Source organism: Rothia endophytica (assembly GCF_928381505.1).
Classification (GTDB): Bacteria; Actinomycetota; Actinomycetes; order Actinomycetales; family Micrococcaceae; genus Rothia; species Rothia endophytica_A.
Genome location: NZ_CAKMSJ010000002.1, coordinates 288,357 through 346,027, shown reverse-complemented (window position 1 = coordinate 346,027; position 57,671 = coordinate 288,357). Strand labels below are relative to the sequence as shown.

The 57,671-nt window shown below is 54.5% G+C and carries 41 protein-coding genes and 1 tRNA gene (2 of these 42 cut by a window edge); 16 read left to right on the top strand and 26 right to left on the bottom strand.

Annotated elements, in window-relative coordinates; translation table 11 throughout:
- From whiA to L6990_RS11895, 8 genes are all read right to left on the bottom strand, one after another.
- A protein-coding gene (gene whiA / locus L6990_RS03495) for a DNA-binding protein WhiA (RefSeq protein ID WP_237202675.1) crosses the window boundary here: on the bottom strand, positions 1-819 show its 5' portion. Its footprint begins 150 nt before the window's first position; only the first 819 of its 969 coding nucleotides appear in the window; it begins with the start codon at positions 817-819; the stop codon falls past the left edge of the window.
- A gap of 59 nt (positions 820-878) precedes the next feature.
- Positions 879-1,898: a gluconeogenesis factor YvcK family protein gene (locus tag L6990_RS03490; protein WP_237202674.1), complete on the bottom strand. Its 1,020-nt coding sequence runs from the start codon at positions 1,896-1,898 to the stop codon at positions 879-881.
- Positions 1,898-2,788 (bottom strand): RNase adapter RapZ, encoded by an 891-nt coding sequence (gene rapZ / locus L6990_RS03485; protein WP_237202673.1) that lies wholly within the window; start codon positions 2,786-2,788, stop codon positions 1,898-1,900. The genes L6990_RS03490 and rapZ overlap by 1 nt, the downstream gene beginning before the upstream one ends.
- Positions 2,789-2,892: 104 nt before the next feature.
- Positions 2,893-4,926 (bottom strand): excinuclease ABC subunit UvrC, encoded by a 2,034-nt coding sequence (gene uvrC, locus L6990_RS03480; RefSeq protein WP_237202672.1) that lies wholly within the window; start codon positions 4,924-4,926, stop codon positions 2,893-2,895.
- Positions 4,927-4,944: 18 nt separating this feature from the next.
- On the bottom strand, positions 4,945-5,631 hold the full coding sequence (locus tag L6990_RS03475; protein ID WP_237202671.1) for a lysophospholipid acyltransferase family protein: 687 nt from the start codon (positions 5,629-5,631) through the stop codon (positions 4,945-4,947).
- Positions 5,632-5,761: 130 nt separating this feature from the next.
- The gene (uvrA, locus tag L6990_RS03470) at positions 5,762-8,641 is read right to left on the bottom strand and encodes an excinuclease ABC subunit UvrA (RefSeq protein ID WP_237202670.1); all 2,880 of its coding nucleotides are present in this window, start codon (positions 8,639-8,641) and stop codon (positions 5,762-5,764) included.
- 84 nt (positions 8,642-8,725) lie between these two features.
- A complete protein-coding gene (locus L6990_RS03465) occupies positions 8,726-9,337 on the bottom strand; it encodes a polysaccharide deacetylase family protein (protein ID WP_237202669.1) in 612 nt (203 codons plus the stop codon).
- A 31-nt stretch (positions 9,338-9,368) separates the two neighbouring features.
- Positions 9,369-9,500, bottom strand: a complete 132-nt coding sequence (locus L6990_RS11895; protein ID WP_272879260.1) for a hypothetical protein — start codon at positions 9,498-9,500, stop codon at positions 9,369-9,371.
- Positions 9,501-9,678: 178 nt separating this feature from the next.
- Here L6990_RS11895 and L6990_RS03460 point away from each other — a divergent pair, with 178 nt between their 5' ends.
- Positions 9,679-10,377 (top strand): MBL fold metallo-hydrolase, encoded by a 699-nt coding sequence (locus L6990_RS03460; protein ID WP_237202668.1) that lies wholly within the window; start codon positions 9,679-9,681, stop codon positions 10,375-10,377.
- Between the two features lie 71 nt (positions 10,378-10,448).
- Here L6990_RS03460 and L6990_RS03455 read toward each other — a convergent pair whose 3' ends face one another.
- From L6990_RS03455 to L6990_RS03435, 5 genes are all read right to left on the bottom strand, one after another.
- Positions 10,449-12,158 carry a formate--tetrahydrofolate ligase gene (locus L6990_RS03455; RefSeq protein ID WP_237202667.1) on the bottom strand — a complete coding sequence of 570 codons (1,710 nt, stop codon included), beginning with the start codon at positions 12,156-12,158 and terminating at the stop codon, positions 10,449-10,451.
- Between the two features lie 209 nt (positions 12,159-12,367).
- On the bottom strand, positions 12,368-12,598 hold the full coding sequence (locus L6990_RS03450) for a hypothetical protein (RefSeq protein WP_237202666.1): 231 nt from the start codon (positions 12,596-12,598) through the stop codon (positions 12,368-12,370).
- Between the two features lie 134 nt (positions 12,599-12,732).
- Complete coding sequence (locus L6990_RS03445; RefSeq protein WP_237202665.1) at positions 12,733-13,473, bottom strand: glycine-rich protein; 741 nt, start codon at positions 13,471-13,473, stop codon at positions 12,733-12,735.
- 270 nt (positions 13,474-13,743) lie between these two features.
- The gene (locus L6990_RS03440; protein ID WP_237202664.1) at positions 13,744-15,513 is read right to left on the bottom strand and encodes an ABC transporter ATP-binding protein; all 1,770 of its coding nucleotides are present in this window, start codon (positions 15,511-15,513) and stop codon (positions 13,744-13,746) included.
- Positions 15,506-17,236, bottom strand: coding sequence for an ABC transporter transmembrane domain-containing protein (locus tag L6990_RS03435; protein WP_237202663.1), 1,731 nt, complete (start codon positions 17,234-17,236; stop codon positions 15,506-15,508). Before L6990_RS03435 ends, L6990_RS03440 begins: the two co-directional genes overlap by 8 nt.
- 515 nt (positions 17,237-17,751) lie before the next feature.
- Between L6990_RS03435 and L6990_RS03430 the strand changes: the two genes are divergently transcribed.
- From L6990_RS03430 to L6990_RS03410, 5 genes are all read left to right on the top strand, one after another.
- Positions 17,752-20,355, top strand: coding sequence for a DEAD/DEAH box helicase (locus L6990_RS03430; RefSeq protein WP_237202662.1), 2,604 nt, complete (start codon positions 17,752-17,754; stop codon positions 20,353-20,355).
- Positions 20,356-20,444: 89 nt separating this feature from the next.
- The gene (locus tag L6990_RS03425; protein ID WP_237202661.1) at positions 20,445-22,088 is read left to right on the top strand and encodes a site-specific DNA-methyltransferase; all 1,644 of its coding nucleotides are present in this window, start codon (positions 20,445-20,447) and stop codon (positions 22,086-22,088) included.
- A gap of 15 nt (positions 22,089-22,103) precedes the next feature.
- Positions 22,104-24,755: a DEAD/DEAH box helicase gene (locus L6990_RS03420; RefSeq protein WP_237202660.1), complete on the top strand. Its 2,652-nt coding sequence runs from the start codon at positions 22,104-22,106 to the stop codon at positions 24,753-24,755.
- Between the two features lie 82 nt (positions 24,756-24,837).
- Positions 24,838-25,296, top strand: coding sequence for a TIR domain-containing protein (locus L6990_RS03415; protein WP_237202659.1), 459 nt, complete (start codon positions 24,838-24,840; stop codon positions 25,294-25,296).
- Positions 25,293-26,210: an HIT family protein gene (locus L6990_RS03410; RefSeq protein WP_237202658.1), complete on the top strand. Its 918-nt coding sequence runs from the start codon at positions 25,293-25,295 to the stop codon at positions 26,208-26,210. The genes L6990_RS03415 and L6990_RS03410 overlap by 4 nt, the downstream gene beginning before the upstream one ends.
- Positions 26,211-26,529: 319 nt before the next feature.
- On the opposite strand, the gene L6990_RS03405 is transcribed toward L6990_RS03410, so the two are convergent.
- Positions 26,530-28,563, bottom strand: coding sequence for a M3 family metallopeptidase (locus L6990_RS03405; protein ID WP_237202657.1), 2,034 nt, complete (start codon positions 28,561-28,563; stop codon positions 26,530-26,532).
- Positions 28,564-28,877: 314 nt separating this feature from the next.
- Between L6990_RS03405 and L6990_RS03400 the strand changes: the two genes are divergently transcribed.
- Complete coding sequence (locus tag L6990_RS03400) at positions 28,878-30,278, top strand: alpha/beta fold hydrolase (RefSeq protein ID WP_237202656.1); 1,401 nt, start codon at positions 28,878-28,880, stop codon at positions 30,276-30,278.
- A gap of 187 nt (positions 30,279-30,465) precedes the next feature.
- Positions 30,466-31,623, top strand: coding sequence for a hypothetical protein (locus tag L6990_RS03395; protein ID WP_237202655.1), 1,158 nt, complete (start codon positions 30,466-30,468; stop codon positions 31,621-31,623).
- Between the two features lie 86 nt (positions 31,624-31,709).
- On the opposite strand, the gene L6990_RS03390 is transcribed toward L6990_RS03395, so the two are convergent.
- The 5 genes from L6990_RS03390 to coaE all read right to left on the bottom strand — a co-directional run bounded on the left by L6990_RS03390 (position 31,710) and on the right by coaE (position 39,541).
- Positions 31,710-32,903, bottom strand: a complete 1,194-nt coding sequence (locus L6990_RS03390; RefSeq protein WP_237202654.1) for a TerC family protein — start codon at positions 32,901-32,903, stop codon at positions 31,710-31,712.
- Positions 32,904-33,302: 399 nt separating this feature from the next.
- Positions 33,303-34,499 carry an MFS transporter gene (locus L6990_RS03385; protein WP_237202653.1) on the bottom strand — a complete coding sequence of 399 codons (1,197 nt, stop codon included), beginning with the start codon at positions 34,497-34,499 and terminating at the stop codon, positions 33,303-33,305.
- Positions 34,500-34,590: 91 nt separating this feature from the next.
- Positions 34,591-36,735, bottom strand: a complete 2,145-nt coding sequence (uvrB, locus tag L6990_RS03380) for an excinuclease ABC subunit UvrB (protein ID WP_237202652.1) — start codon at positions 36,733-36,735, stop codon at positions 34,591-34,593.
- A gap of 134 nt (positions 36,736-36,869) precedes the next feature.
- The gene (locus L6990_RS03375; protein WP_237202651.1) at positions 36,870-38,711 is read right to left on the bottom strand and encodes a BCCT family transporter; all 1,842 of its coding nucleotides are present in this window, start codon (positions 38,709-38,711) and stop codon (positions 36,870-36,872) included.
- A gap of 227 nt (positions 38,712-38,938) precedes the next feature.
- Complete coding sequence (gene coaE, locus L6990_RS03370; protein ID WP_237202650.1) at positions 38,939-39,541, bottom strand: dephospho-CoA kinase; 603 nt, start codon at positions 39,539-39,541, stop codon at positions 38,939-38,941.
- 76 nt (positions 39,542-39,617) lie between these two features.
- On the opposite strand from coaE, the gene L6990_RS03365 reads away from it, so the two are divergent.
- On the top strand, positions 39,618-40,310 hold the full coding sequence (locus tag L6990_RS03365; RefSeq protein WP_237202649.1) for an IMPACT family protein: 693 nt from the start codon (positions 39,618-39,620) through the stop codon (positions 40,308-40,310).
- A 94-nt stretch (positions 40,311-40,404) separates the two neighbouring features.
- On the opposite strand, the gene L6990_RS03360 is transcribed toward L6990_RS03365, so the two are convergent.
- The 3 genes from L6990_RS03360 to polA all read right to left on the bottom strand — a co-directional run bounded on the left by L6990_RS03360 (position 40,405) and on the right by polA (position 46,888).
- Positions 40,405-42,009, bottom strand: coding sequence for an inorganic phosphate transporter (locus L6990_RS03360; RefSeq protein WP_237202762.1), 1,605 nt, complete (start codon positions 42,007-42,009; stop codon positions 40,405-40,407).
- 261 nt (positions 42,010-42,270) lie between these two features.
- Positions 42,271-43,743 carry a 30S ribosomal protein S1 gene (gene rpsA / locus L6990_RS03355; RefSeq protein WP_237202648.1) on the bottom strand — a complete coding sequence of 491 codons (1,473 nt, stop codon included), beginning with the start codon at positions 43,741-43,743 and terminating at the stop codon, positions 42,271-42,273.
- Positions 43,744-44,110: 367 nt separating this feature from the next.
- Positions 44,111-46,888, bottom strand: coding sequence for a DNA polymerase I (gene polA / locus L6990_RS03350; RefSeq protein WP_237202761.1), 2,778 nt, complete (start codon positions 46,886-46,888; stop codon positions 44,111-44,113).
- A 148-nt stretch (positions 46,889-47,036) separates the two neighbouring features.
- Between polA and L6990_RS03345 the strand changes: the two genes are divergently transcribed.
- The 3 genes from L6990_RS03345 to L6990_RS03335 all read left to right on the top strand — a co-directional run bounded on the left by L6990_RS03345 (position 47,037) and on the right by L6990_RS03335 (position 49,297).
- Positions 47,037-47,513, top strand: coding sequence for a PaaI family thioesterase (locus tag L6990_RS03345; protein ID WP_237202647.1), 477 nt, complete (start codon positions 47,037-47,039; stop codon positions 47,511-47,513).
- A gap of 219 nt (positions 47,514-47,732) precedes the next feature.
- On the top strand, positions 47,733-48,998 hold the full coding sequence (locus L6990_RS03340; RefSeq protein WP_237202646.1) for a dicarboxylate/amino acid:cation symporter: 1,266 nt from the start codon (positions 47,733-47,735) through the stop codon (positions 48,996-48,998).
- A 128-nt stretch (positions 48,999-49,126) separates the two neighbouring features.
- A complete protein-coding gene (locus tag L6990_RS03335; protein ID WP_237202645.1) occupies positions 49,127-49,297 on the top strand; it encodes a hypothetical protein in 171 nt (56 codons plus the stop codon).
- Between the two features lie 73 nt (positions 49,298-49,370).
- Here the strand turns inward: L6990_RS03335 and L6990_RS03330 are convergent, their stop codons facing one another.
- Positions 49,371-49,985, bottom strand: a complete 615-nt coding sequence (locus L6990_RS03330) for an ANTAR domain-containing response regulator (RefSeq protein WP_237202644.1) — start codon at positions 49,983-49,985, stop codon at positions 49,371-49,373.
- 234 nt (positions 49,986-50,219) lie between these two features.
- Between L6990_RS03330 and L6990_RS03325 the strand changes: the two genes are divergently transcribed.
- Together L6990_RS03325 and L6990_RS03320 are read left to right on the top strand one after the other, a co-directional pair.
- Positions 50,220-50,303 (top strand) — tRNA-Leu (locus L6990_RS03325).
- 173 nt (positions 50,304-50,476) lie between these two features.
- Entirely contained in the window at positions 50,477-51,295 is an 819-nt protein-coding gene (locus L6990_RS03320; RefSeq protein ID WP_237202643.1) for an alpha/beta fold hydrolase, read from the top strand.
- Between the two features lie 229 nt (positions 51,296-51,524).
- On the opposite strand, the gene pyk is transcribed toward L6990_RS03320, so the two are convergent.
- The gene (gene pyk, locus L6990_RS03315) at positions 51,525-52,994 is read right to left on the bottom strand and encodes a pyruvate kinase (protein WP_237202642.1); all 1,470 of its coding nucleotides are present in this window, start codon (positions 52,992-52,994) and stop codon (positions 51,525-51,527) included.
- 331 nt (positions 52,995-53,325) lie between these two features.
- On the opposite strand from pyk, the gene L6990_RS03310 reads away from it, so the two are divergent.
- Together L6990_RS03310 and L6990_RS03305 are read left to right on the top strand one after the other, a co-directional pair.
- Positions 53,326-53,910 (top strand): flavodoxin domain-containing protein, encoded by a 585-nt coding sequence (locus L6990_RS03310; RefSeq protein WP_237202641.1) that lies wholly within the window; start codon positions 53,326-53,328, stop codon positions 53,908-53,910.
- Positions 53,911-53,940: 30 nt separating this feature from the next.
- Positions 53,941-54,504, top strand: a complete 564-nt coding sequence (locus tag L6990_RS03305) for a flavodoxin domain-containing protein (protein ID WP_237202640.1) — start codon at positions 53,941-53,943, stop codon at positions 54,502-54,504.
- A 188-nt stretch (positions 54,505-54,692) separates the two neighbouring features.
- On the opposite strand, the gene L6990_RS03300 is transcribed toward L6990_RS03305, so the two are convergent.
- Both L6990_RS03300 and gltB read right to left on the bottom strand, forming a co-directional pair.
- On the bottom strand, positions 54,693-56,156 hold the full coding sequence (locus L6990_RS03300) for a glutamate synthase subunit beta (protein WP_237202639.1): 1,464 nt from the start codon (positions 56,154-56,156) through the stop codon (positions 54,693-54,695).
- Positions 56,149-57,671: the 3' portion of a glutamate synthase large subunit gene (gltB, locus tag L6990_RS03295; protein WP_237202638.1), read on the bottom strand. The gene runs 3,175 nt beyond the window's last position; 1,523 of the gene's 4,698 nt are visible here — the last part of the coding sequence; its start codon lies off the right edge, out of view; the stop codon is at positions 56,149-56,151. The genes L6990_RS03300 and gltB overlap by 8 nt, the downstream gene beginning before the upstream one ends.

The following is a 57,671-nucleotide window of genomic DNA, read 5'->3' as shown; positions in this document are numbered from 1 at the left end:
CTGCTTGTGGGCTACCCGCAGTTCGCCAGCGTAGCGCAGGTGTTCAGGTACCTTATCCCCCAGAATTTCGAGAGCACGTTCAACACGAGCGCCGGCGGCAACAGCGGCCTGGGCACTGCGGCGCAGGTTTGCGTCATCAAAGTTAGCTAGGCGATTAGCAGTGGCTCGCACTTCTTTCCGGGCTCGACGTTCGCGCCAGTTATCGAGCGCATCAACAGCACCCATGCGTTCAAGTAGAAGGCTAATGGTTTCGCCGTCACGGACGACTACACGGTCCACTCCGCGGACTTCCCTAGCCTTAGCAATCACGTCAAGGCGACGAGCGGCGCCGACCAGTGCAAGAGCAGCTTCAGCACCCGGGCAAGTAAACTCCAGGGCCGAAGAACGTCCGGGTTCGGTGAGGGAGCCATGAGCCAAGAAAGCGCCGCGCATGACCGCTTCAGCGTCAGCCAAAGAGCCGTTGACGACAGCCGGCGGCAAGCCTCTGACCGGACGACCCCGCCCGTCCAAGAGGCCTGTTTGGCGTGCCAGGGCCTCGCCGCCCTGGTCTACGCGCACTACAAAACGCCCACCGCGGCGCAGACCGCCGCCAGACACTGCAGTGATAGAAGCCTCATGCCCATACATCTCGGAGATGTTGTAACGCAGCCTCTCAGCCGTGGCCTCTAAGTCAACCTCGGACTCCACCACGATTTTTCCCGCGACCAGGTGTAAACCGTTGGTAAATCGCAAGATCGTGGCTACCTCTGCTTTACGCACCGATGAACGGCTAGCCTCACACTGTGCGAGTTCTTCTTTCACCGAAGCCGTCAGGGCCATACGGTTCTCCTCCAAATATCAATGGCCCCCAGTTCAGGGGCGCAACGTGTGATCTGCGATCAGTGTTTAAAAACTTGTTTGTAGGCTGCTGCGAGTTTCAGCGGATCATGCACACCCGGCTGATCGCTTTCACTCACTGAAGCCCACAAGACCTTAGCACCCACCGCGCTTGCAGCGTCCTCAAAGACTTTTTTGTCTTGAACAGTCGATGGGTCAGAAATCACAGTGTTAACCCTAATTTCTGGAGCGTATTCACGCAAAACGAGCAAGTGCTCAGCAGCCGTCATCCCCCGGGTCTCGTTACCGTTGAGATCCAGGTTCATCACCAGACAAATTCGGGCATTGGTCTGCATAATAGCGTCACGTAAACCCGGCAGAAGAAGGTGGGGCAACAAGGAGGTGTAGAAAGAGCCGGGGCCCAGAACCACCCAGTCGGCCTCTTCGACCGCTCTTACCGCCTCAGCGCAGGGTTCGGTATTTTCAGGTAACAGACGAACGTTCTTAATAGTTCCAGCCTTAGCTAGTTTTGCCTGTCCCCGTACGGTTTCACGAATCGGCTGGCCGTTACCGTCTACAGAAAGAACTTCTCCCTCAATCACCATGGGTATTTCAGCCATGGGCAGCACCCTGCCGCGAGCATTGAGAAGGGCACCGGCCCAGTCTAAACCCGCCACGCAGTCATCAAGTAACTGCCAGAGAGTAACAATTAGGAGGTTACCCAGGGCATGATTTTCAAGGCTGGAAGGGAATCCCTCCTTAAAAGAGCTGAACCTGTGTTGCATCACATCACGCCAGGTGCGGCCCCAGTCAGTATCATCACAGAGCGCTGAGAGCGCCATGCGCAAATCACCTGGCGGTACCACATCCATCTCCTGACGGAGCAGGCCTGATGAACCGCCGTCATCGGCCACCGTCACCACTGCGGTGAGCGATCCCGTCACCAGTTTGAGCGCAGAGAGGGAGCCCGATAGGCCGTGCCCACCCCCCAGCGCAGTCACTTTAACCGACCGCCTTTGGCCACTACCAATGACAGGGATAAGCCCGGTTTCAGGCAGTCGAGCCGTGGTAGATTCAGCCATTATTCTCTCCCCATATCACGGTGGTGAATATTAATAATGACATCATCAAGCTGCTCTAAGCGGCTGGCTATCTCTTCTGAAACCGCCACTGAACGGTGCTTACCACCGGTACAACCTATAGCGAAGGTTGCGTAGAGTTTGCCCTCTCTACGGTAGCCCTCGATGACGGGGCGTAAGGCGCGGATATAGTTTTCGATGAATTCCTCAGTGCCAGCCTGCCCAAAGACATAGTCTCGCACCGGGGCGTCCTTACCGGTATACGGGCGCAAATCTGGCACCCAGTGAGGGTTAGGGATGAAGCGCATATCGGCCATATAGTGAGCATCGGTGGGTGTGCCATATTTGAAGCCAAAGCTCATGACCGTGATACGCATGAGCCGCTCGTTATCGGGAGCGTAGGTCTCGCGGATTTTCTTGGCCAGCTGATGAACGTTATTACCGGATGTATCGATGACATAGTCAGCTGTATCCCGCAGTTCCGAGAAGATTTCACGTTCCCGAGCAATAGCATCAGCGACCAGACCACCCTGCTGCAGGGGATGAGGGCGGCGCTGAGCCTCGTACCGGGCAATAATGTCTTTATCTGATGCATCCAAGAAAAGCATGGAAAAATTGACATCGGATGCACGCAGTTTGTTAATCGCAGCCGGAAGATCGCTCAAGAGCCGGCGAGCTCGCACATCGATACCCACAGCTAACTTGGGCATGGTCTCTGGTGACTTTTTGACAAGCTCAGCCAAGGATTCAAGCATTTGGGGTGGGATATTATCGACGACGTACCAGCCCTCATCTTCGAGGGTATTGGCGGCGGTGCTACGCCCAGCACCCGAAATGCCGGTAATCACCAAAATTTGCGGTTTCGAAGCCTCATCAGCGTTCAGGAGGGACATGCTCTGCCTTTTCATTTGTGAACGACTCACTCGGTTTTAAGCCTACCGCACCGGTCAAGAACCGAGAGCAGCACTCAGTGACCTGCCTGCCAGCATCGGGCTGCCTAGTCTGTTAGCACCTCACCGGTGGTCACGTTGATCCCGCCCTGCGGTACCTCAGCTTTTCCCGGCTGCTGCGCTGCTCCCTGCTCTTCAAAATGAGCACGAATTTTAGCCGCCATAGCTGGTCCGACCCCATTGACCTCCTGAAGTGCCTCTTCAGAAGCCTGTGATAGCTGTTTCAGTGAACCAAAATGCTTAATAAGTGCCTCCCGTTTAGCTGGCCCCAGGCCATCCACGCCGTCTAAGGCTGAAGCGACCATTGCTTTACCGCGTTTGGTGCGGTGGAAGGTGATTGCAAAACGGTGGGCCTCATCGCGCACTCTCTGAATCAGATAGAGAGCATCTGAGGTTCGGGGCAAAATAACGGGGAAATCATCCTGTGGCAACCACAGTTCTTCAAGACGCTTGGCAATACCCACCACATAGATATCGGAAATACCCAGGTCTGCCAGTGCAGCCGCCGCGGCATTGACCTGAGGCTGCCCGCCGTCCACCACCACCAGATTCGGTGGGTAGGCAAATTTGGCGGGTTCTTTGGCGGTGAGAAGGTCAGTGTCAATCTCACCAGACTTCTGCTCACCGGGCAGCTTCTTTTCATCCGTGAGATAGCGCCTAAAACGGCGGTAGATCACATCATACATGCTGGCTGTATCATCACGTGCTGCATCCCCAGTGATTGTAAACTTGCGGTAATCCCCCTTCTTGGGCAGGCCATCCTCAAAGACCACCATGGAGGCCACCACATTGGTCCCCTGAGTGTGGGAGATGTCGTAGCATTCAATTCTCATGAGAGGATCAGGCAGCTCAAGGGCCTCTTGCAACTCGACGAGGGATGCTGAGCGCGTGGTGATGTCCCCGGCCCTACGCGTTTTGTGGAGTGCAAGCGCCTGCTTGGCGTTTTCTTGCACGGTGTTCATGAGCTCAACCCGTTCACCGCGTTGCGGCACGCTGATGGTCACCTTGGCACCGCGTATACCGGTCAACCACTGTTCCAGGTGGTGCTGGTTATCGGGAAGCACAGGGACATTAATAGTTTTAGGGATTTCATGCTCATTGAAACTCTGCTCGGACGCCGTGGTTCCGGCAGCCAGCGAGGCGGCAACTTCGCCGTAAACCTGAGCAAGTAGCTGTTCGGTCAGTGCCTCAGGGGTTGAATCTTCAACCTTTTCAACAATCCACCCCCGCTGACCACGGATTCGCCCACCGCGCACAAAGAACACCTGGACCGCGGCCTCTAGATCGTCTTCAATAAAGTTAAAGAGGTCAGCATCCACCGAATCTGAGAGCACCACTGCGTTGCGTTCAAAGGCCTTAGTCAGAGCTTCAATATCATCGCGAAGTCGAGCCGCTTTTTCAAAGTCGAAGTCAGCGGCAGCGTCTTTCATCTCACCGGTCAGCTGAGCAATATATTTTTCTGCGCCCCCCGCCATGAAACGGCAGAGCTCCTCAGCAATCTCTTGGTGATCCTGCATGGAAATTTTGCCGGTACAGGGGGCAGAACATTTATCGATATAGCCCAGTAGACAGGGCCGACCGGACGCCTGGGCCCGGTTAAAGACCCCTGTAGCGCATGTGCGTACCGGGAAAACACGCAACAGGGCATCAAGTGTCTCACGAATCGCCCATGCCTGGGAGTAGGGCCCGAAATACCTAACCCCCTTCTTTTTTTCACCGCGCATCACCTGAGCGCGGGGAAACCTATCTTTGAGTGTGACCGCCAGGTAGGGGTAGGACTTATCATCGCGGAAAGCAATGTTAAAACGCGGCTTGAACTCTTTAATCCAGGTGTACTCAAGCTGCAGTGATTCAAGCTCGCTGCCCACCACCGTCCACTCAACCGATGCTGCGGTGTGCACCATGGCATAGGTCTTAGGAGTCAGCCCCAAGGGGTTAGCAAAATAGGAGTTGAGACGATTACGTAGATTTTTGGCCTTACCCACATAGATAATGCGCCCGTACTCGTCACGAAACCTGTAGACCCCCGGTGAGGTAGGGATGTGCCCCGGTGCGGGCCGGTAATCTGCAGGGTTCGCCACTATTATCGTCCTTGAGTTCTAGGCCCCGCTGTCGCGTTCAGCTGACGGGGATACATTGTATTCATTCTTGCGAGGCTGGCCAGAGAGCTGAGCGATTGCGTCCATGATGGTATCGGTGGTCTCACGACGCTGCTTACCGCTCATCGCTGAGCCCAGCTTTTCAAAGGTCATGGGCTCCCCTACCCGCACGGTAAAGCGGTGGGGGTACACCATGTTGGAACCCGGTTTCTGAATCTTGTCGGTACCAATCAAACCGATAGGAACCACCGTTGCTCCGGTCATGTGCGCCAACCAGGCTACACCAATCTTCCCCTTGTAGAGGTAGCCGTCACGGGAACGGGTGCCCTCAGGGTAGATGCCGAAAACCTTACCGTCATTGAGCCTTTCAAGCGCCTTATCGAGCGCTTTCATGGACTCTTTCTTGTCACTCCGGTTGACCGGGATAATATCGATGACCTGAAAGAGGGTCTTCATCAGTTTGCCGCGGACGCCGGGGGAATTGACGTACTCAGCTTTAGCGAGAAAAGCCACACGCCTGGGCATGAGCGCTGAAATAATCACCGAATCCAAGAAGGCCAAGTGATTTGAAGCCACAATGACCGGGCCCTCTTTGGGAAAGTTTTCAAGCCCGGTCACGCGAGCACGAAACACAGTTCTCAACAAACCCTCAATACTTTTTTGGGTTGCCTTGTATTTCAGGGACATGGGGGGAACTCCTTGACGTGCATGACCTACTGCCGATGATAACTACCCGGGTGACTACCCGGTCTACCTGTTTAGCATACCCCCGTTTTCGCGAAATTCATGGCGAAAAGGGGCTAGGTAGCACTGAGTATCACGAGGTGAGCATTTCCGCTAAAAAACGCCCTGTATGAGAGCCATCCACCCGAGCGACCTCCTCTGGTGTGCCGGTGGCAATGACGGTACCGCCGCCGTCACCACCTTCAGGCCCCATATCAATCAGCCAGTCGGCACTCTTGATAACATCGAGGTTGTGCTCAATGGTGATGACCGTGTTGCCCTTATCAACCAGGCTCTGCAAGACCACCAGCAGCTTGCGGATATCCTCAAAGTGAAGGCCGGTTGTCGGTTCATCCAACACATAGACTGACCTGCCATTGGACCGTTTCTGCAGCTCGGTAGCTAGCTTGACGCGCTGGGCCTCGCCGCCCGAGAGGGTAGTTGCTGACTGTCCCAGACGCACATACCCCAAGCCCACGTCCACCAGGGTGTCCAGGTAGCGAGCAATCTTCGTGAAGGCTGCAAAAAACTCTGCCGCTTCAGCAATAGGCATTTCTAAGACATCCGAAATAGTCTTACCCTTATAGTGCACTTCTAGAGTCTCGCGGTTGTAGCGTTTGCCCTTACACACCTCACAGGGAACATAAACATCGGGCAAGAAGTTCATCTCAATCTTGAGAGTGCCATCACCGGAGCACTCCTCGCAGCGCCCACCCTTGACGTTGAAGCTAAACCTTCCGGGCTGGTAGCCACGCATTTTGGCTTCGTTGGTCTCAGCAAAGAGCTTGCGAATATGGTCAAAGACGCCGGTGTAGGTAGCCGGATTGGAACGCGGAGTGCGCCCGATGGGTGACTGATCAACGTGAATAATCTTGTCCAGCTGATCAAGACCTGTAATGGTCTTGTGGCGCCCCGGAACCTGCTTAGCCCCGTTGAGCTTGTTAGCGAGAGAAGTGTAGAGGATGTCGTTGACCAGGGTTGATTTACCCGAACCTGAAACACCGGTCACCGCGGTAAGGACGCCCAGGGGGAACTGAACATCAACGTTCTTAAGGTTGTTTTCGCGGGCACCCACCACTTTAATGGTGCGTTTTTTATCGATGGGACGACGTTGTGCCGGCACCTCGATGCTCTTTCGCCCCGCCATGTAATCACCGGTGATGGACCTCTTGTTGGCCAACAGCTGCGCATAGGTGCCAGAATGCACAATATCGCCGCCGTGTTCACCGGCGCCGGGGCCAACATCCACGATCCAGTCGGCCTCTTTCATGGTGTCCTCATCGTGCTCCACCACAATCAGGGTGTTGCCCATGTCGCGTAGCTTAGTGAGGGTTTCGATGAGCCTGCGGTTATCACGCTGATGCAGACCAATTGAAGGCTCGTCGAGAACGTAGAGGACGCCCACCAGGCCCGATCCAATCTGAGTAGCCAGGCGGATACGCTGTGCTTCACCGCCGGAGAGTGTGCCAGCAGAGCGCGCCAGGTTCAGGTAGTCAAGGCCAACATCGAGAAGGAACTGCAGGCGGGCATCAATCTCTTTGAGCACCAGCTCAGCAATCTGTGCCTCACGTGTGCTGAGCGTCAGCGAGCGCACAAAAGTGAGGGCGTCACGCATGGGCATCTCGGTGACATCAGCGATCGACCGGCCGCCCACCTTGACTGCAAGAATGGTGGGATTGAGGCGCGCTCCGTTACAGGCTTCGCAAGCGACGTTACGCATGTACTGCTCGTAACGGTCTTTAGACCAATCAGACTCGGTCTCTTCGTGCTTACGCTTGATGTAGCCGTAGACTCCCTCGAAACCGGAAGTGTAGCGGCGTTCGCGGCCAAAACGGTTTTTGTAGGCAACGGTGACCTTGTAGTCCTTACCATGCAGGATGGCCTTCTTGATTTTGGCGGGAAGATCCTTCCAGGGAGTGGTGAGCTCGAAGCCCAGTTCATCACCTAGACCAGCTAGCAGACGCAGCCAGTATTCGCTGGTTGACTTACCCTGGAACCAGGGGGTGACAGCACCTTCAGCAAGTGAGAGGTCGGGGTTGGGAATGATAAGGTCTTCATCCACCTGGAGCTTAGACCCAATGCCGTCACAGGCTGAGCAGGCTCCGAAGGGAGAGTTGAAGGAGAAGGCACGGGGTTCAACCTCGGTCACCTGCAGTGCATGGCCTTGGGGGCAAGCCAGGTTTTCACTAAAGTTGCGGGTGCGGTCAGCTGAACCTGGCTCGACGTCCACAAAATCAATCAAAACTTTGCCATCAGCCAGGCCAAGAGCGGTTTCCACTGAGTCAGTGAGGCGTTGATGCACGCTCTCTTTGATGGCAATGCGGTCAACAACCACTTCAATGGTGTGCTTGTACTGCTTTTCGAGTTTGGGGGCGTCCTGCAATTGGATGGTCTCGCCGTCCACCCTCGCGCGAGAATAACCCTGGTTGCTTAGCTCTTTGAAGAGGTCAACGAACTCCCCCTTGCGGGCTGAAACCACTGGCGCCAGCACCTGAAGTTTGGTTTTTTCGGGGTAGTCCATGAGGATATCCACGATTTGCTGGGGGGACTGCTTAGAGATTTCCTCACCGCATTCAGGGCAGTGCGGGTGCCCCACACGCGCCCAGAGCAGGCGCATGTAATCGTAGATTTCGGTAATCGTGCCCACGGTAGAACGCGGGTTCTTGGAGGTCGATTTCTGGTCAATGGAAACAGCCGGTGACAGGCCCTCGATGAAATCAACATCAGGCTTATCCACCTGTCCCAGGAACATACGGGCGTAGGAGGACAGAGATTCAACGTAGCGGCGCTGACCCTCGGCAAAGATGGTGTCAAAAGCCAAGGATGACTTACCTGAACCGGACAAGCCGGTGAAGACGACCATGGCGTCGCGCGGGATATCCAGGTTCACGTTCTTGAGGTTGTTCTCACGGGCACCTTGAACGCGGATGTGCGAGAGATCCTGCTTAGTCTTTTGTGGGGCTGAGCCTGCCATAGTTCACCTATCGTCTGCGGGTTTCGAATATATATTCTATACCCCAGGTGAGCTCTGTGTCTGCAGGTTGGGCGCCGGTTAGTCTTAGGCTGGTGGCATAAAATAATCAGCCAGGGTAACGGTCTCCAAGCCCCGCTGCTCAATCAGAGCGGCAACGTCATCAAAAACTTCGATAATACCCGGGTAGTTGAGGTGCCCTATCACGATTCCTTGGGCGTTCACGTACTGCTGCGCAAGGTCAAGAATCTGACCGGCCGGTATGTTGGATGAGTCGGCAAAAGATCCATACCACTGCACAGCCCTGCTGTAACCAACTCCTGCCGCGGCGTCCAGAACTCGTTGGTCATAGTAGCCGTAGGGGGCGCGGAAATAGGGCGCCGGTTGCACACCGAAGGCAGCCCTGATCCACTGATCATTGCTCATCAACTCATCATGGACCCCCTGAACGCTCAGAGAGGTAAGAGCTGTGTGCGAGTAAGTGTGATTGGCAATCTGAAGCTGACCGCTTTCTACCAGTGGCCCCAGAACATCCAGATTTTGCTCAAAATGAGCAGCGAACTTTCCGTTAACAAAAAAGGTGAGCCGTATGCCGGTGCGCTGGGCAAATAACCCGTACTGGCGGATGACCTGGGCATCGGCACCATCGTCCACCGTCCAGGCGAGAAAACTGCCGCTACCGGGCAGGGCGGTGGGCACCCCTGCCCAGGGTGAGGGGGTGTTGACCGGATTACGTGAAATAGGCGTAGGGGTCGCGCTGGCTGTAGAGGTCGGGGTCGGTGTTAATGATTCTGGTGAGACCGGACTCTGAGTGGGAGACGCTGCCTGAGAACTTGACGAAGTGGGAGCTTGACTGGAACACCCCACCAGCGTCATACCGCTGGCTACCAGCAGTGCTCTACGTGAAACAGGTGTGGGTGACGACATAACTCTATTTTAGGACGGCCCGCGCATCGCTCTGACTATCTCTTTTAATCTCTGCGAGAGATCGCTAGGCTTACGCTCTATTCTTTGTAGCTCTTGGAATCTACCATGGGAGTATGACTGAAGCTGGAAAACTAATTTTTGACTCTGCCACCGTTTCCGTTCGTTCCCTCTCGGTCTCGAAGATGGAGAACAATGTCTATCTCATTACCGCGAAGAGCGATGGCAGACAGGTGCTAATCGATGCTGCTGACGAGTTTGAGCGCATCAACGACTTCGTGCTGGCTGCAGCCGGTGAGGACGGTGCAGGCCGGCTCCGTGAACAGGGCGAGCCCAACGTTGAAGCGCTCATCACCACCCATTCACACTGGGACCACATACGTGCTCTACCTGCCGCTGTAGCCACCTACTCCCCCGCTACCTACTGCGGCGCAGCCGACGCTTCTGCCATCCATGAGCAAGAAGGCGTAGAGGTCAAAAACCTCTTACAGGGCGGTGAAACCCTCACCTTTGGCGACATCACCCTTGAGGTCATCAGCCTACGTGGCCATACTCCCGGCTCTATCGCCCTGGTCTACCAGGAACCTGGGGACGACGGCGCTCCGGTGCTCCTTTTCACCGGCGACTCTCTTTTCCCTGGCGGGGTCGGTAAAACCGACACCCCTGCTGATTTCAAGCAGCTGCTGAATGATGTGCGCGAAAGAATCTTTAGCGTATTCGACGATAACACCGTAGTGCTCCCCGGCCACGGCAAGCACACCACCCTGGGTGCTGACCGCGGCAACCTTGATGAGTGGGAAGCTAGAGGCTGGTAGCACACAGGCAGAAAGGACGCCGGGAGTAAGCCCCGGCGTCCTTTTCGCTTTAGCTCTGTTTAAGCAGCGGCTTAGAAGAGCCCTACCAGCTGGCCGTCTTCGTCAAAGCCGATGCGCTCAGCAGACGGTGAAGCGCCTAAACCGGGCATGGTGCGCATGGTGCCGCAGATAGCGTACACATAACCAGCGCCAGCTGCCAGGCGCACTTCGCGGACCGGCAACGTCCAGCCGGTCGGTGCACCCTTCAGGGAGGCATCTGATGAAATGGACAGGTGGGTCTTAGCGATAACCACCGGCAGGTGGCCGAAGCCCAGCTCCTCGAACTTAGCCAGCTGCTGAGCGGCAGCGGGGGCAACCTCAATACCATCAGCACCGTAAACACCGGTAGCAACCTTCTCAATCTTGGTTGCCAGTGAGTCAGAGTCCTCATAGGTGTAGACCAGCTCGCTGACATCGTCGCAGGCAGCAACAACAGCTTCAGCCAGCTCAGTTACGCCAGCACCACCCTCGGCCACACCGCGGTGAATCGCCACACGAGCGCCAGCTTCTTCAGCAATCTTGCGGATTGCATCGTGCTCGGAGTCAAAGTCGCTGGGGAAGGCGTTGATAGCAACCACCGGCTGAACACCAAAGCTTCGCACAATTTCGATGTGCTTAACCAGGTTTGCGGCGCCTGCCTCAACGTCAGCGGGTGACTCCTGCAGCATTCCTTCGGGCAGGGGCTTGCCCGGAACGATCTTGTAGAGACCTGAGTGCGACTTCAGCGAACGCACGGTAACCACCAGGATGGCCGCGTTGGGCTTGAGACCTGAGGTGCGGCATTTGACGTTGAAGAAGCGTTCAGCACCCATATCGGCACCGAAGCCGGCTTCGGTAATCACGTAATCGGAGTGTTCCAAACCAACATAGTCAGCGACCACGGACGAGTTGCCGGTTGCGATGTTGCCGAAGGGGCCGGCGTGAATCAGCGCGGGGGTGTGCTCCAGGGTCTGTAGCAGGTTGGGGTTGAAAGCGTCCTGCAGCAGGGCTGCCATGGCGCCATCCGCCTTGAGGTCCTTGGCAGTGACGGGTTCGCCGTCCATGGTGTAGCCGATGACGATGCGGGCTAGGCGCTCGCGCAGGTCGCTGAAGCTTGATGCAAGAGAGACAATCACCATGACTTCGGAGGCAGGGGTGATATCGAAGCCGGTCTCGCGGGGCACTCCGTCAATGCGTTCGCCCAGACCCACGATGATGTTGCGCAGGGAGCGGTCATTCATGTCCATCACGCGGCGCCAGGAGATATTCCGGACGTCAATGTTGAGCTTATTGCCGTGGTGCAGATGGTTATCAATCATGGCTGAAAGTAGGTTGTGCGCGCTGGTGATGGCGTGGAAGTCACCGGTCAGGTGCAGGTTCAGCTTCTCCATGGGGACAATCTGCGAGTAGCCGCCGCCCGATGCTCCACCCTTGACACCGAAGACCGGGCCTAGAGCAGGTTCACGCAGGGTCAGCGTTGCCTTCTTGCCAATATGAGCCATACCTTGAGCAAGGGAAACCGAAGTAGCGGTCTTTCCTTCACCCAGAGGAGTGGGGGTCACAGCGGTAACCACAATGTACTTTGAGCCCTTCTTCAGAGCGTTCTCGGCGGTGGTCGTTTCGTCCAGGAGCACCTTGGCGACATACTTGCCATAAGGTTCTAGGCGCTCTTCGCTGATGCCGGTTGATGCTGCAATCTCAGCAATCGGTTGCATGGTTGCTGCCTGCGCGATTTCGAGGTCTGAGGGGAAGGGCTTGCTCATGGTGTGAACTTCCTTGTTTATAGCTGATACTGCCGCGCCCCATTTTAGTGGCATAGGTCATTTTTTTGCATCTTAAAGTGGGGATAGGAGAGCTTGCCTAGGTCAGAGTCATCCCAAGAAGCCAGACTTCCACATTCGCTGCTAAACGGCTCAAGGAAAGGCGCGCCCTCCCTTCCAACGTGGATAGGGGACGCCGCTGGGGCAAACGCTTAGTAGTTGATGATGATAGCGCCTGGGTTACGGATATCACGAACGATGCCACCGTTAGTTCCGACTCCTACCACAACCTTTTGTACCTGGTCGGAAACATAGTTACCGCCACCACCGCCTGATGCACCAATAGTTGCACTGGCGTACGAGCCTTCAGCAGTTGTTGCAACCGCAACGCCACTACCGCTACCGCCACCACCATAGCCACCACCCCCGGCGCCGGAACGCAAAGCGATGGTATAACCAGACTGGGTTACAAAAGCTGTAACAGAGTCTGCACCGCGAGCATTGAAGCCGCTACCGCCGGGTAGACCGGGAATGTACTTAACATCATTGACAGTAACAACCCCACCGGTATTATCAATCAGGTTGGCGTTGACGCCTCCTGCACCTGCTTGGCCCTGGTTGGCACCTGTCCGCCGCCGGTAGTGACGCTCATGGCGAAGTCTTCCATCCGGAGGCTGGAAGAACCAGCATTTTGGGTAGCGCTACCGGCTCGGAAACGCTGGCTAATTGTCCATCGGCGGGGTGTAATGCCGGGCTGATTCATGTTCCAGCGGCCGTAGAAGCCCCCTCCACCACCGCCACCGGCCACGATGAGCGGTGTTGCGTTAGGGCCAGAACCCAGCAGGACTGCGGAGCCACCGCCACCAGAAGCGGCAAAATTGTTGAGCGAGAATCTGTAGCTTCCCGCAAGATCGTTCTTGACATCGCCACCAGGGCCATAGCCTCCACCACCAACCATGGCGCTGTTAGTTGAACCAGCTCCACCAGCTGCTACGACTAAAGTAAGAACTTGATTTGGCTGAACGGGGATTTCGGCGGTAATCAGCGCACCATGACCGCCTTCCATATTGGCCATGAAGCTGCGACCACCGCCACCACCTAGAACGGTGACACAAATTCTATTGACACCAGCAGGTACAGTCCATTCGGTGGTAATAGAATCCGCTGAAGTATTGGCTGGTGCGGGGGCAATAAAGGTACCTTGAGCGCAGGTGGTAGATGCAGCGTAGCTGGGGATTGTGCTCGTTCCAAGTACAACGGGCACGGACCAGGCAGCTCCACGGGTAATCTGTCGCCGTGTCAGTGATGTATCAACCATAAGTTTTTTCCTCTGATTTTATTAATACCGTACCGTCGCAATAGCTGGCGCAGGAGCGGTTGACTAACCGCTGAGGCAAATGTCTTGGGGAAAGGTGGCAGCTTCTGGGAGGTGCGACAAACTTTCTTCAAGGCAACAAACACCAGCTTCAATATTACAGGTAGGGCAATAATATACAATTTCAGAGAAGAAACTTCAGTTCCTTTTGTAAAGCAATTTTTGCCACTGTTTCAAAACTCTGACCCCTATCCGCAAAATAACCATCAGATTTTAGGCTCTGGTAAAGATTTCAGCAGGGCTTCCCTCTGCCACCAGCTGCCCCTCTTCGAGGAGCACAGCCCGGTCAGCAAGGGAGGCGATGCGGGCATCGTGCGAAATGATAATGACCGCTCTGCCGTCCATGACAGCCCTCAACGATTCACGGGCGTCAGCCAGATCGAGCTGGGTGGTGGATTCGTCCAGGATGACGGCGTGCGGGTTAGCCGCCACGATACGGGCTAACGCCAGCTGCTGCACCTGATCACGGGTGAGTTCGTGAGCGTTACCTCCGACCTCTGTCTCCAAGCCCTTGGGCAGGTCATCGATCCAGTTGGCACCAACAGCATGCAATGCTTGCTCTTGCTGCTGGGTACTAGCTCCCGGTGCTGCTACCTGAATGTTCTCGGAAACCGTGCCCAGGAAGAGGTGGGCCTCCTGGGTGCAGATCAGCAGGGCAGGACGCCCGGCTTGGTCCACCTGGGTGGGGTAGAGCCCGTTGCCAACCGGTTGGCCCTGGACCAGGACGCTCCCCCGGTCAGCGGTGAGTGAGCCAGCGATAAGTCGCGCCAGGGTGGTTTTACCAGAACCGGAGCGCCCTACCAGGGCTACAGTTTCACCGGGAGCCAGTTCCAAACTAATGGAACGAATCACCGGGTTCTGCGCCGAATAACCGTAGGTGACATCGCGCAAGCTGACCGCGCTACCTTCACCGGCGCTGGGAGCTGAGTCTGCCAGCGCCGCAACTGCTGCTGATCGAGTAGAGGCCTCCTCAGCGCGGGATGCACGACTTTGAGCCTGATGCTCAGCTAGGTCAATGACGCCGAAGACGCGGCCCATGGTGACTGACATTTCCCGCAGCTTATCTAACCAAAAGGTGAAGATATCGGCGTTGATGCGCATGTTAAAGAGCAGGATTGAAGCAGTGGCGGCGTCCCCCCAGGTAGCCCAACCGTTTTGTACGCAGACAGCGCCCCAGACAATGGAAAGCACCAGGGGTAGGTAGGAGTTGAAGCCGTCCAGTGCCCAGTAGGTAGAGCGGATCACCACCAGACGGTCAGCGATTCGGTAAACATCCTCGGCCCGGTTTTGTTGGACGCGTTGACGGGCGTTCTGAACGCCCAGCTCCTCAATGGTGGAGGCGCCGCGGATGTTCTCGGTGGCCGCCACGGTGAAGGCACTGACGGCCTCGGTCCGCTTTTTGACCTTCACCCCAATTTTGGGCAGGAAGATGCTGAGCATGACAGTCATGGCAATAACCATGGGCACGGTAACCAGACCGATATAAGGGTTGACCGCAAAAATTGATCCTATGGTTACCAGCATCATCACCACGATGAAACCAAACTCGGGCAGCCCCTGAGCCAGTACCTGCCTCACCGAGTCGATGTCATCGGTCAGACGCGAGAGCAGGTCGCCTGAACCCGCATCCTCTACTGTCTGGGCATCCAGATTGAGCGAGGCGTCCACCAGTTCTATGCCAAGGTCACGGTTGAGGCGCACACCCAGCCGCTGGCCCTGGAAGGTCCAGGCACGGGTCAGCAAAGCACCTACCAGAGTGGCTACGCCGATGAGGGAAAGGAAGCCCCAGGGAAAGCCGGTGAGCTGGCCGGTCGATGCAAGGTCAATCAGCTGACCCACGGTTAGGGGCATCACCAGGGAAATGAGGGAGCTGGCTACGAACAGCACCATGAGCAGTGAAAACTGCCAGGGGGTCTTTTTGACGGAGCGCCAGAGTAGCGCCCAGGTTTTACCTGTGGGGGTTACCGGTAGAAGCTTAGCCACGCCCATCACCTTCCTTCTCGTTAGCGGTCAGCCCCAGGCCGTGCGGGTCTTTAACCTCGGTCAGTTCAACTTTCTGGATGGAGGCGGTGATAGCCTCCTGCACCTCCTGGACGCTAACCGTTGCCGGTTGACGGTGACCGGCGGCGATGCGGCGTTCAGCCTCCATGGTGGTGCTAATGATGTATATCTGCTGAAGCTGGGCCAGCACTCCCCTGCCTGCGGTGGTTTCAAGGCCATCGAGAATGAATTTCTGGCTGGGTTCATCGACCGAGTTCAGCGGCTCAGTGAGGACCAGAATCTCAGCCTGTTGAGCCAGAGCCCTTGCCAGCGCCAAGCGCTGACGCTGGCCACCTGATAGGTTGGTGCCTTCAGAGCTAATCTCTGCGTGCAAGTAAGCCTGAGGTTCTCTGCCGCCTAGGCGGAAGGCGATTTCTTCAGAGTCAGTGATTTTCAGAAGTTCGATCATCAGCTCATCGTCTAGCCCCGCTGTGCCCAATTGCAGGTGATCGCGCAGGGTTCCTGCAAAGATCATAGGATTGGGTTCTGAGAGCAGGACGCGGCGCGGGGTGTTGTTCCTCATTTGGGCTTCACGTTTGCGCAGGGAGGCAGTGAGGGCTTCGGCGTAGTCCTGGGCTGTCAGCTGATGGTCACGAGGGTTGATGTAGTGAACAACGGTGTCAGTCTTAGGAATGTCAATGTACGCGCCCTCGCTTCGAGCATAGACCTCATTCGCGTCATCTTGGGCCGCGCTTTCGACGTCAGCTTCTAGTCGGTTTACGCGTTTAAGAGCCACCCGGGCATTACGCCAGGAAAAAAGCAGCATCTCAACTGACCAGATGGGGCCCGTCAGCGTGTTGACCAAACCAACGATAGTGACCAACTGCCCGGCGGGAATATCAGTCATCCATACACCATCCTGCAGTACACCGCGCAGGGCAAAAGCGATGGCCAGCATGGTCACGGTGCCCACCAGGAAGTTGCGAGCGGCAAAGGACCAGGTTTGCACGCTCTCAAGTTTGAGCTGAGCTGAATAAACTTCCTGCGCTGTGTGCCGGTAGCGGCCCATCATGCGGTTCTGCGCCCCAAGGCCCAGAATGGTGCGAATCGATGAAGCAATATCACTTGCTTTAGAGGTGCTCTTACCCACCGTCTCGCGGAAAGCGTCCGAATGCTTCTCAAGCACCTTTGAAATCCAGGTCAGAATTCCCAGGGTCAGCAGTAGGCCAAACAGCGCGACCCCGGCTACAACAGGGCTAATACGCCAGAGCTGGTAGGTGCCAAAAACAGTGACGCCCAGGGAGGATGACGCTAGAAGCATGGGGTGCCAGAGCATGGACAGGCTCCGAGAATCCTTATTTAAAATTGCGATCAACGCACCGGTGTCACGCTGAGTGGATTGACGCATCAGCTGACCGATATAGAGCTTCCAATCCCGTTCCAATCGGGCCACAACACGGAATGTAATGCCCCAGGCAGCCCGCTCATTGAAGGCAAAGTACAGGATGATAGCAACCATCCACCAAATGAGTTGCCAGGCCCGCTCTGTATCCCCAGCCAAATGCAGGTCAATAATACGGCCCACCAAAACTGGTAGATAAACCAGCATCAATGATGAAATCAGGTCTAAGACAAAGGGTAAAAAGTGGACGGGTCGCCAACGCCACCCCGGTGGGGCCAATCGGAATTTTTGTTGAGGGTCTTGGTCTTCTGCTATCTCTGCCACGGTTGCATCCTAAAATCTCTGGTATCAAGCGTCATTGTACGGTGTTGACGGTGAAGCTCCCATCAGAGATAGGTCCCTGCCGCGCCCAACCCTCATCTCTTCGAAGGATGTACGGGTCAGGGCATGAAAAAACCTACCGGTGAAGAACTTCGCTCACCCGGTAGGTCACAGCACTAACAACTAACTTAACTAGTTCTAACTGGGGAAACCCGCGGGGAAATGTTCATGGTTCCACATTTTGTATTCATGGTTTTCTCCCCCTTTCAAGATTTAGTGTGCGGTTGTGTCTACAGCTACAGTACAGATACATCTCAGGGTTTGACAAGGGTCGCACTGACTTTCTTGAGCGAATATGTCAAGGAAGGCAACGTTAGGGGCTTCCGGCATCGGGTGAGCTTCTAGCCCACTGACCTTTTTCCTCCTCGCACGGGCGCACATCGCATTTTCCTCCAACGAAGCCAGCCTCATCAAACAGTGCCCTAAGCGCAAGGTGACGCACTAGAATGGGAAGCATCATGAAGATTCTTGAATATCTCTCCCCTTCCCTTGCCGATCCCCAGAATAAGTACTTCCGCGGGGATTTTGCATCTAACCCGCTGACCGGCGATGAAGCCTACGAAGCATTTTTGGGCTGGATTGCAGCCCGCGGTATGGAGCTCTACCCTGCCCAGGACGAGGCGGTTCTTGAGCTGGCTAACGGCAACAATGTCATTCTGGCGACCCCTACCGGTTCCGGTAAGTCGACGGTTGCGGTGGCGGCGCACTTTATCGGTCTGGCTGCCGGCCAGCGCTCCTACTACACCGCGCCCATTAAGGCGCTGGTGTCTGAGAAGTTCTTTGATCTTTGCGAAATTTTTGGGGCTGAGAACGTGGGTATGGTGACCGGTGATTCGTCCATCAACGCCAACGCCCCCATTATCTGCTGCACCGCAGAGATCCTTGCCAATATCGTCCTGCGCGAGGGCGAGGGCGCAGACCTCACCCAAGTGATCATGGACGAGTTCCATTTCTACTCTGACCCTCAGCGCGGATGGGCTTGGCAGGCTCCCCTGCTGGATCTGCCCCAGGCACAGTTTTTGCTCATGAGCGCCACCCTGGGCGATACCCTGCGCTTTGAGAGGGAAATGACCGAGCTGACGGGCAGGGAGTCAGTGCTGGTCACCAGTGAGACCCGCCCCATCCCGCTGAACTACGCCTACAGCCGCGAACCGCTGGTCGAGACCGTCAATGAGCTGGTCAGCACCCACCAAGCCCCGGTCTATATTGTTCACTTCTCTCAGGTGCAGGCCATTGACACTGCGGCCTCCCTGATGAGCTTGCCGATTGCGTCCAAGGATGATAAGGAACGCATCAACGAGCTCACCGCTGGTTTCCGCTTCTCGGCGGGTTTCGGCAAGACCTTGCAGAAGTACATCAAGAACGGCATCGGCATTCACCACGCAGGCATGTTGCCCAAGTACCGCCGACTGGTAGAGCAGCTGGCGCAGGCGGGTCTGCTCAAGGTCATTTGTGGTACTGACACCCTGGGCGTGGGTATCAACGTCCCCATTCGCACCGTGCTGATCACTGCCCTCTCTAAGTTTGACGGCCAGCGCACCCGCCGCCTCAAATCCCGTGAATTCCACCAGATCGCAGGACGCGCAGGCCGAGCTGGCTTTGACACCGCCGGTTATGTGGTGGTGCAGGCACCCGAGCACGAGATTGAAAACGACAAGCTCGAAGCTAAGGCACGTGCCAAGTTTGATGGCGACGAGAAGAAAATGGCTCAGTCCCTACGCGGCAAAAAGAAGAAGCCGCCCCAGGGCTTTGTGGCGTGGAGTGAGAAAACCTTTAAGCAGCTGGTTGAAGCTGAACCCGAGCCGCTTACTTCCTCCTTCCAGCTCACCCACTCCATGATGCTCAACATGCTACAGCGGGAGGCTGACCCCTTTAAGACCGTCATGCTCTTCCTCACCGCCAACCACGAGCCCCCGGTCAAGCAGCGAGCGCTTAAGCGCAAGGCGATTGGTATCTACCGTGAGCTACTCAACGGTGGCGTGGTCGAACGCCTGCCGGAGCCTGATGAGTTCGGCCGCACCGTCCGCCTGACCGTCTCCCTGCAGGAGAACTTCGCCCTCAACCAGCCGCTCTCCCCCTTCGCGCTGGCATCCCTGTCCCTGCTGGATAAAGAATCACCGGACTACGCCCTGGACGCTGTCTCTATTATCGAAGCTACCCTTGAACGCCCCCGCCAGGTGCTCATTGGTCAGGAGAAAAAGGCTAAGAGCGAAGCACTCGCCGAGATGAAGGCTGAGGGCATGGACTACAACGAACGCATGGCTGAGCTGGACAAAATCACCTACGCCCAGCCCCTAGCTGACCTGCTGGAGCAGGCCTTTGAGACCTACTCAGCTGGAGCGCCTTTCATGAAGGAGTTCGAGCTAGAACCCAAGAGTGTGGTGCGTGATATGTACGAGCGCGCCATGGGCTTCGGAGACTTCATCAAGTACTACGGCTTAGAGCGTTCAGAAGGCATTCTGCTGCGCTACCTATCGGACGCCTACAAGGCACTGCGCCAGACGGTGCCGCTCTCGGCTCTGACCGACGAGCTGACCGATATTATCGAGTGGCTAGGTGAGGTCATCCGTCAGACCGACTCCTCCCTGGTAGATGAGTGGGAACGCCTGGCAAATGGTGAGGACGCCATGCCGGTGCAGGATTCTCTGGAGGAACTGGTTGCTGAATCAGCTCCCAAGGTGACTGCCAATTCGCGTGCTTTCAAGGTGATGGTGCGCAACGCCCTCTTCCGTCGCGTCGAGCTATTTGCCGACGAACGCGAGAAGATTCTGGGTGAGCTGGACGGCGAGCGCTCTGGCTGGGACGCTGACCGTTGGGCCGATGCCATGGATGACTTCTTCGACGATCACGAGGATATCTACACCGATGCTGATGCGCGCTCACCCAAGCTTTTCGAGCTGGATGACGATGTTTCTGAGCACCCCGGTGTGTGGAAAGTCCGCCAGGTACTGGCTGATTCTGATAATGACCACGACTGGGCGATTACTGCCGAGATTGATCTAGCCGCTTCAGACGAAGAGGGCTCGCCGGTTGTCCGGATTATTGATGTGAGCGCTGCTTAGGTATAGACGCTGAGGCGACCGCTAACTATATCCCCAAAGCAAAGGGAGCTGTACATGATTTTTGAAGAAAGCAAGACGGGAAAAGTTGAATGCCTGAGTTGACATGGATGGGTAAAGACAAGGTTATTACCCATCACCTAGATGTACCCTACCGGGTTCTTGACCATCAGTACTCCTTTGACGAGTCTGGGCAGTATGATGCTGACAATGGTTCTGAGAACATGATTATCCACGGTGATAATCTCGAAGCATTGAAAGCCCTTCTGCCCGAGTACGAGGGGAAAGTAAACTGCATTTACATTGACCCTCCTTATAACACCGGCAATGAGGGCTGGATTTATAACGATAACGTCAATGATCCCCGTATCAAGAAGTGGCTTGGGGATGTTGTAGGTAAAGAAGGCGAGGATCTCTCCCGCCACGACAAGTGGCTGTCCATGATGTACCCGCGCCTGCGACTTTTGCACCGCTTGCTTGCGAAAGATGGCCTGATAGCAATCTCTATCGATGACAATGAATTGACTAATCTGGGTTCAGTTATGAACGAGATATTTGGTGTCGCGAATCGTCTTGCATGTGCACCAGTACGGTCAGAGCCTAGTGGAGGAAAAGATAAGTCCGCTCTCCGAACTGGTCATGAGTATTTGCTCTTCTATACAAAAGGAAGTCAATCTTCCCTTAATAAAGAAGAAAAATCGACTGGGAAGCTAAATCTCAAGGATAAAAGCGGTGCCTATCGAAAAGGCAGGGAACTACGTAAATGGGGCGCCAACTCAGACCGTAATGATCGCCAAACTATGTGGTTTCCTATCACTGCTCCAAACGGTGAAAAAGTTTACCCCATCAAAAATGATGGGTCTGAAGGACGTTGGAGACTAGGTAAATCTAATCCACAAATGACCCTTCTATTAGATGACCCTCAAGTAGCCCACTGGGAAGAGACTCCCTATGATGAAGGCGTCATTGTTGATGGAAAAACTAAACGTTGGGTTCCGTATGAGAAAATACGGGACGCTAAGAAATCATTTGGATGGAATACATGGCTCGATGGTTATGGGACTAATGCAGACGCAACGGCCGTCATCAAAGCCATTTTTGGTACGAAGGACTTTGACACACCAAAACCGCTATCTCTTGTCGAGTGGATTGTGCTTCTTCACAGCAATTCTGATGGTGTTGTATTGGACTCATTTGCTGGTTCCGGAACGACCGCACATGCTGTGCTTAAAACTAATGCTGAAGAAGGATCTAATCGTTCTTTTATTCTGATTGAGCTCGAAGATTACGCAGAATCAATTACTGCAGAGCGAGTTAAAAGAGTGATTCGGGGATACGGGAAAGGCAAGCAAAAAACAGATGGATTAGGAGGAAGTTTTTCTTACTACCAGCTGGGTGAACCTCTACTCATTGACGATAAACTCAACCCCAAAGTACCTTTGGAAAAGCTACGTGAGTACATCTGGTTTATCGAAACCCAGGAAAAATACGATACAGCTAGCCCATCAATTCATCAAGATTACCTAGGCAGGACAATAGCAAGCACAGCATATTTCTTTGCCTTTAACCCCGAACAGCCAACCATGCTTAGCAGGGAGTACCTAGCAACCATCCCCGAGGCTTGCAAAGCAGAATCCTACGTTGTGTATGCAGATACCTGTCTGCTCTCTGACCAAGAACTAGCAGCCTTTAATATCACTTTTAAGAAAATTCCGCGAGACATCACCCGTCTCTAGTTCAGGAGAAATGTTATGGAACTCAAGAAGTATCAAAAACGGGTGATTAGTGACCTCACAGATTACCTGTCCCATCTCAACGACCAGCAGACTCTTTCCACAGCTTTTGCCGCCTACTGGGAATCCCGGCAAATCCATGTGGGGCGAGATGGCATTTCAGCATATCAGAACACCATCGTCGGTGTCCCCAATGTTTGCTATAAAGTGCCAACCGGAGGCGGCAAGACCTTTCTTGCCTGCGCCTCGGTTAAACCAATTTTTGATGCCTTAGCTCGACCACGAAACAAGGCAGTTGTCTGGCTTGTACCGTCCGATTCCATCCTGACCCAAACTCTGGCTGCTCTTAAGAACCCTTCCCACCCCTATCGACAAAAGCTCAATGCCGACTTCACAGGCAGAGTCGAGGTCTATTCAAAAGACGAGCTATTGGCAGGCCAGAACTTCAGCCCCACCGCTGTCGCAGAGCAGCTCTCTGTCATGGTGCTCTCCTATGATTCCTTCCGAGCACGCAACAAAGACGGACGCAAGGCTTATCAGGCGAATGGCAACCTAGCTCAATTCGCCACCGCCTACGGTGCACCTGAGCAACCCATCGAGAACGCTGACGAAACAGCGCTATTCCAGGTTATTAACCAGCTCAACCCCGTCGTTATCGTGGACGAATCGCACCACGCCACCAGTTCCCTCAGCCAAGAAATGCTGGTGAACTTCAACCCTGCGTTTATTCTCGACCTGACGGCTACGCCAAAGAAGCAAGCAAATGTTATCTCTTACGTAGATGCACTAGCACTTAAAAACGAAAACATGGTCAAGCTGCCGGTTATCGCCTATAACCGCAAACAACAAAGTGACGTCATAACTGATGCTATCGATCTACGGAACTCACTCGAAGTAGCGGCAACGGCGCAGTTCAAAAACGGGGGTAAATACATCCGCCCCATAGTGCTTTTCCAGGCTCAGCCAAAAACAAGTGAAGACACCACATCCTTCGAAAAGCTCAGGGACAAACTTGTAGCCAGTGGCATCCCTGAAAACCAGATTGCTATTAAAACAGCAAGCAAAAATGAGCTCAAGGATGTTGATTTACTGAGCCAAGAGTGCGAAATCCGTTTTATCATCACCGTCAACGCCCTTAAAGAAGGCTGGGACTGCCCCTTCGCTTACGTTCTTGCATCGTTAGCTAACAAGACCAGCCAGGTCGACGTCGAACAGATCCTTGGACGAGTGCTGCGCCAGCCCAACGCAACCAGGCAGAACAACCAACTCCTTAACATGAGTTATGTTTTGACGTCCTCCAATGATTTCAACTCAACCTTGAACCAAATTATCGCCGGTCTCAATAGCGCGGGGTTCAGCAAACGAGACTTCCGAGCATCAGACCAGACCACCATAGACCTCACAGAACAGCCAGCACAAACAGCTGTTCATGGAGAGTTATCTGTACTTCCCTCTACTGATGTCAAGGACAGTAGTGAAGAGTTCCTGAACTTCGACGCATCAACTGTTGCTGAAAACCTCAATCAGCGTGAAACCGTTGCTTCCGTCAATGGGGTACCCACTTCTTCGGGATTAGCCACCATGCTCAAAGAAGCTACTTCTCACGGTGAATCCTATGAACAACAGGCTCAAGAAGTAGCTAGCATGGGAGATATTTTTGTACCAGCAGATTTGGAGGATGCTGTGAATACCTACGCAATGAACCCAGATTTCGTTGACGAGATGGCTGAGTTCAGGCTCCCCCAGTTCGTGATCCAAACACCCTCATCGGGTCTCTTCTCCATCAGTGACAGCGGTAGAGACCTGCTAAGCCATGCCGCATTAGCTGAAGGGTTCAAACTACTGAACCAAAATACTCAGCTGGACCTCTCTGGGGCAGACGAACAGATGTACAAGATTGACGTCAATAGCAACTCTGACATTCCTAAAGCTTTCAGAATGAGCAAACTCGATCAGCGGTTCATGCGCGAGCATTTTTCTAAGTTAAGCGAAGATAGCCAGAAACGCAATGCTGCAAAGGCAATCTATGACCGCCTCAAACCCATTAATGCTATTCACGATTCTGACCTCCGCAAATACATTGAACGGATTGTTGACGGTTTCGACTCTGATGAAATGCTGATTTTCCAGGAGCACCCGAACGCTGTTGCTGAGAAAATCAAACAGAAGATTTTGGGTCTCTTAGAGGAACATAAGTTCAAGAAATTTGAGGAAGACATTGAGACCAGACGCATTGATGTGCAGCTAACTTTTGAGTTTCCCCAAGTAATTCAGCCTATCCAGGCATGTTCACTGCTTGGTGGCTCCTTGTATGAAGCCGAAGACAGCATGAACTCCTTGGAGATGGAGTTGGCAGGGCGTCTAACCAGTATGGGTAACATCAGCTGGTGGCACCGCAATATCGAGCGCAAGGGTTTCTGCATCAATGGACCTTTCAATCACTATCCAGACTTCGTTCTTAAGACTGCTAACGGGAATATCGTAGTTTTGGAGCCGAAGGGTGAACAGCTGAAGAATGATGATTCCAGGCGCAAACTCAAACTAGGCCGCAAGTGGGCAGACCTGGCGGGTAGCAAGTACCGCTACTACATGGTGTTTGAGGACGGGGTACCCCCGCTAGAAGGTGCAGTAAACGTATCGACGTTGCTGAACATCATCCCGCAGCTCTAAATCTTCGGTAGCCAACAGTGGATTTAAGTAACTTAATACAGGATTCTGAATAATTTCAGTTTTATCTAAGGAGAAAAATACTATGGCGGTTTTCTATAGTTTTCACTATGTCCCCGATCATTGGAGAGTTCAACAAGTGCGCAATATAGGCGCAATACAAAATGATGGAGCTATTGCGTCTCAAGAATGGGAAAAAGTTAGGTACTTATCCACAAATTCCATTAAAAATTGGATCGATACGCAGATGAGCTATAAACGTGCAGTTGTAGTTCTTATCGGTCAAGAGACAGCATCACGCGACTGGGTTCAGTATGAGATAAAACGCGCTTGGAACCTTAAGAAACCACTATTAGGAATTCGCATTCATGGCCTTAAAGATCAACGTGGTCTTACTACTTATCCTGGCGAAGATCCATTCCAGAAAATCGGGCTAAGAGGGATTCCTGTTTTCACCCCAATAGGAACTGATTCCCAAACAAAATATAGAAATATCCAGGAAAATTTAAACTTATGGATCAACCAGGGATATCGCCGCCCATGAAGGATATATTTACGTGCGCTTTTTGCAAAATTGTGCGAGGAGAAGATTTCAAAGTTAGAGAAATAGCTAGAAATAGCAAAGTTATAGCGTTCTTCCCTACCAACCCCGCACTTTTAGGGCATTGCATGGTCATTCCTCGTCGCCACGTCGAAAGTTTCTCTGACTTGACCGACGAAGAGGTGAAGGACGTGATGCTTGCCGCGCAGTCATTATCTAAAGGTGTTCAACAGGCTTTCGAACCCGATGGATTAAATATCATCCAGTCAAATGGAGAAGCTGCCAGTCAAAGCGTTCCCCATGTGCATGTTCATGTTCTACCTCGTTGGGAAAATGACCGTGTAGGAGAAATCTGGCCACCCGATTCTGATTATCAGGAAAGCGAGAAGGACCAAGCTCTAGCTCAGTTAAAATCCAACATTGTCCTTCCAAAGATCTCGGTATCATCAGAAGATAAAAGACAGCATCTTGCATTTGCTCAGGACATCATTTCGAGAATGTCACAATCATCATCAAACGTAAAAAGTTGGCTGTTGCCAGTAGTTACTGCGACTTATGGTTACGCATTTACACAGGAATCAATAGCTGTCGCACTACTTGGGATGATTGTGACACTGGTATTCGCATTTTTAGATATTGGTTACTTACGAACTGAACGAATGTATCGGAATCTTTATGAACGAATAGCAGCAGAAGATACAAGTATTCCGCCATATTCTCTCAACTACAAGCAAACTCAGGAAACACGAAAAACTATTTTCTTAGAACATTTTGCAATAATACGGACTTGGTCAATCGGTCCTTTTTACACATTTCTTATCTTAACTGGTCTAGCGGCTATGTCTATGCCTGTTCTCAGCAATAGTGAATTTTGGAGTCAAGTCATCGAAATAATTAAGATTATTCAAAATGATTAAGCAGATAGGGATAGGATGATGCGTAGATGGATAATCAGGCGAGAAGGTCCAGAGACAGGAACCATCTCTTTTAGTAGCGCTGGCAGGCACCGCCGAGTTCTCCTTCCCGACTTGGTGAAGTATGAGGAGAACCTCCGCACAGAACGTAAAGCCTTCCTGAAGTAACAAACACACGAAGCGGCAACAGATGGTAGCTACTTCTATGCGCCTGCTGGCTTCGAGATCACCCGCGCCACCTCCAAGGATTGCTACTAGCACACTTTTCGGGCAAAGAAGCTAACCCCGGCCCCACCTTTCAGTGGGGCCAGAGCTTGAGGTTCTAGAGCAGGCCGCGGCGCTTCAGCAACGGCTGGATATCAGCCTCTCTACCGGTTAGCTCCTTGAACCCTTCGGGGATGGGCTTAGACCCGCCGATAGCCAGGATGTTACGGCGGTAGGCATCACCGTTCTCCCGGGTCAGCCCGCCGTTGGCTTCGTACCAGGCAACCGTGTCCGCATCAAAAACCTCAGCCCACAGATAGGAGTAATAACCAGCTGCATAACCACCCGAGAAGGTGTGGTTGAGGTAGCTGGTACGGTAGCGGGATTCGACCAGCGGGTGCCAGAGCCCGGCGTCCTGCAGTGCCTGCTGTTCAAAGGCCAGCGGGTCAGCCACGGGTTCACCGGCAGAGCTCGCCGGGAGGGTGTGCCATGCCCAGTCCAGCACTGCAGCGCGCAGGTATTCTACGGTTCCCTGCCCCTCGCCCCACTGCTCAGCCTTCTTGACGCTGTCAATAAGCTCCGCGGGCACGGGCTCGCCGGTCTGGTAGTGCAGGGCATAGTTAGGCAGAATCTCCGGGTGAAGAATCCACATTTCGTTGACCTGGCTGGGGTATTCCACGATGTCCCGCTCCACGTTGGTGCCGGAAATCGAACGGTAGGTGGTATCTGAGAGAAGACCGTGCAGAGCGTGCCCAAACTCGTGGAAAAGGGTCCTGAGCTCGTCAAAGTTAACGAAAGCTGGCTGTCCAGGTGCCGGGGCTGAAATGTTGAGGTTGTTGACTACCACCGGCTTGGTGCCCTCAGCATGAGACTGGTCGACCAGGTTGTTCATCCAGGCACCGCCACGCTTGGTCTCACGGGTAAAGAAGTCGCCCAGGAAGAGACCGATGCCCGTACCGTCCGCATCAAAGACTTCCCAGATACGCACCTGGGGGTGGTAGCCGGTCAGGTCGGTGCGCTCGGTAAAGCTCAGGCCGTACACTCGCTGGGCGGCATAGAAGACGCCGTCTTCCAGTACACGATCTAGCACGAAGTAGGGCTGCAGGGCAGCTAGGTCGACGGCATATTCTGCGGCTTCAACCCGATCGCTGTAGAACATCCAGTCCCAGGGTTCAATCTTGTCGATACCGTCGGCAGTTGCGGCAGCAGCAATTTTCTCCGCCTCCCTGTCAGCGTTCTTCATGGCAGGGGCGCTGGTCTGAGTAAACAGACGCTCCACGGCATCGGGGGTCTGGACAGTACGGTCTGCCACCGCGAGCGCAGCAAAGGTATCAAACCCCAGCAGAGCGGCTTTCTGAGCACGCAGGTCAGCAATTTTTGCCGCCAGGCTCCAGGTGTTATCACCACGCTCGGTACTGGCTTTGTAGATGCGCTCACGCAAACTACCGTTCTCTAACTGAGACAGAATAGTTTGCTGGGTAGGTAGACCAAAGGTAATTAACCAACCGTTTTCATGCCCGGCGTCTTTGGCTGCTGCCCGTGCGGAGGCTCGCCCGGCCTGGCCGAGCCCAGCTAGATCCTTCTCGTCGGTCACCAGCACTGCAGCGGCGTTGAGATCCTTGGTGACCTGCTGGCCGAACTCTGTTTCGGCACGGGCGATGGTGAGGTTCAGTTCAGCCAGGGTAGCCCGGTCTTCTTCAGATAGAGCAGCGCCTGCCAGCACAAATTCCTGGTGGTACTTCTCGGTGAGGCGAAGCTGCTCCCCTACCAGCCCCAGTTCGTGGCGGCGAGCGTAGACGGCGTCCAGCTTGGCAAATACAGCGGGGTTAAGATGCAACTCGTTAGCTAGCTCGGTCAAAAGCTCGGTAACGGTGCCTTCTAGTGCCAACAGTTCATCGGTACCATCCGCTGAAGTGATGTTATAAAAGATGGTCACCGCGCGGTGGAGGGTGTCAGAAGGACCTTCCAGAACGGCTACTACGCTATCGAAAGTCGGCTCATCTGTGCTCTGGGCAATGCCGGTGTAAGCCGCCCGAGCTTCAGACAGCCCGGCTTTAATGGCAGGGAGGTAGTGCTCCGTGCGAATGCTTGCAAAGTCAGGGAGTTGGTAAGGCAGGGTGGAAGCTGCCAGCAGGGGGTTCTGTTCAGTCATACCCACCAGGTTACTGCACAGTCCATCCCGGCAACCCTCATCTGTCACTAAAAACTTGAGTCTACACCTGCTTCCATGGTGAGCTGGAGACAGTGGTTGGCTTTTTCCATGGAGTTAACTTCAACAGTATCGGGGGGGAGAGATCATCTGATTGATGCTCAGTGCTTCCTCAGCGCTCCCATCATTACGCAGCCCAAGTCGATCAGCCCAGAAACTCCGGGGGGGGTACCCCACCGAATTGACTGGTCACCGTCAGGATTTTGGCTAGAGTAGAAACGAAATATCTCATAACCGCCCCCATGCAAAGGAGCATCATGGCAGACCCCACCCATCCAACTTTTCCCGCAGCAAGTCACAGGGTGGGAGCTAGCCACAGCATCGGTAACCTCAAACTCATTGACCACTGGTTCACTGTGCCCGCCACCCACGGTCTCGTCTATGGCAAGGGGGCGGACGCCGCGGCGTCCTCACGTTTTGCACCTCACAGCATCACTGTTTTCGCCCGCGAAGTCATCGACACTTCCTCAGCCCTAACCACTGAGGCGGAGAGCCGCCCCTACATGATCTACCTACAGGGCGGCCCCGGTGGTAAAAGCCCGGGGCCAGTCTCAGATGGAGGCTGGGTTGCAGAGCTTGCTAAAACCCACCGGCTAGTCCTGTTAGATCAGCGCGGCACTGGTAACTCCACTCCCCTCACTGCACGCACTCTTGCGACGCTAGGCAGTCCAGAGATACAGGCTGAATATTGCGAACTCTTCAGGGCAGACTCCATCATCGCAGACGCTGAAGTGGTTAGAAGTTTCCTCCTGGCTGACCGCAGCGACCAGCGGTGGAGCACCATGGGCCAGAGCTATGGCGGTTTTCTCACCCTCAGTTATCTCTCCTTCGCTCCCGAAAGCATCAAAGATTCCCGGATGACAGCGGGGCTGGCACCTATTCGGGCCCACGTTGATGAGGTCTACCGCCATACCTATGACCGGGTGGCAGAACGCAACCGTGAGTACTACGGTTGGTACCCTGAGGACGAGGAGCTGGCGGTTCGCATCGCTGACCACCTTGCACATCAAGAAGAGTTTCTGCCCACCGGCGAGCGCCTCACCCCGCATCGCTTCCAGATGCTGGGGAATCTAATGGGTGGCAACGGGCGGGTACACGGGCTGCACTATATTCTTGAGTCAGCTTTTGCGGAGTCCGTGCAGTGGCTATCAGACCAGTTCCTGGCTTATGTCAGCACCCTGGTCAGTTTTCAGGGTAACCCTCTATACGCCCTTATGCACGAGACTATTTACGCTGATGGTACCGACTCCCCCTCGGCTTCGCCCACGCGCTGGTCGGCAGCCCGCATGCACGGTGAAAGAGAAGATTTCGCCCCGGATGCCCCCACGCTACTTTTTACCGGCGAGCATATTTTCCCCTGGTATTACCAGGAAGACCCTGCTCTGCGTCCCCTGGCGGAGGTAGCAGAAATACTGGCGCAGAAGGATGACTGGGGCCGTCTCTATGATCACCAACAGTTAGCTGATAACCAGGTACCGCTGGTGGCTGCAGCTTATGTTCCCGATATTTATGTGGATTACAAACACTCCATGGCAACCGCTGATTGGGTGGGCAATACTCGGGTTTGGACGTCTCAAACCCACCACCACGATGGCCTAGGTCAAGACGGCACTCTGATTTTGGGGCACCTCAAAAATCTCCTGGCCGATATGTGCTAACCGTCCCAGAGACGCCCAGTACTTGGTGCAGTAAAATTGTGGGTGGTCCGGTGGAACTATTTCATGTAGGGCAAGAATTGCCCATAGCCCACCATCCAGCACGTGCTGGAAAAAATATTTTGGGGGTTCTTTGCCGACACGCGCACAGTTTCTGGGTGGGGGCGCGCTAGCTCTCCTTGCATCTTCGATGAACGCTTCACCCGCGTCAGCTAATAGCGGTTCACGGCTACTCATCGCCACCGACGAAGGCGTGGCAAACGATGGCTCTACGCCGGTCAATGCAAGAATCAACCAGCTCTCCAAGACCCTGGCTGAGAACGGTGGCGGTGCTATCGTCTTCCCTCCTGGGTTCTACGCAGTGGACGATGAGGGCATCGAAATGCGCAACCAGGTCAGTTTTCTTGGATTGGGTGAGGCTACCCAGTTTATGCCGGTGGGCACCTGGAGTGAGCTTGCCGGTGTCTTTCGCATCGGAACAGATAAGAAGAACAATACCGATCCGGTCTATCGCTCAGGGCTACACGACCTCAGCATTAAACCGGGCAAGGACGCCTTCAAGCACACCGATTCCGTAGAAAACGTGGTCGGTATTCTCTATAACACTCACAACGGGCCAAAGCCGCCCGAGCCTGATGCTGCCCACCGCGTTTCAGGTATCACGCTCTGGGACCTGGATATGGGCATCAAATTTAAGGGAGTTGATGACCAGGGCATGACCGTGGAGCGTATCCGCGGTAGAAGGTTCTTGCGGTCTGCCCTGGTGGTGGGCGAATCCTTTGCGGCAGGGGCTGCGGACAACATGTTCTCCATGATTGACCTTTCCTCAGCCAATCTTGCTAAGGTGGACGCCGCCACGCTAGAAGTATATGCCACCAACACCAGCTGGTCTCAGGTCAAAACCTGGTACTCCAAACGGTCTGTCGCTCTGCAGGGTGATGAAAAATCTGGCGCCGGCTTCTACATCAAAGCCACCAGGAACACCTTCAGCCAGTGCGAAGCTCAGGACAACGGCGGGCACGGCTTTCTCATCAAGTACGGCAACAACTCCTTGGTCAGCTGCATAGCAGACTCTAACGGGCATAAGGATAACCTCAGCGGGAAAGCCACGCTGGGCGAAGCCCACGGCTTTCATATCTCTAAAGATGCCCCTGGCACCCAACTCATCGGATGCCAATCCTTCAACCGAGATTCAGTGAACCCCGGTCAGGGAGTAGGTTTCTGGGTAGAGGACGGCAACCAGGAGGTCATTGTGACGGGTAATGCCTTCGGCAACACGAACCAGAACAGTATGACATCAGACGTTGAGAACGAAAAGCAGCAGGTGATTGACGGTGGAACGCAATAGGGCTCTGACTCGTCCCTAAATACCAAGCTAGACATCAAGAAAATCCCCTCATGACTAAACAGTCATGAGGGGATTTTTGTCGGGTTTTAGCTCATATAAGCTTCGTGCTCACCGCGAGCGCGAGCTACCAGGTCTTGGTACTCGGTCTCAGATTCGATGAGTTCATCACGGTACTTTTGGGGTATCTGGCGTGACTGAGCTGTCGCTTCATCGAGCTGACGCTGAATCTTAGCGCGCTCCTCAGTGGAAGCGTCCGCGGGCAGATCCAGATACTTCTGTGACAGGGTCTGGACGCGGTGGATGGTGCCCAGCGCCTTGCCCTTGGGGCTGTAGAGGGAAGCCAGAACGGTGATGACCAGAACGCCAACAATCACAATGAGTGAGTGGTGGATTTCAATCTCAAAGACGTGAACTGGCTGGCCGTTGTTGATGAAGCCCAGAGTGTTCTCGTGCAGAGCGTGCAGGAGCAGCTTGACGCCGATGAAAGCCAGGATGATGGACAGGCCCCAGGACAGGTAGATGAGGCGGTCCAGCAGACCGTCAATCAGGAAGTAGAGCTGACGCAGACCCATCAGAGAGAAAGCGGTTGCTGTGAAGACAATGTAGGCTTCCTGAGTCAAACCGAAGATCGCGGGAATGGAATCCAACGCGAAGAGGATATCGGTACCACCGATGGCGACCATGACCAGCAGCATGGGGGTCATGACCTTCTTACCGTTTTCAACGGTAAAGAGCTTATCGCCATCGTAGTAGTCCACGGTGTGGAAGAGTTTCTTCGCTAGACGGACCACAAAGTTGTTGGCCTCGTCCTCTTCCTTATCCGTAATCTCACCCTTGATTAGGTTGCCTGCGGTGTAAATCAGGATTAGACCGAAGAGGTAGAAGACCCAGCTCCAGCGCTCAATGGCGGCTGCGCCCAGCAGAATAAAGACGGTGCGGGCAATCAACGCAAATATAATACCGAACAGAAGAACCTTCTGCTGATCTGCTCGCGGTACCTTGAAGGAGGCCATAATGATCAGGAAGACGAAGAGGTTATCGACGCTCAAAGCCTTCTCGGTGATGTAGCCGCCATAGTATTCGGCAGCGAAGGTGGGGCCGTCCCACCAGAGAATCACCAGACCGAAGATCAGGGCGATACCAACGTAGAGGGCAGACCAAATAGCTGCCTCTTTGATGGTCGGTTCATGCGCCTTGCGCACATGGAAGAAAAAGTCATAGGCCAAAAGCCCGAGGATGAACGCAATCGTTACACCCCACTGCAAACCAGTAATATGCATGGGAGCCTTTCTTGTGGTTGGGTTTGCCAAAGTCCACAAGTCTCTCCCACCACCTGTGAGGTGGTTCTCTGCCCCGGTCGGGCGTCATCGACCAACGTGCTGACGAAACAGAGATTAGTGGGATACTCCCTTGCTCGTTGTCTGAGTTTACCTCATATGAGAACAAGGGAGTATCCCTTACGGAGTTCGCTTCGCTCACAGTATGCCAAATACTGCCAGGCTGAGCCGCGGGCGTACTACCCGCCTGCAGACCCTCTCGTCCTGGTTCGCTGACGCTCGCGAGGACGATTCACGCCAGCCCCGAGCCAGCAGGCTGGTAATACGCCCGCTCTGCCTGGCATTACGAGCATCCACTGAGAAAACCACACGTTGATACAAAGATAGGACTCAGTTAGTAAACTAGTTCGCTTTTGCTCTGCCCGATTCCTTCACATCAAGCACACCCACTACCAGTGCAAAAAAGGCAAGGACGGCGGCACTCAGCAACCAGGCAGCACTAAAGGTAGCGACCTGGGCGAGCGCTCCAATAGCAAGGGCACCCAGACCCGTGCCAACATCAAAGCAGGCATTCCATGCCACCGAGGCGCGCTGAGTTTCTGCTGGCCCGCCGGCGTCGTTGAGTGCACGGACCATGGTGACCGACTGCAGGAAGCCGTACCCGAAACCGATCATCAGCGCGCCACCGATGAGCAGGACGGTTGAGCCTAGACCGGTCCCCTGCATCAGCCCTACCAACACCGTGCCCACGGCGGCAAAAGCTAGTACCGGGGTCATCAGTCGGCGGGTGCCCCACCGGTCGGTGAGCGAACCGCCCCACAGACGGGTTGGTGTAGCCATGGCGCACAGAGCCAGCAGAGCAACGGAAGCAAGAACCGGGGTTGGCGCTATCTCGGTTGAAAAGGTCAAAAAGGCGCCACCCACACTGGTCATGAGGGTGAGGGTTAGCAGGGCCGGCCAGATACGGCACATAATTGTCCCTGTACTTGCAGCTGGCGAAGAACCAGTTGAGGTGGTGACTTGCTCAGCTAGGTAACGATCTACCTGGGCGCCCAGTTGAGCAGCGAACGGAGTAGCTAGGGCTGCAATCACGCCGGTCATGATGACAGGGCGGAAACCAAAAAGATCGAGAGCAGCAGGCGCTAAGGGAGTAAAAATCAGCTGAGCACCGGCCGCTGCCAGGCCATAGAGACCAACGGCTCTGCCCCTGTATTCCAGGGGGATTAAGTAGGACAGGGCACTGGCGCAGCAGACCGTGAGAATGCCGAACCCAACACCTCGCAGCCCAGAGCTGACCAACACGTTAACCAGTGAGGGGCTAACTGCCTGAAGCAGTGACGGCAGACCCATAAAAAGGGCGCCAGCAGGTAGCACCTTTGCCCAGCTAAAACGCCGGGTCAGGGCAGGAACCATAAACTGGGTCAGCACGGTGACGATCATCAGCACCGCATTGGTCATGCCGGCGCCCAGGGTCCCGGCACCACCGTGGATGGCCCAGGCTGGTGAAGCTGGTAGCAGAATTGAGAGGCTGCAGATACTCAGCCCAAAAGTGAGCAGAATCTGGGACATCCCTGGCAGTCGAGCAACGCTTGGGCTCATGGCACTCTCAATCATCGGTGTAGGCAGTCTGGGCAAACTCCCCTATTCTAGTACGTTCGCTCCCTTGAGCCTATCGACTAGCTCACCGGCTTTAAGCGTGCCCTGCCTGCTGCATCTGGCGCAGTTCTTTTTTCAATTCGCCAATCTCATCACGCAGTCGGCCCGCTAGCTCGAACTTTAGTTCCTCAGCAGCTTGCATCATTTGCGCGGTCATTTGGTGGATCAAATCGAGCAGGTCCTCAGCGGGGGCTGCGGCTAGGCCGTCCTCTCGCACTCGCTGTTCTGCTTTCTTGAAAAGCGCCTCAGCTTCGGGTGAGGACGCCGCGTATTTGGTGCCCTTCTTGACCGGAGCCAGCTTGCCGCCGGCTGCCTTACGGGCTGCCAGTAGCTCAGCGGTGTCTTCTTGCTCCCGAGTCAGTGTGTCGGTAATATCAGCAATTTTTTTGCGCAGGGGCTGAGGATCAATCCCGTGTTCGAGGTTGTAAGCCTTCTGGATGTCACGGCGGCGGTTGGTTTCCTCGATAGCTGTACGCATGGCATCCGTCATTTTATCGGCGTACATGTGCACCTGGCCGCTCACGTTACGAGCTGCTCGTCCGATGGTCTGAATCAGGGAGGTAGTGGAACGCAAGAAGCCCTGCTTATCCGCGTCCAAAATGGCAACCAGGGATACTTCGGGGAGGTCCAAGCCTTCGCGTAGCAGGTTGATACCCACTAGTACGTCGAAAGAACCCATGCGTAGCTCACGGAGTAGCTCAACGCGCCGCAGGGTATCGACGTCCGAGTGGAGGTACTGCACCTTGACCCCGTGCTCCAGCAAGTAATCAGTCAGGTCTTCTGCCATTCGCTTGGTCAAAGTGGTAATCAGAACACGCTCATCACGGTCAACGCGGAGCCGGATTTCTTCCAACAGATCATCAATCTGCCCCTGGGTAGGCTTGACCACAATCTCAGGGTCAATCAGACCGGTGGGGCGAATAATCTGCTCAACAAAGCCATCAGCTTGCGAGAGTTCGTACTTACCCGGTGTTGCCGAAAGGTAAACGGTCTGCCCGATGCGCTGTAAGAATTCCTCCCACTTCAGCGGCCGGTTATCCATGGCTGAAGGCAGGCGGAAACCGTGTTCTACTAAGGTACGTTTGCGGCTCATATCGCCCTCGTACATGGCACCAATCTGGGGAATGGTGACGTGGGATTCGTCCACAATGAGCAAAAAGTCATCGGGGAAATAATCCAAGAGACAGTGCGGGGCAGTCCCCTTAGCACGGCCGTCAATATGACTGGAGTAGTTCTCGATACCGTTGCAGAAGCCCATCTGTTCCATCATCTCAAGGTCATACTGGGTACGCATACGCAAGCGTTGGGCTTCTAGCAGCTTGTTTTGGGATTCTAGCTCGGCTAGACGGTCTCGTAGCTCATTCTCAATGGACCGGATGGCTCGCGCCATACGCTCAGCACCGGCAACATAGTGGGAGGCAGGAAAGACATACATCTCGGTTTCTTCACGGATTACATTTCCGGTCAGCGGGTGCAGAGTGTAAATAGCCTCAATTTCATCGCCGAAGAACTCAATTCGAATCGCATTTTCTTCGTACATGGGAATGATTTCAACGGTATCTCCGCGTACGCGGAAGGTGCCGCGATGAAAGTCCATATCGTTACGGACGTACTGCATGGCAACAAATTGGCGCAGTAACGCATCCCGGTCCATCTCTTCCCCTTGGCGTAGGGTAACCATCTGAGCCACATACTCTTCAGGGGTTCCCAAACCGTAGATACAGGACACGGTTGCCACTACGATGGTGTCACGGCGGGTCAGTAGAGAGTTGGTCGCTGAGTGGCGAAGGCGCTCAACTTCCTCATTGATGGACGAGTCTTTTTCAATAAAGGTATCGGTCTGAGGCACGTAGGCTTCGGGCTGATAGTAGTCGTAGTAGGAGACGAAATACTCAACCGCGTTGTTGGGTAGGAGCTCTCGCAGTTCATTAGCTAGCTGGGCGGCTAGCGTCTTATTCTGTACCATGACCAGGGTGGGCCGCTGAACGGCCTCGATGAGCCAGGCTGAAGTTGCTGACTTACCCGTACCGGTGGCTCCCATCAGCACAATGTCTTTCTCACCGTTATTGACCCGCTCAGTGAGCTCAGCAATAGCTTTGGGCTGATCGCCCGCCGGCTGGTACTCAGAAATAACCTCGAAAGGGGCCACTACTCGTTTGATTTCTTGCGCAAGACTCATACCTCTACCCTACCCTCAGCGCTCAAAAAACCCTAGAACAGGTGTACTAATTTTCCTCCACCTGCTCTACGAGAAAACGCCCTGCCTTTCAAACTGAAAGGCAGGGCGCATAATACCCGAAGGTTAGATCAGAGTTACTTTTCACTCTGCGTAGGATTGAGCTTTACTGCATCAGGTGAACCGGTCACTACCGCGGTGTGCGTGCCCTGCAGTTCAGCAGGTACATCGGACACCTTCTTGGCAACTGCATCAGAGGCGATATCTTCAGCAGTGACCACCGGAATCTGACCGGTGTTAGGTACCAGACCTTCGAACTCGGGTTCGGTGCCTACCTCATATTCGGGGCGCATCGTCACTTCTTCAATCGAAGAGAAGTCCTCCTGAGCGCGGCGGTGGTACTCCTCAATGGGGATGACCTGCTTCCACTGGCGAGTGCGCATGGGGGGAAGCTCGCCGGCATCCTCACGCAGTGCCCGCACCAGCATCCATATCTGCAAGAAGCCTAGAATCCATACAGGGAAGCCGACCACAATAATGACGTTTTGCAAAGCCTGCAAACCGTCGTCTCCTGCGGCCACGAGGATGGACGCGCATACGGCACCAATCGAAACGGCCCAGAAAACACTCTGCTTCTTAGGCGCCGGGTCTTCGTGCCCGTTAGCGATGGCGTCCATCACCAGCGCAGCTGAGTCGATAGAGGTGATAAAGAAGATGGTAATCACCAGCAGGGTGAGGGCGGCAATCACGGGGAACCAAGGGAAGAAGCCAAGAAACTGAAAGAGAGCGGCGGGGATATCCCCATCTTCGACGACGGTCTCCACCAAGTGCCCGCCCCTGTTTCGTTCGATATCAAAGGCGCTCATGCCAAAGACACCAATCCACATCATGGTGAATACCGAGGGGCCAGCCAAGACACCCATCACGAACTGGCGGATAGTTCGCCCCTGTGAAATTTTGGCTATGAAGAGGCCAACAAAGGGTGCCCAAGTTACGGTCCAGGCCCAGTAGAACACAGTCCAGCCACCCAGCCAACCGCTATCTGAAAAAGTGTCATTGAAGAACATCATTTCGGGCAGCTTCTGGGCGAAGTAGCCGGCGGACTCGATCGTGCCCATGGTGACGAAACGGGTTGATCCTGTCATCAAAATAAAGAGCATCAGGGCAATGGCGAGCAAAATATTGATGTAGGACAAACGCTTAACGCCCTTATCCATGCCCATAAGCACTGAGGTAACACCCGCTGCGGTGATGACTGCGATGATACCCGCCTGGATGTAGCCGCCGAAGGGCACACTGTACATAATGCCCAAACCGGAGTTAATCTGAAGGGCACCAAACCCCACGGAAATGGCGATACCAAAAACCGTTGAAACAATGGCAATGCAGTCAATGGTTTTACCAATGGGGCCGTGGATACGTTCACCCAGAAGTGGCTGGAAGATCGATGAGATTCGCGGTGGTAACTTACGTTTGTAGGTAAAGTAGCCAAACGCCAAGGCCGGGACGGTCAAGATAACCCACATGAACAGACCGATGTGGAAGTTCGATATGGCCAAGGCTTCGAGTGCAGCTTCATCGCTTAGAGGTTCCACGCCATCGTAGGGAGGATTAGCGTAATGCGAAAGAGGCTCCGCGGCTCCCCAGAACAGGAGGACAGCACCAACACCTGCGGCAAAGAGCATACCGAACCAGGCCAGGCCGGAGTAGGCGGGCTCAGCGTCATCCGGGCCTAGCTTGATTCTTCCAAACCTGCTGATAGCTATATAAATGAGGAAGATAAAGAAGATGGCATTACCCAGGACGTAGATCCAGCCCAGGTACGTAATGATGAAGGTAGACATTGCCCCAAAACCATCAGACATGGCGGTGGGGAAAACTACCATCAGTAAGGTAAAGAGCAGAATAAAACCTGCAGATCCAAAGAAAATCGAGGGGCTAGTTCGCAGCCTCAAAGCGTCGTGTATTTTGTTGAGCACGGGGGTTACCCTGTGGATGATCTGTTCTCTTCGCGACCCCTATCCACCGGCCGCGTAAGAGCCGCCCCTTTGGAGGCGACCTATTAATAATAGGTGTGACAAAACCCAATAGCCACCCAAGCCCTCTGCGCAGCCCGTTCTCAGCGTCCACGGACTATCTGGTTCTACTAGTCAGCCTATGCTTTTTGAACTTATGCAGGACGTGATTATATTTGCTTAACCTTTTCCTACATTTCTAGAATCTGCCCGTAGACAGCCTCGACCTGCCTTTCGGTTTCCTCCAGGCTGTGGGAGTTGTCAATTAACCAGGTAGCGATTTCTCTTCTTTCCTGATCACTTGCCTGGGCTTTGATACGCGCAAGCGCATCTGCTCTACTCATACCCCGTTGATCCACCAAACGTCGAAGTCTCTCATCCAGAGCTGTCTCCACCACAACGACTCCGTCAAAACGGTGCGATTGCCCCGTCTCTGCCAGAAGAGGGATATCTTCGATGAGGACTCCGCTGAACCCTGGGTTAGTTTGAGCGGCAGCAGCTTGCCGTTCTGCTTCGGCTCGGACCGCCGGATGAACAATGCTGTTCAGCTCCTGCCTCTTAGCTTCGTTCTCGAAGATGACCGAAGCAAGTGCTGCACGATCCAACCTGCCGTCAGCGGTCAGAATCTCCGGGCCAAAAGCCCTGACTGTTTCGTCCAATACATTGGAGCCCGGCTCCATCAATTGTCTGCTGATAGCGTCAGCATCAATAATGACCGCCCCTCGATCAGCTAGCATCTGAGCCACCGTAGACTTACCAGACCCGATTCCACCGGTCAGACCAATACGTTTCATTCTGCCTCCTTTATGTGCCCCTAGCCTACTCCCCTTACTCAGCTTCTTTGCATCAGAAGAAACTAAGATAGAGAGCATGAAGCAAGAAACCCGAGCTAACCGCTATACCGTACTGGCTACCAGCGCTCCCATTGAATCTCTACTTGAGATTAAACGATCCGAGTTTATTGGTTTCGTCCAGCGAGTTGAGAGCGAGCAAGAAGCACGGGTATTTATTGAATCTGTACGCAAACGCTACCACGATGCTCGCCATGTCTGCTCAGCTTTTGTTATTGGCGCTGACCGCGACATCCAGCGTTCCTCAGATGACGGCGAACCTGCCGGAACCGCCGGCATCCCCATGCTCCAGGCTCTGCTAGCACGCCGTACCGAGGGAAGGGACGGTGCTGAGACAACCGACCTTTCGGATATTGTCGCAGTGGTAGTGCGCTACTTCGGCGGCATCAAACTAGGTGCTGGCGGGCTAGTACGAGCCTACACAGAGGCCGTAGTGCAGGTGCTCGACGCGGCGCCCTTGACCCCCAGAGAACGCCTGCGCTTAGGCACCCTTGAAGTTGGTCATCACGAGGCAGGCAGGCTGGAAAATGACCTGCGTTCACTGGGCTACGCGGTGTTGAGCACCGACTATCTTGCTGATGGCGCACGCCTTACCTTAGGTGTCTTCGACCACAACGCCACCCGTACAACTACCGAAGAACAACTTGCCTCACTCACCGCCGGCAGCACCACCATCCACTGGGGTGGCAGCAGCTGGGTGGATCTCAGCTAGATACCGCTCGGTCAACCCGCCTACCCGTGGGATAAGAGCATAAAAGTCCGGGTACCCTGCTCAAGCAGGGCACCCGGACTCTGTATCACAGGGACTAAGGGAAGATAGCGGTAATAGCTAGCACGCCACCGGCACCAATAGCCGCCGAAATTGGCAGGGTAATAACCCAGGCAAGCGCGATGGGCCGCATCAGCTTCCAGTTAGCGCTCTTATTCACCATACCGACACCCAGAACCGCACCGATCAGAATGTGGGTTGATGAAACTGGCAGGCCAAGTACCGAAGCGGTCATTACGACCCCGGCTGCAGCAAGCTCAGCAGCGAAACCTGAGGAGGGGTGCATCTTGGTCAGACCGTGGCCTACAGTAGCAATAACTCTACGTCCAACGAACCAAAGACCGACGATAAGAGCTACACCGAAGGTAATAAGTGCGGGCAGGGGTACCACAGCTTCATCACCGATGGAGTCGGTCCTGAGGACATCCAGAATTGCAACGAAGGGGCCGATAGCATTTGCGATATCGTTAGCCCCGTGGCTGAAGGCGAAAGCGGCTGCGGTGAAAACCTGGAGCCAAGCAAAAATAATGAAAGTTGCGCGCGATAGTTCCTGCTTCTGCAGGCTGCGAGCAAAAACAGTAACGCTAACCCAGACGAGAATACCAATCATGGTCATAATCATGATGTTCCCTGCGGTTGTAATACCGAGGTTGAGATTGTCCAAGCCCTTGAAGAGCATCATTGCTGAGATGACCACAGCCCCGAAGGCGGCAAGAAGGGGTACATAAACCTCAAGAGCACGGTGTGAGTCCTTGCGCTTTGCCTTCACATCAATTTTGTGGATTTGACGGTAGTACTCGGTTTCAACAGCCTCAGGGTCCAGCTTCTTCAGCTTGAACTTCTTTTTGCTGGACATGGCATTGATGTAAGCGTCCTGCTGAAGGTCAGTGATGCGCTGGAAACCATCGTGGTCCTCGATAGAGCGTTGCTCATCAACGTTCTTTTTGATTTCAAGCAAGGCTGCATCAGCCTTCTCGTTATAGCCTAAGATGTACTTTTTAATCCACCCGAAAAGGAGCCAAGCGAAAAAACCACCCAGCAGGGGCGACAGAACCCATGACACAGCGATCTGACCGATGGCGCTCCACTTGACCATGTCCCAGCCGCCGGTACCGGTAGTGAAACCGGTCATGAGAGCTGCACCAACAATACCGCCAATAATGGAGTGAGTCGTCGAAACGGGCCAGCCCATACGAGTAGCAACCAGCAACCAGATAGCAGCGCCCATGAGAGCAGCCATCATAATGTAGACGAACTGCATGGGGTCAAGATCAATAGCGTCAAGATCGACGATGCCGCTTCGCACGGTATCGGTCACTGACCCACCTGCGATCACAGCACCTGAAACCTCAAACACTGCTGCGATCAGCAGAGCCTGTTTGATGGTTAGGGTGCCTGCACCAACGCTGGTACCAAAAGAGTTAGCAACGTCGTTGCCACCGATGTTGAAGGCCATAAAGAGTCCCAAGAACACCGCCGCCATCAGCACCATAGTGTGGGAGGACTGGTCAACATAACTCAGGGACCAGATAGTAAAAAGTGTCAAAGAGACGGCCATGATGCCGCCGAAGGCCAGGTGCCACCACTTATCAGTGGTGTCTCGCTGCAACGCAGGGGTTGCAAGTTTTGAACCGGAATCCACGTTGGAATTCACGAGTCCCCCTCACAGTGGGATACATCTTGTCTTAAAGCTCTAAATGAGCCCTGTTAATACTCTTGCCAATAGGTTAACTAAAGGTTAACAAGCACTGGAAACAGTGTTAACTATAGCCCGATAGGAGGGTGATTGTGGCTACTTCATTGGGGCTGAGCACCCCGAGAGAAGTTTGGCTCTACCAAAAGGGGCCCTTCCACCGTAGTGGAAGGGCCCCTTTCTAGCCTAAAGGTCTCATCCTGCAGAGGATTAGTTGCCGGTCAGCTTCTTACGCAGTTCCGCAAGTGCCTCATCGGAAGCCAGGGTGCCGGTTTCGGCGGGCTTCTCAGATGAGTATGAGGTGGGTGCTGCTTCAGCGGGAGCTGAAGAAGATGATGACGCGGGTGCAGCAGTAGCTGCCTCTGCGTCAGCCTCAGCTGCCTTAGCAACCTGAACCTTGTGAGCTTCCCAGCGAGCCTGAGCGTCAGCGTATTCCTGTTCCCAGGTAGCGCGCTGTGCTTCAAAGCCTTCGAGCCATTCGTTGGTCTCGGGATCGAAGCCCTCGGGGTACTTGTAGTTACCCTCGTCGTCGTATTCTGCAGCCATGCCGTAGAGAGCGGGATCGAATTCGGTTGACTCGGGGTCAACACCTTCGTTTGCCTGCTTCAGTGACAGGGAGATACGGCGGCGGTCCAGGTCGATATCGATAACCTTGACGAAGAGTTCGTCGTTAACTGAGACAACCTGCTCTGCGAGGTCCACGTGGCGAACTGCGAGTTCGGAGATGTGAACCAGGCCTTCGATGCCGTCTTCAACGCGAACGAACGCGCCGAAGGGAACGAGCTTGGTGACCTTACCGGGAACAACCTGACCCAGTGCGTGGGTGCGGGCAAATGCCTGCCAGGGATCTTCCTGGGTAGCCTTCAGTGACAGGGAAACGCGCTCGCGATCCAGGTCAACTTCGAGTACCTCTACGGTTACTTCGTCGCCAACTTCGACAACCTCTGAGGGGTGGTCGATGTGCTTCCATGACAGTTCGGAAACGTGGACGAGACCGTCAACGCCACCGAGGTCAACGAAGGCACCGAAGTTAACGATGGAGGATACAACGCCGGTACGAACCTGACCCTTTTCGAGCTGGTTGAGGAAGGTTGAGCGAACCTCTGACTGGGTCTGCTCGAGCCATGCGCGGCGTGACAGAACAACGTTGTTGCGGTTCTTGTCGAGTTCGATGATTTTCGCTTCGATTTCCTGGCCGATGTAGGGTGCCAGGTCACGAACGCGACGCATTTCAACGAGTGATGCGGGGAGGAAGCCGCGGAGGCCGATGTCGAGGATAAGACCACCCTTGACAACCTCGATGACGGTACCGGTAACGACGCCGTCTTCTTCCTTGACCTTCTCGATGTCACCCCAGGCGCGCTCGTACTGTGCGCGCTTCTTGGAGAGAATCAGACGGCCTTCCTTGTCCTCTTTGGTGAGAACAAGAGCTTCAACGGTGTCACCAACGGAAACAACTTCGTCGGGATCTACGTCGTGCTTGATGGAAAGTTCACGTGAGGGAATGACACCTTCGGTCTTGTAACCGATGTCGAGCAGAACCTCATCGTGGTCAACCTTGACAACTTCGCCTGAAACGAGATCGCCGTCGTTGAAGTACTTGATGGTTGCATCAACTGCTGCGAGGAAGTCCTCTTCAGTGCCGATGTCGTTGATTGCAACCTGGGGAACGTTGGTGCTCATAAAGTAAAGGGCTCCAATATGGATAGGATTCTAGGTCAGTGCAGTCGGTTTCTCACATTTTCCCTAGCTAGCTGTGCTGGCCGAGGCGTGAGGCGCCGGGTGGTTCTCTGTACTGAGCGTTGATATGGACAAAAATACGTGCGGATGCACTGTGCGCAGGGCACAGTTCAGCCACATACCTTAGTCTAGGGGGCGCCAGGGTGCAGGTCAACGCTTTTGACCGTGGCGCCCGCCCCTTTAAGTCCCAGTTAGCGGGTGATGTTCGTCTTACTATGATGCTGGGGTTCTCAAAGCGCTAGATATTTAATCTTAGAACTAGTAACTCGGGCGCAGTGCTGGATGAGCGGGAAGTTGAACAGCGCCCATGCTAGTGTCCAGCCTCGTTCCAGGTGCGCCCCCAGCCCACCTGCACGTCCAGCGGCACACGCAAATCAGCTGCCTGACTCATTTCTTCAGTCAGTACCTTCTCAGCTGCGGCTTCTTCACCGGGGACAACTTCAAGAATAAGTTCGTCGTGGATTTGCAGAAGCATACGTGACCTGAGCCCCTCAGCCCGGAGACGTTCATCAACGCGAATCATGGCAATCTTGATGATGTCTGCAGCGGTGCCCTGAATGGGTGAGTTGAGAGCGGCTCGCTCGGCAGCGTCACGACGCTGGCGGTTTGAGCTGCCCAGATCAGGCAGGTAGCGGCGGCGGCCGAACATGGTCTGGGTGTAGCCATTGTTATGAGCTTCTTTGACAACGGTGCGCAAGAATTTACCGACCTTGCCGAAGCGCTTGAAATAGTTGGTGCGCAGGCTGGTTGCCTCATCCACCGAGATGCCCAACTGCTTAGACAGACCGAAGGGTGAAAGACCGTAGGCAAGACCGTAGGACATCGCCTTTACCTTGGAACGCATCTCCGAGGTGACATCTTCTGGCTGCACACCGAAGACCTCAGAACCAACGAAGCGGTGCAGGTCTTCACCGTCAAGGTAGGCCTCAATCAGACTTTCATCCCCCGAGAGGTGCACCATGATGCGCATTTCAATCTGGGAGTAGTCGGCAGTGAGCAGGGTTGAGTACTCCTGTCCATCAATTGGCTCCGGTGCAACCACGAAAGCTTCACGAATCTTGCGACCTTCCTGCGTGCGGATGGGGATGTTCTGCAGGTTGGGGTCCGTGGATGAGAGGCGCCCGGTCGCTGCCACGTTCTGTTGGAAGGTGGTGTGGATGCGTCCGTCAGCCGCGGTTGCCTTCTGCAAACCTTCAACTGTCTGCTTAAGTTTAAGGTAGTCGCGGTAGGTCTGCAGCTGAACCAGAAACTTAGCTCCGGCGGTATCCTCGTGCACCTGACCCAAGATTCCCTGCAGTGAGTCAGCGTCCGTTGAGTAACCACTCTTCAACTTACGGGTGGTGGGCAGACCCAACTCTTCAAAAAGGACCCCCTGCAACTGCTTGGGTGAGCTCAGGTTAACCTCGTGCCCCAGTACCGAATAGGCAGCCTCAGTAGCGCTTTCCACGTGTTGACCATAGTAGTCCTTGAGCTCGGATACGTTATTACTGTCCAAAGCAATGCCAAGAATTTCCATGCGGGCAAGGACACTTGCCATCGGCAATTCAATGTTCTCGTAGAGACCCAGCTGCTCCTTGGACACCAAATCAGCATGAAGGGCATAGGCAAGCTCCTGGATATGGCGCGCCAGAAGGCTGTTATGCTCAAGGTCGACCACGGGGCCAACCGCGAATAGCTCCCCTTGAGTAGGCGCTTGTTGAGGTTGCGAAAGACTTAGCTCCAGGTAACGGTCTGTGAGTTCGGTGAGCATACCGTTAAAGGTGCGCTGCTTAGCTGCGGGAATGTAGCCGCAGACGTAGGAGGAAAGCACCGGGTCTTCGATGACGCCTGCAAGTGTGTAACCGTATCCGGCAAGTGACTTAAAGTTCTGCTTGAGGTCAAAGATGATTTTGGGGGCGGATGAGTCCTCCAGCCAGCTGGTGAGTGCCAGCCTTATGTCATCAGCCAGACCGTCAAAATCTACGTAGGCCGCCCGGGCTCCAGCCAGCAAGACTAGGCCGTGAAGACTCTTCTCGTGAGCAAACCCATGATCAGGAGAATCTTCATCAACAACTGGCAGAAGAGTAACGGCTGACTCTAGACGGTCCGGGACGGGAATTGTACGCTCTACGGCTGCAATACTAGCGGCCGAGCCGTTGAGGAACTCCAAGAGCTGAGCGGCGGAGTCAATCTGCTGACAGTCCTCTACGCTCATTTCCACCGCAGGCACGGCCTCCTGCTGAGTAGCAAAAACTTCAGCCACTCGCTTGCGAATAGAGTTAAATTCTAGGTAGTTGAAGAGTTCTTCTAGTTCTTCAGCTTCAGGGCCATAGTGGTCAGCATCAGCTAGCGTGGTCTCGAGTTCAAGGTCATCAACCAAGCGGTTCAAACGACGGTTGCGCAGCACATCCTCGATATGCTCCCGTAGCGCCTCGCCCTTTTTGCCCTTGATTTTCTCGGCGTTTTCCAGCACACCGTCAAGGTTGCCGTACTCGTTAATCCACTTTGCGGCAAAGCCGGGGCCCACTCCGGGGACGCCGGGAAGGTTATCGGCCTGCTCCCCTGTCAACGCTGCTAGATCGGGGTAGAGGTGAGGAGCAACCTTATATTTCTCTTCAACGGCTGCCGGCGTCATGTATTTGATGCCCTTAGAGGGGCCGGTAGTGACGGGATAGAGAACCGTTACCGTGTCGGTGACCAGCTGAAAAGCGTCCCTATCGCCAGAAACAATTGCGACCTCAAAACCGGCCTCGCGGCCCTGGCGAGTGTAAGTGGCAACGATGTCATCTGCTTCGTAGTTCTCCAGGGTAACTGCTGGGATGTTCAGGGCTGCTAGAACCTTCTGAATCAGCTCAATTTGCCCAGAAAATTCAGGCGGCGTCTCATTACGACCACCCTTGTATTCACCGTACTGCTCGGTGCGGAAGGTGCCACCCGAGAGGTCAAAAGCAGCAATAATATGGGTGGGTTGCTCGCTTTTGATCAGGCTCAAGAGGGTCGATAGAAAGCCATAGACAGCGTTCGTGTGCTGACCTTCAGCGTTGACAAAGACATCGACCGGTGCCCCGTAGAAGGAGCGAAAGGCAAGAGAATGCCCGTCAATGATCATCAGTTTTTGGTTGGGCTGGGCTGGAGTTTCGCTAGAGTTAGTCACATACCCATCCTACCGGGCTGCTCTACCCCTGTCTGCAACCCTCTTATGAGGGTACGCTCCACTTGGCGCCCCTCTAACGACCAACTTCTGTCTAAGGATTCTCATGGCTACTTCAGAACCCAATATCACTGATCAACGACTAGCCGAGCTAACGTCCGCCGGCATCCCACCCCAGTATCACACCTATTTTGCTGGCCTAAGACTCGACGGTCTCACTGAAAAGCTGGGTATACAATTCCAGCAGCTTTCACCAGAACATTCTGTAGCAACGATGCCGGTAGAGGGGAATACCCAAGTAGTGGGTTTGCTACACGGAGGAGCGACAGCCGCCTTAGCAGAAACCTTAGGTTCTGTTGCTGCTTTTCTTTCGGTAGCAGAGCAAGGCAAGGTCGCAGTGGGTGTTGATCTCAACATCACCCACCTGCGCCCGGCGTCCAGAGGAGTGGTGACCGGAGTCTGCCGTTCCCTGAAGCTAGGCAAAACGGTTTGCGTACACACCGTGGAAATCACCGATGAATCTGGCAGGATCATTAGCACTGCACGCATCACCAACCAGATTATTGACGCACCCCAGCGGTAGCTTCAGAGTCAGCGGGACGTGCGCTCTCACCTAGCACAGTATGGCGCTGTTCCCGGTGTTTACCCCAGCATTTCTCAGTATGGAAAATCATGGGCGTGATACCACCCACGAATAGACCGAAAAGACACTCTGAGGTGCCCATTAACAGGGCAATATGCCTAAACTGAAACTTCTAAACCATCGTGCACACACGCACTCAACCCCAACCCGTGAGGAACCATGAAGAAGATCCCTCTGCTGGTTTGGATTATCGTTGCAATCGCTAGCGGTATTCTCATCGGCGCCTTTACCCCCGGCATTATCGATGGCATCAACAGCGTCCTAGGTAGCAGTATCCCCACCGACCTAGTGGTTCAGCTGTTCGTATCGTTCTCCACGATTTTCAGCGCCTTCCTCAGCTTTGCCATTCCCCTCATTATTATCGGCTTTATCGTGCCCGGTATTGGTTCTCTAGCTAAGGGAGCTGGCAAGCTTCTGGGCACGACGGTGGGTCTCGCCTACATCTCGAGCATCGCCGCTGGCTTCCTGGCCGTGACCGTAGCCCACTTTATCTACCCCACGATCCTAAGGGGTCAGCAGCTGACAGTTTTTGAGAACCCTGAAGAGTCACTGTCTTCGGGTTACCTTGAGTTTGCTCTTGACCCCATCATGTCGGTGATGAGTGCCCTCATTCTTGCCTTCATTCTGGGTCTGGGGCTGACAGCGCTGAAGACCAAGAATATGCTGCACCTCTTCCAGGACTTCCAAATCATCATTGAGAAGCTGCTGGGCCGCGTCATCATCCCCTTGTTACCCGTACACATCGTGGGCGTCTTCGCCAACATGACTCTGGCGGGTCAGGTCGGTCAGATTCTGGCTGTCTTCGGCAAGGTCTTTATCATGGTCATCATTCTGCACTGGGTCATGCTGACTATTCAGTACTCCGTTGCAGGTGCAGCTAGTAAGCGTAACCCCTTCAGCATGCTCAAGGGTATGCTCCCTGCCTACTTCACCGCTATTGGTACCCAGTCATCGGCAGCTACCATCCCGGTCACCGTTGACTCAGCGAAAAAGGTGGGTATCAAGGGTAGAATTGTGGACTTCGCAATCCCCCTGTGTGCCACCATCCACCTTTCAGGCTCCATGATTACCATTACCTCCTGCGCAGTAGCGGTTATCTACATGACCACGGGCTCGCTGTCCTTCCTTGATATGATTCCCGTAGTACTGGTACTGGGCATCATGATGGTGGCAGCTCCCGGCGTCCCCGGTGGCGCTGTCATGACCGCCATCGGCCTGCTACAGTCCATGCTTGGCTTCGATGACGCAATGATCGCACTAATGATTGCTCTTTACCTAGCTCAGGACTCCTTCGGGACCGCAACAAACGTCACCGGTGACGGCGCAATTGCAAGCCTCACCGAACGCTTCGCTCGGGCCTTCGGCGCTGACAAGGACCTTGACACTGATGAAGTAGCTGAGAAGCCCGCTTCAGTTCAGGCCTAAAAATACACGCTGAACCCCGTTCTTTAGACACTAAGGAACGGGGTTCAGTTCATTTCTACGGTGTATTCCTGGGCCTGGGCTGCACGGTAAAGTGGTCAGGTAACTACCGTTCTCTTTTAGGAAGTTCTGTGAAACCTTCAACTCGTAAGATGCTGGGCAATATCTTCTTGGTCATCACCATCATCGTGACGACCCTAGCAATTGCCGAAGGTGGCCTCTGGTGGGCAGCAGTCACCGTTAGTGCAGCCATCGCCCTCTGGGGAATTAATGGCTCCCAGAAGGGCCGCGAAGAACTTTAACCGAACTATCGAGTAAAAGACCCGCTGATATGTGAATCAGCGGGTCTTTTGCTCGGTCTTATGTGGACGGTTTTTATTGAACCTGTTTGACGATGGTCTCTGCGACCTCTCGCATTGAGAGCCTCCGGTCCATTGAAGTTTTCTGGATCCAACGGAAAGCTTCGGGTTCGCTCAACCCCATCTTGGTAATGAGCAGCGACTTGGCGCGGTCAACCAGCTTGCGGGTTTCAAACTGTTCCTTAATGGAGCTGACTTCGCTCTTGAGTGCACGAAGCTGCTCGTAACGGCTCATGGCAACTTCAATAGCGGGAATGAGGTCATTGGGTGAGAAAGGCTTGACCACGTAGGCCATAGCACCGGCCTCAGTTGCTCGATCTACCAGTTCTTTTTGGCTAAAGGCGGTGAGCAAAACTACGGGTGCTAGCTCTTTCTCATTGATAAGACCGGCAGCTTCGATACCGTCCATAATGGGCATTTTGACGTCCATCAGCACCAGATCTGGGCGGTGCTTTTCTGCTAGTTCAACCGCGGTCTTGCCGTTATCGGTCTCAGCAAGCACTTCAAATCCCTGGTCTTTGAGAATTTCTACGATATCTAGGCGAATGAGCGCTTCGTCTTCAGCTACAACGACGGTGCGTGCCGGCTGCTGATCGTGGTTCTCGGATTCTAGGGGGGTCTGCTCTGACATTCCCGTGGCTCCTTCAGTCAATTCAGCGTCACAAGTTTTAACTCTGTGTCTTTATTTTCGCACGAACCGAACTTTATGCGCTTCTTTACGCGGGTGACGGTGCGTACTACCGTTCTAATTGTATGTTTAATATTCCGTCTTAGAAGGGTGATTGAGTGCTGAACCTTGCCACAGTCCACTCCAATTCGCTTTTCTGAGCAGGCTTGTGTACAGTAGAAGTGCTCTCTGAAGCAAGCCCAAGTGGCGGAATTGGCAGACGCGCCGCACTCAAAATGCGGTTCTTTTAGAGTGTGGGTTCAAGTCCCACCTTGGGCACCAGCAAAAGCCTAGCCAGGTACATAACAAACACCCTCCTGTTGACAGGAGGGTGTTTTTTGTTGACTCTGCTCCCATACTTAACACCATGCTAGGGGTTTCAGAATAAAAACTGACACTAGACAACTTCGGACTACGACTAAGTCTTTCTAAAATATATTTCTATTAGGTGAGCAGTGGACTATAAGATCTGTTTAAATGAACAGCCATACATCAAGAGAACAGGCATGAGTTGGAGGGGCAGCGTGGACACCTCTGGGGTGTATGTAGAAACTACCATTGGGCTTAAGGAAGAGACGCTGCTGCTACTTCATGGCGGCGGTGTTGCCGGGTGGATGTGGCGACCTTTACTGGAACAGCTCGAGACCGATTACAGTTTTCTCGTGCCGGATCTTCCCGGTCATGATCATAGCGCGAATCTGCCGTATCGCTCGCATCAGCAGACGGTAAACACCTTGATTTCGCTCTTTGAGGGCTATGAGGGTAGTCCTGTGACTGTGATTGGTTTCTCGCTGGGAGCACAGCTCGCCATCCTTCTCGCATCCCAACGACCCGACCTTGTAGAAAGAGTCGGAATTATCAGTGCCCAAGCAAAGCCAGCCAAGTGGCCTGCCGCAACTCTTGCAACGCTCAGAATGGCCGCCCCTCTTGCGAAAAATGAACACTTCGCTAGGGCCCAAGCCAAAGAGCTCTTTATTCCATCCGCGTTGTTCCCGGCCTATCTTCGAACGTCGCGGTCGCTTTCACTTGAAACTCTGCTTGCTTCGGTGGGTGAGAACATCAGGTTCTCAATCCCAGAATCATGGGCAGAGTTTCCGGGCGACTCATTGGTACTCGTCGGCGAAGCTGAACGGCCGATGATGCGAACGTCAGCCAACCTGCTAGCAGATTCACAATCGGGGTGCGAGGCAGAAATTGTCGCCGATTGCGGTCACGGTATTCCGCTACAGAGACCGGGGTGGCTGGCTCAGCGTTTACAGGCTTGGCTGCCATGACCACGAACGCTGACATCTGACCCACGAGGTTCACTTCAAACAACCTGCCTGATTAGCCTGGATGAGCTAAAGATACCGTAAGGAGCTGCTCATTAACAAGGCCCTGAAGTAGCTAGCATCCTGACTCCAATAACAATTGCAGAATTAAACGTACAAGCAAAAAGCTCGACCCGCTCACAGTAAGCGGGGCGAGCTTTCAGTTCTCTAGCCTAGATTGGCAGACAGAGACTTATTCGTGGAAGGGACCAACCGACTCGCGATCCTCGGGCAGGACCGCCCCGGCGTCGTCCAGGTCGCCAACGCGGTGAACCTTCACGGTGTTGGTAGAACCAGCCACACCGGGAGGTGAACCGGCAGCCATAACAATCAAATCGTTAGCCTCAGCCAGGTTGTTAGCCAGAATGTAGCGGTCAACCACAGCGGTCATCTCATCGGTGTCATTGGCAGCAGGAGCCAGAACAGCCTCCACGCCCCAGAGCAGCGACAGGAAGGCACGAACCTCAGGCTTAGGAGTCATAGCCAGCACGGGCTTAACAGGACGCAGACGCGCCAGACGGCGGGCGGTATCACCGGACTGGGTGAAAGCAGCAATGTACTTGACGTCCAGCTGGTCAGCAATATTGACCGCCGCGCGGGTAATAGCGCCACCGCGAGTCTTGGGTGATGTACCCAGCTCAGGAACACGGAAGAGACCGCGCTCCTCGGTGGAGCTAATAATGCGAGCCATGGTCTGGATGGTGATGATGGGGTATTTGCCCACAGAAGTCTCACCAGAGAGCATGACAGCGTCCGCGCCATCAAGAATAGCGTTAGCGCAGTCAGATGCCTCTGCACGGGTGGGAGTGGGGTTCTGAATCATGGTTTCCAGTACCTGAGTCGCCACGATAACCGGCTTTGCCCAGCGGCGTGCAAGTTCAATCGCGCGCTTCTGAACGAGGGGGACCTCTTCGAGGGGGAACTCAACACCCAAATCACCACGAGCCACCATGATGCCATCGAACTTGTCGACGATATCCTGCAGATTTTCAACAGCCTGAGGCTTCTCGACCTTAGCAATAACCGCAATACGGCGGCCTTCTTCTTCCATGATTTCGTGAACGCGGGTGACGTCATCGCCGCTACGCACGAAAGAAAGAGCGATGATATCGACACCCATGTTCAGGGCAAAACGCAGGTCGCGCTCGTCCTTTTCGGTCAGCGCAGGAATTGATACGGCAACGCCAGGCAGGTTGATGCCCTTGTTATTGGAGATAGGGCCACCCACGACAACGCGCGTAGTGACGGTCGTAGCGTCAACCTCAATAGCTTCTAGACGGATCTTGCCATCATCAATCAGCAGGGTATCGCCGGGCTTGACGTCACCGGGCAGACCCTTGAAAGTGGTTCCACAGATTTCCTTGGTGCCTTCAACATCTTCAGTGGTGATCTTGAAAGTGTCACCGGGCTCAAGAACTTCAGCGCCGTTTTTGAAGGTTTCTAGGCGAATTTTAGGGCCCTGCAAATCAGCAAGGATCGCAACATTCTTACCCAGCTTCTCAGCTTGCTCTCGAATCGTTGCGTATGAGTTAGTGTGAACCTCGTGGTCACCGTGGCTCATGTTTAGTCGGGCAACATTCATGCCAGCTTCGATAGCAGCTGCAATTTTCTCGGGGGCAGAAATTGCGGGGCCAATGGTACAAACAATCTTTGCGCGTCTCATCAATCAACCTTATGTTTTGTAGGGGCTGGGCTACCTGCGCAGGCAACCATCGTTGAGATACTCATCGAGGTAGCCAACAGGCTCCCATATAGTCAGCATAAAACCAACATGTCCACAGTCCATTGTACGTGGTTTCATGGGGTTTTGGGGGACGTTTTACCCCACATTTACCAACAATGACACTTCAAACCCCACAAAAACAAACATAAACGGTCACCAAGCAAAATCTTTTGGCTTGCCACACTCGTTTATGTTTGAGAGCGTCAAACAAGGCGCGTATTCTAAAAGATGCACCACAGCGCACCGCTTTCACCCACTTGCAAAGGTTGCTATGAACGCCCCCACGGTTATTATTCTCTTCGGTTCCACCTACGGCCACACTGAACGCTACGCCACGTGGATTGCCGAAGACTTGCGAGCACTCCCCCAAGCGCCCACCGTCAAGCTATCTCCAGTCGCAGAAGCAACCGACGAACTCATTAAAAGCGCAGACATTTTGATTGTGGGTGCCAGCTACCTGGGTGGCTTCTTGACCGGCGCACCCACCCTCCGTAAGCGTCGTGAAGCCATGCTTACCGTTGATCGCCGCCTCTTTTATACCGTTTCTTTCAATGGCACAGAGGTCTACCCCCGTTCCTACCTGGATGACCGCGTCATGAAGAGCTACAAGGCCGAAGTTGCCGGGGACAGGCCAGCTTTCCACTTCCGCGGTGGCTTGAAGATGAGCGAAATGTCCAAGCTCCACAAGACAGCACTTACCGGTGTGAAGACTGCCTATAAGCTCAAGCCCAGACAGAACGAGTACGACAAGCAGCTTATTGAAGCGTTTGAAAACGGTGGAGCTGACCACACCAATCGCCAGTGGATTGATCCGCTGGTAGATCAGGTGAAAATCTACCTCGAAGAGCTAGCGTAGAGCTCTCAGCCCACTAGAAGGGAAACAACGATGAGTCGGGTCGTGCTCATTTACGGAAGCCAGTACGGCAGTACTGAACGGTACGCGCATTGGATAGCAGAAGAGCTAAGCCAAGCTGGGGTGCAGACAGAGGTAGTAGCAGCTTCTGATATCAGCCCATCTCTCCTAGCCGAAGCGGATATGGTGGTTGCTGGGCTGAGCGACTACGGTGGGCTTCTCACCGAATCTTCCGAGCTCAAAAAACTTGTCAATCAGCTACTGGCTCAGCCCCTAACTCTTTTCACCGTTTCGTTTAGCGGGTTGGACGGTGCGCCCCAGGAAAAACTCGACGGAATTCTACGCAAGAATGTGGGTGAGGCTCTGGTCGATCATGCCAACGGCATCTTCCACTTCAGGGGCGCACTCGACCATACTCGCCTGTCTCTAAAGCACAAGACGGTCATGATTGGTATCCGTTCTGCCATTGCGGCAATCCCCAAGAAGTCGGTGGCTAACCAGCAAATGTTGGACAGCTTCTCGCAGAAAACCGTAGATTACAGCTCACCCGAGGCCTGCGCCCCTCTGATACAACTGGTACGAGAAAATCTGGGCTAGATTTCACAAACTGTCATACAAGGGTTACTCATAAAATCACAGAGCTGACAGGCAGGGCATGGGCATGCTGGCTCGGGGCTGGCGTGAATCGCCTTGTGAGCGAAGCGAACCGGGCGAGAGGGTCAGCTTGCCCATGCCCTCCCTGTTAACGGAAATTTTGTACCTATGAATATCCCTCTATTTTCAAGTTAGAGCGCTAAATCAATGGCCCGGTGGCTGGGTAGCACCGGCTCCGGTAGAACAGTTGAGCCGGTCAGGTGCCGTTCTACCGAGGCAGCGCAGGCACGCCCCTCAGCGATAGCCCACACCACCAGGGACTGGCCGCGCCCGGCGTCCCCACAGGAGAAGATACCGGGGACGTTAGTCATGTAGTCCTCAGCGCGTGCCACATTGGTGCGAGCATCCAGCTCTGCGCCTACCTGCTCACTGATATCGCTGTTCTCTTGACCGGTGAAACCAAGGGCTAGGAAGACCAGGTCAGCGGGAATAACGCGCTCGGTGCCGGCCTTGGGGCCGCGGCGCCCGTCCCCGCTGATTTCGGTTTCAGCCACCTTGAGCCCGGTCAATTTACCGTTCTGACCCACAAACTCCACGGTGGAGGCAAGGTAGCTGCGCTCACCGCCTTCTTCGTGGGAGGACGATACTTCAAAGACCTTGGGGAACATGGGCCAGGGTTCGTGATCCGCGCGGTCAGCCGGGGGCTGGGCCCCAATAGCCAGTGTGGTAATAGACGCCGCGCCCTGACGCACTGCGGTACCGATACAGTCGCTACCGGTATCGCCACCACCCAAAACAATAACGTTCTTTCCCGCTGCGTTGATGGTGGGCTCAGCGAGGTCACCAGCCACCACGCGGTTTGACTCGGTCAGATAAGGCATGGCGAAGTGTACGCCCTCTAGGTTGGCACCGGGAATATCCAGCGCACGCGGCTGCGTGGCACCGGTTGCCACGATAACGGCGTCATAACGCTTCTTGAGGTCATCCCAAGTGATGTCACTACCGATTTCGATACCGGTTCTAAAGCGGGTGCCTTCTGCCTCCATGACCGCGATGCGGCGGTCCACAATATCTTTTTCCAGCTTGAAATCAGGGATACCGTAGCGCAACAAGCCGCCAACCCTATCGTCCCGTTCAAAGACCGCGACGGTAAAGCCAGCCTGGGTCAGCTGCTGGGCGGCAGCCAAACCTGCCGGGCCAGAACCAACCACAGCTACCGTTTTACCCAGCATGCGGTCGGGCATAATCGGCTCAATTAGACCATTCTCAAAAGCCTGCTCAGCAATAGAGTACTCAATCTGCTTAATGGTTACCGCAGGCTGGTTGATCCCCAGCACGCAGGAGGTTTCGCAGGGTGCGGGGCAGACGCGTCCAGTGAACTCCGGGAAGTTGTTGGTAGCATGCAGGCGTTCAACGGCCTGAGCCCTTTGGCCCCGCCAGGTCAGATCATTCCACTCAGGAATCAGATTGCCCAGTGGGCAACCCTGGTGACAGAAGGGCACACCGCAGTCCATGCAACGCGATGCCTGCGTTTTAAGGACGGCAGAATTCTGCGCTACCTGCACCTCGTTGAAGTCAAGAATACGCACCGGCACGGGGCGCTTGGGGCGGTCTTGACGGGTGGTTACTTTTAGAAAACCGCGAGGATCAGCCACGAGCGGTCACCTCCAAAATCTTGTTCCAAACCTGCATTGATGCGGTGTCTTCACCGGCGGCTTCTGCCTCGGCACGAATCAGCTGCACAGCGGCGAAGTCGCGGGGAAGCACCTTAGTGATGCGGTCAAAAGTAGTATCTAGATTAGCCAGTAGTTCTTCAGCCCGAGACGATCCGGTGTGGTCTAGGTGCCGCTCTAAGAGGTTTTGCACTTCTAAACGGTCGGCATCGTCCAGGGGCAGGAAGGTCAGCTCACCGGTCTCACGGGCCTGCTTATTGACCTTCTTCTCTTCAAGATCCAACACATAGGCGATACCGCCACTCATGCCGGCTCCGAAGTTTCTGCCGGTCGAACCGATAATCAGGGCAAGACCACCGGTCATGTATTCGCATCCGTGATCGCCAATTCCCTCAGCGACAGCGGTTGCACCCGAGTTACGAACCATGAAGCGCTCCCCCACGGCTCCGCCCAGGAACATCTCACCGCTGGTCGCGCCATAGCCGCAGACGTTGCCAGCAATGACGTTCTGTGCTGAGCTCAGGGGTGCGGCGGCGTCCGGACGCACCGTGATGCTACCGCCTGAGAGCCCCTTGCCGACGTAGTCGTTGGAGTCACCGGTGAGGGTGATGGAGATGCCAGCGGGCAGGAAGGCACCCAGGGACTGCCCGGCGTGACCGGTCAGGTTCAGCTTGATCGTTCCTGGCTCCAGCAGGTCAATACCAAAGGTTTTGGTGACGTGATGCCCCAGCATGGTGCCCACGGAGCGGTCGGTGTTGACCACCTGGGCATCTATGCTGACCTTCTGGCGGTTTGTGAAGGTTTCAGTAGCCGCCTCAATAAAGCGGTTATCGATGTGCGCATCCAGCTCGTGATCCTGGGTGCTGGTGTTCCGAATTTCATCGGCACCGTACTGGCTGGCCGTTGAGACAAGAATCTTGGAGAGATCAAGCCCCGAAGCCTTCCAATGCTCCACCGCCTGTGAGACATCCAGCACCTCTGCATGGCCGATAGCCTCATCCAGGGTGCGGAAGCCCAGCTCTGCCAGATACTCGCGTACCTCCTCGGCGATGAACTCAAAGAAGTTCACCACGTGCTGGGCCTGGCCGGTAAAGCGCGCCCTCAAATCAGGGTTCTGGGTGGCAACACCCACCGGGCAGGTATCCAGGTGACATTTACGCATCATGATGCAGCCCTCAACGATGAGCGGGGCGGTCGCGAAGCCGAATTCTTCAGCCCCCAGCAAGGCAGCGATGATGACGTCTCGGCCGGTCTTGAGCTGGCCATCTGCCTGAACGACCACACGGTTACGTAGGCCGTTGAGCAACAGGGTCTGCTGGGCTTCAGCCAGGCCAAGTTCCCACGGCGCACCAGCGTGCTTGAGGGAGTTGAGGGGCGCAGCGCCGGTACCGCCGTCGTGGCCAGAGATGAGTACGACATCGGCCTTAGCTTTGGTGACACCGGCTGCTACAGTGCCAACACCGACTTCAGAAACCAGCTTGACGTGCACACGAGCGC

Coding starts and splice junctions, on each gene's coding strand:
- L6990_RS03405 (WP_237202657.1), bottom strand. CDS start 28,563: ATGACTGAACAGAACCCCCTGCTGGCAGCTTCCACCCTGCCTTACCAA.
- L6990_RS03415 (WP_237202659.1), top strand. CDS start 24,838: ATGGCGGTTTTCTATAGTTTTCACTATGTCCCCGATCATTGGAGAGTT.
- L6990_RS03445 (WP_237202665.1), bottom strand. CDS start 13,473: ATGGTTGATACATCACTGACACGGCGACAGATTACCCGTGGAGCTGCC.
- coaE (WP_237202650.1), bottom strand. CDS start 39,541: ATGAAACGTATTGGTCTGACCGGTGGAATCGGGTCTGGTAAGTCTACG.
- L6990_RS03475 (WP_237202671.1), bottom strand. CDS start 5,631: ATGTCCCTGAAATACAAGGCAACCCAAAAAAGTATTGAGGGTTTGTTG.
- rpsA (WP_237202648.1), bottom strand. CDS start 43,743: ATGAGCACCAACGTTCCCCAGGTTGCAATCAACGACATCGGCACTGAA.
- L6990_RS03460 (WP_237202668.1), top strand. CDS start 9,679: ATGACTGAAGCTGGAAAACTAATTTTTGACTCTGCCACCGTTTCCGTT.
- L6990_RS03330 (WP_237202644.1), bottom strand. CDS start 49,985: ATGTCAGAGCAGACCCCCCTAGAATCCGAGAACCACGATCAGCAGCCG.
- L6990_RS03430 (WP_237202662.1), top strand. CDS start 17,752: ATGAAGATTCTTGAATATCTCTCCCCTTCCCTTGCCGATCCCCAGAAT.
- polA (WP_237202761.1), bottom strand. CDS start 46,888: ATGATCATTGACGGGCATTCTCTTGCCTTTCGCTCCTTCTACGGGGCA.
- uvrA (WP_237202670.1), bottom strand. CDS start 8,641: ATGGCAGGCTCAGCCCCACAAAAGACTAAGCAGGATCTCTCGCACATC.
- L6990_RS03345 (WP_237202647.1), top strand. CDS start 47,037: ATGGCTACTTCAGAACCCAATATCACTGATCAACGACTAGCCGAGCTA.
- L6990_RS03395 (WP_237202655.1), top strand. CDS start 30,466: ATGAACGCTTCACCCGCGTCAGCTAATAGCGGTTCACGGCTACTCATC.
- pyk (WP_237202642.1), bottom strand. CDS start 52,994: ATGAGACGCGCAAAGATTGTTTGTACCATTGGCCCCGCAATTTCTGCC.
- L6990_RS03400 (WP_237202656.1), top strand. CDS start 28,878: ATGGCAGACCCCACCCATCCAACTTTTCCCGCAGCAAGTCACAGGGTG.
- L6990_RS03365 (WP_237202649.1), top strand. CDS start 39,618: ATGAAGCAAGAAACCCGAGCTAACCGCTATACCGTACTGGCTACCAGC.
- L6990_RS03420 (WP_237202660.1), top strand. CDS start 22,104: ATGGAACTCAAGAAGTATCAAAAACGGGTGATTAGTGACCTCACAGAT.
- L6990_RS03390 (WP_237202654.1), bottom strand. CDS start 32,903: ATGCATATTACTGGTTTGCAGTGGGGTGTAACGATTGCGTTCATCCTC.
- L6990_RS03490 (WP_237202674.1), bottom strand. CDS start 1,898: ATGGCTGAATCTACCACGGCTCGACTGCCTGAAACCGGGCTTATCCCT.
- L6990_RS03310 (WP_237202641.1), top strand. CDS start 53,326: ATGAACGCCCCCACGGTTATTATTCTCTTCGGTTCCACCTACGGCCAC.
- L6990_RS03305 (WP_237202640.1), top strand. CDS start 53,941: ATGAGTCGGGTCGTGCTCATTTACGGAAGCCAGTACGGCAGTACTGAA.
- L6990_RS03340 (WP_237202646.1), top strand. CDS start 47,733: ATGAAGAAGATCCCTCTGCTGGTTTGGATTATCGTTGCAATCGCTAGC.
- L6990_RS03410 (WP_237202658.1), top strand. CDS start 25,293: ATGAAGGATATATTTACGTGCGCTTTTTGCAAAATTGTGCGAGGAGAA.
- uvrB (WP_237202652.1), bottom strand. CDS start 36,735: ATGAGTCTTGCGCAAGAAATCAAACGAGTAGTGGCCCCTTTCGAGGTT.
- L6990_RS03425 (WP_237202661.1), top strand. CDS start 20,445: ATGCCTGAGTTGACATGGATGGGTAAAGACAAGGTTATTACCCATCAC.
- L6990_RS03455 (WP_237202667.1), bottom strand. CDS start 12,158: ATGAGCAAGCCCTTCCCCTCAGACCTCGAAATCGCGCAGGCAGCAACC.
- L6990_RS03385 (WP_237202653.1), bottom strand. CDS start 34,499: ATGAGCCCAAGCGTTGCTCGACTGCCAGGGATGTCCCAGATTCTGCTC.
- rapZ (WP_237202673.1), bottom strand. CDS start 2,788: ATGTCCCTCCTGAACGCTGATGAGGCTTCGAAACCGCAAATTTTGGTG.